This is a genomic window from Pseudomonas sp. SIMBA_068, assembly GCF_046534705.1.
Classification (GTDB): domain Bacteria; phylum Pseudomonadota; class Gammaproteobacteria; order Pseudomonadales; family Pseudomonadaceae; genus Aquipseudomonas; species Aquipseudomonas putida.
In genome coordinates this window covers 287155-342399 of sequence record NZ_JAWRYI010000007.1, presented here as the reverse complement: position 1 = coordinate 342399, position 55245 = coordinate 287155, and the positions used below count along the sequence as shown (strand labels likewise).

The window sequence follows — 55245 nt, the reverse complement described above, 5'->3', positions numbered from 1 at the left end:
ATTTCGACCAGGGTGTCGAGGGTCACGTCACCACCGACCACACCCAGCAGTTCGCCATTGTTCTTGCTCTTCACCGGGGTGGCGATGGTCACCATCAGGCCACCGACGGCGCCCTGGTAAGGGGCTGTCAGCACGGTTTGCCCGGCGTTGGCGGCGGCGCCATACCACGGGCGCTGGCGGGGGTCGTAACCGGCAGGCATCTGGGTGTCCGGGCGCTGGGTGAACACCCCGTTGGCCTGGCCCAGGTAGGTGAACAGGAAATTGCGCGTGTAGGAAGGCTGCTCGATCAGCCCGGCCAGGGTCTCGCCGGCACCTTGCTGGCCGATGTCCTGGGCCAGGTTTTCCAGCACCAGGATGCGCCCGCTCATCCAGTTTTGCACGCTGCTGGCGGTCAGTGCACCGGACTGCTGCACCGAGGCTTCGATGTTCTGGCGAATGGTGTTGCGTTGCAGGTAGTCGTTGTAGAGCGTGAACAGGGCAAATGCCAGGACCACGACGCCGCAGGCGCTGAGCAGGATCTTGTGGCGAAATTTCAGGTTCATGTTTCGAGACCTTGAGCCAATGAGGGGAGGGCGCAGCACGCTCATGACGCGATGCGGGGCCTGTCGATCTGGATATCGGCCCAAGGGGTAAAAGATTGAAGCACTTACAGTAATTTCTTAGGGGCGTTTCGACAGGCGGCAGTCACTGATTCGCCAGCTGTTCAATCAACAGCCGTGCAGCCTGCTGCAGCGGTTGTTGTTTGCGCCAAAAAATGTGTACCGGCAGCTGCAACTCGTTGCGGGTATTGCGAAAATCCAGGCGTACCAGGCGTCCGCTGGCCAGTAGCGGCGCGACCCGCGACAGCGGCAGGTCGCCCCAGCCCAGGCCGGCTTCGACCATCTGCAATGCCAGGTCGAAGCTGTCGGTGGACCAATGCGTTGCACCAATCAGCGGGCGCGGGTCGGCCAGCGGCAGGTCGCGGCTGCGAACAAGAATCTGGCGCACCCGGGTCAGGTCTTCGAGGTAGTGAATGCGCCCCTCGCGCAAGGCAGGGTGGGTGGGCGACAGGGTCGCCACCAGCGACTCCATGCCGATGTGCTGGAAGCCTCGGCGGGCATCGACCTGCAGGCCGGCAAAGGCCACACAGAGGTCGGCCCGCCCACTGTCCAGCAGATGCAGGGCTTCTTCGTGCGGGGCGCTGAGCAGGGCGATGTCCAGCAACGGGTGGCGCTCGCCCAGGCGGGCGATGGCCGCCAGCAAGGGGCGGTGATCGATGTCTGGCACAACGGCCACGCTCAAGCTGCTTTCCAAACCCTGGGACAGCTCCTGGGCATGAACCTGCAGCAGCCCCAGTTGCTCGGCAATCAGCCTGGCGTGTGGCTCCAGGGCCAGGGCTTGTGCGGTTGGGCGAACTTCACGCGAGCCACGTTCGAACAGACTGTAGCCAAGTTCGGCCTCAAGGTTGCCGATGGCCATGCTCACGGCCGACGGCACCCGCTGCAGGGCGCGTGCGGCGGCGGAAAACGAGCCGCGGTCGAGCACGGCAAGAAACAGCTGGATGTTGTCGCTGGAAAAGTTCATGGCAGCCTCCTGTCAGTAGATCTGACAGCTGCTGACTTTTGCTGTCAAGCACGATGAAGCATGATCTCGCCCCATCGCTATTGTCATTGGAGGTAACCCCGGGTGCAGGGACTGAAACGCAAACTGGTCTACGTGACTTTCTATGAATTGATCGGGCTGTGTATGTCGACCCTCGGGCTGGCCTACCTGTCGGACACCCAGGCGTCGCATACCGGGCCACTGGCGGTCATGATCACCACCATCGCCATGCTCTGGAACCTGGTCTACAACACCCTGTTCGAACACTGGGAGAGCCGCCAGGCCAAGCGCGGTCGCAGCGTGTGGCGCCGAGTGGCGCATGCCATCGGTTTTCAGCTGACCCTGGTGGTGTACCTGATCCCGCTGATTGCCTGGTGGCTGGACATGACGCTGGTTGAAGCGCTGCTGGTGGACATGGCATTCATCATTCTGGTGCCTTGTTACACCTTTGCCTACAACTGGGCGTTTGACCGGGTGTTTGGGCTGCCTAGCTCGGCCATGGCTACCGCCTAAGGCGGCAGGCGGATGATCAAAGGTTCTTGCTGCTGCTTCACCTGCTGCTCCGCCGGTTGCTCGGCTGGCCGCGGCATGCTGGCCAGCAAGCTGTCCTCAACCTGCCCCGACAGATAATACACCCCAGCCATTGCCCCGCTCTGGCGGTTCTCCATCAACTCCTGCCATTCCTGGTTCAGTGCCACGTTGAGGATCACCCGCAACTGCTCGACCATCTGCGGCTGTTCGCGGTCATGGGTCATCATGCCGTAGCCGGCCGCGGCGATCGAAATCATGGCCCCTGCCACTTTGCCGACTGCCGATGCCACGGCGCTGGCGATGCCGCGTGGGGCCAGGGTAGCGCCGAGCTTGTCGCTCGCCTGGGTGGCCACCGAATTCAGCCCGATATCGGTCTTCCCGGGGCCTTTGGTGGCCAGTTGGTGAAGGTGCTGGCGCATGGCTTGCCAGGCCGGCTGCTGGTCCAGCGGCTTGGCCCGTAGCAGTTGATACAGACTGGCATTGCGGGCATCCGGTGGCCCCAGGGCGATGGCGGGGATCCGGTTGAGGCGCTGGCTGAGCTGCTCGGGCGGTGCGTTGTAGCGGCTGATGATGGCTGGCAGCTGCTGGCCGAACAGTTGCAGGTACAGCTCGCAGGCCCGGTCGCGGATGCCCTCGGGGTTGATCTGTTCGGCCACCGGCTCGATCACCCGCTCGTGGTACTGCTCCTGCAGGTACAGGGCCAGGCGCTTTTCCGCAGGTTCCCGGCCTTTGCCACTGTCCAGTTTGTACCAGGCCACCTTGAGGGTCAGCCACTGCTGGGTCCAGTAGCCGGTGAACCAGGGGATGAAGTCACTTTCAGTGCGCTGTTGTACCTGCTCCCGCCACACCCGCATGGAGCGCCGGGCATAGTCGTTGGCCGAACCGGCGGCGCCGACCGAGGCATCGATCAGTTCCTGGTCGATGCGTTGCCAGGCGGCGGGCGTGAGCACCGCAGGGGGGGGCGGGGCAGGCGGGCGCTTGCCCGCGCAACCGGCGAGCGCCAGCAGAAGGCACAGCAGCAGAGGGATTCGAGAACTCACGCAACCGCCTCCCTGGTAGAGGCTGGGGTGGTTCTCGCAGTATAGAGTGGGGTTATTGGAGCTGCTGTGCAGCCCATCGCCCGGCCACCGCGGCCCCTGTAGGAGCAGCCTTGTGCTGAGAAGAGGCCGGCAAGGCAAAAGATCATCTTCGCCAGCTATGGCTTCTTCGCAGCACAAGGCTGCTCCTACAGGAACCGCGTCAGCATGAGCGGTTATTTCAGGTCGAGCTTTTCTTCCAGGCGGTCCAGGTGCTTGTGCATCAGCCCAAGCGCCGCCTCGGCATTGCCTTGCTCCACGGCATCGATGATCGCCGCATGTTCCTGCCAGGCGCAGTGGTCGCAGCACGGCGATTCGTAGCGGGCGATGATCAGCGAGGTCATGGGAACCAGGCCATTGAGAAACCGCGCCAGTGGCGCATTGGCTGCAACCTGGGCCAGCTTGAGGTGAAACTCGCCGCCCAGGCGGATCGCCGCGCAACGTTCGCCGCTTTCATGGTGCTGGCGTTCGCGGTCCACCAGTTGCCGCAGCTGGCGCACCTGCGCCGGCCGGGCGCGCTGGGCAGCCAGGGTGATCAGTGTGGTTTCGGCCAGGCGCCGGGCACTGAGCACCTGGCGCGCCTGGTCCGGGTCGGGCGCGGCCAGGTGCGCGGTGTGGCTGGGGCGCTGCACCACCACCTGCTGGTCGGACAGGCGCCCAAGTACACGCCGAATCACGGTGCGGCTGACACCAAAGGCATGGCCCAGCGCCTGCTCGGGCAACAGGGCCCCCGGTGGCAGGCGCTGTTCGAGAATGGCGTCGAACAGCCGAGGGTAGATCTGCTCGGCCGACAGGCGGGTTTCGCCAGCAGCCAGCAGGGATGGCAGGTGGGGGGCGGCGTTCATGGTCGCTCTCCTGGGGTCATGGGCGCGGGTGGTCGTCCGGGATGTTCAACGGGATGCCCATGCGCTGGCCTTCGGCCAGAATGTGCTGGCGCATCTGGGCGCTGGCCTGGGCACTGTTGCGTTCGCGAATGGCGCGAACCACGGCTTCGTTTTCCTTGAGCCGCGCGGCCAGGTGTTCCGGCGAATTGCGCAGCATGTCGGCACTTTGCTTCAAGGCATTGCCGGTCTGCTGCACCACGCTCTGGAAGATCGGGTTGGTGGTAAGGGTGAACAACGCCTCATGGAACGCGATGTAGGCTTTTACCCCGGCTTCGCTGTCACCGGCCTCCAGCGCTTCACGCATGTCCATCAGGGTGAGGCGCAACTGGCCGACGTCCTGGCTGTTGGCCGACTGCGCCACCAGCCCGACGATGAAGGGTTCTAGGGTGTAGCGTAGCTCCAGCACATCGGCCAGGCTGGCCGCGGCGCTGGTGTCCATGCCTGGTTCCTGGATGACGGCGTCGGCGTCCAGTACCAGTACGCCCTTGCCCGGCAGGGAGCGTACCAGGCCCAGGGTTTCCAGTACGGTCACCGCTTCGCGCAGGCTTGGGCGGCTGATGCCCAGCTGTTCGGCCAGCTCACGCTGGCCCGGCAGCATGTCGCCGGTGCGCCATTGGCCCCGGGCCAGGGCCTGGCGCAGTTTTTCCACCACTGAGGTGACGACGGTCGATGAGCTGATCACGGTTCGCTCCTGCAAGGGCCGGCGTCATCGCCGGCCACTTTCGGTCAAAATTCCTGTTGATGATGTGTGTTGGGCTGTTTGCGCGGCGTCGGGGTAAAGCCGAGCTTGCCGTCGAGCACGTTCTGCGCGCGCTCCAGGTCAATGTCCTTTTCCCAACGGGCGATGGCCACGGTGGCCACGCAGTTGCCAATCAGGTTGGTCAATGCCCGGCCGATGCCCATGAACCAGTCCACCGCCAGCACCAGCACCAGGCCCACCACCGGAATCGCCGGCACGGCTGTCAGGGTGGCGGCGAGGATCACCAGCGCCGAGCCTGGGATGCCGTGAGCCCCCTTGGAAGTCACCAGCGACACCAGCAGGATGGTCAGCAGGTCGGTCATTTCCAGCGGCGTGCCGGTGGCGTTGGCGATGAACACGATGGCCAGGGTCAGGTAGATGGAGAAGCCGTCGAGGTTGAACGAGTAGCCGGTGGGGATGACCAGGCCGACCGTGGAGCTGCCAATGCCCAGGTGCTCCAGCTTGCGCATGATCTGTGGCAGCACGGCGTCGGACGACGCGGTGCCAAGGACGATGGTCAGCTCTTCACGCAGGTACTTGATCAATGGCAGCAGCTTCAGGCCCGACAGGCGCATCACCGTACCCAGCACGATCAGCACGAAGCCGGCGCAGGTCAGGTAGAACAGTGCCACCAACCCGCCCAGGTGCTGCAGCGACTCCAGGCCGTACTTGCTGGTGGTGAAGGCGATGGCGCCGAACACGCCGATGGGGGCCAGGCGCACGATCATGCCCATGATGCGGAAGATCACATGGCTCAGTTCGTTGATCAGCCTTGAGATGCCGGCGGCCGAGTCACCCACCAGGTTCAGTGCGCTACCGAAAAGCACCGAGAACAGCAGCACCTGGAGAATGTTGTTGTCGGCGAAGGCACCCACAACCGAGGTGGGGATCAGGTCCATGAAGAAAGCCGTGGCGCCATGGATGTGCTGGCCGCGCTCGGCCAGGCCGTTGGCATCGGCGCTGGACAACTGGTCCAGGTGGATGTTGGCACCGCTGCCGATGCCACTGCTGAAGGCGAACACCAGGCCGATCACCAGCGCCAGGGTGGTCAGCACTTCAAAGTAGATCACCGACTTCAGGCCGATGCGCCCGACCTTTTTCAGGTCGCCCGCGCCCGAGATACCGCTGACCACCACGCAGAACACGATCAGGCCGATGAGCATCTTGATCAGCTTGATGAAGCCGTCGCCGAGGGGTTTTAGTTGCAGGGAGAGGTCGGGAAAACTGAGACCGCAGGCGATGCCGAGGGCAAGGCCGAGCACGACTTGCAGGAATATCGAACGCGAGCACCATTTGAGCATGGGGGGAGTCTCTGATCGGTGTCCTTGCTTCGGTAGCCGCACGGGGCGAAAGAGCGCAGGACTTAATTATTGTGGTCTTACCGGTTTGTTCAGCGCGAAGCCATAAAAGCGCGAAAAATCCTACATTGCAAGGGTTTTTGGCCTTACCGGTCTGACCAGTTGTGGTGCAATTTGGCTTGCCAGGCTCTACTTCGGTGCGTGCCGTGAGGGGAGCCCGCACGCGTTTGTGCAGGGCCCGGCCACTGCCGGGGAATACCGCTGCAATCAGCTTGCCAAGCGCAGCCGGGAACGTTGAATCATCGATAACGCCATGATCCGTAAGGTTGATTTGCTTTATGTGGCGGGACTCGTAGAATCCGCGCCTGACCGGGCAGTCACTGAGAGCGCATTGACGGATTTTTTATCCCGCAAAGGCTCGCAGCAAGCGCCTGGCACCCCCTTGAATGGAGTCTCATCGTGCGCCTCAACCTGCCGGTAACCCCGGTCGAGCAACGTTTTCCCTCTGGCCAGCGGCTGATTTCCGCTACCGATACCGCCAGCCTGATCACCTATTGCAACCCCGAATTCGCCGCCATCAGCGGCTACAGCGATGCCGAACTGATCGGCAGCCCGCATAACCTGGTGCGCCACCCGGACATGCCGCCGGCGGTATACGAGTTGATGTGGCGCTACCTGAAGGCTGGCAAGAGCTGGATGGGCATCGTCAAGAACCGCTGCCGTAACGGCGACTATTACTGGGTCAACGCCTACGTCACGCCTATCCTCGAAGGCGGGCGGGTGGTTGGCTATGAGTCGGTACGGGTGTGCCCCACGCGTGAGCAGGTGGCCCGCGCCGAGGCCTTGTATGCGCGGATGCGTACCGGCCAGGCGGTACTGTCGGCGCCGCGCCGGCTGAGCCTGCTGGTGCAGGCACTGGCGTTGCCCCTGGCCGGTGGGCTGTTGGCGCTGGGCGCCAACCAGCTGTGGCCTGGCCTGGTGGGGCAGGGGCTGACCGTGGGGCTGTTCATGGCCTATGGCCTGTGGAAACGCAACGCCCTCGGCCGCCAGATGCAGCAGGTGGTCGAGGGTGCCGAAGGTACCTTCGCCGACCCGGTCGCGGCGTTGACTTACAGCGACCTGCCTGGCGCTGCCGGGCAGCTGCAACTGATGCTGATCAGCGAAGAGGCACGGTTGAAAACTGCGTTGACGCGGTTGAGCGACCTGGCCGGGCAAATGGCAGTGGCGGCCCACGATGCCGGGCAGCTGTCACGCAGCACCGAGGCAGCGTTGCTGGAGCAGCGCGCAGAAACCGACCTGAGCGCCACGGCAATGAACCAGATGGCGGCCTCCATCGGTGAAGTGGCCAACCACGTGCAGTTGACTGCGGCCGAAGCCCACACGGCGCACCAGTTGGCCGAACAGGGTAGCCAGGTGGCCGATGCCAGTGGCGCGGCCATTCGCACCTTGGCCAGCACGGTGACCCAGATCAACCAGGCAGTCAGCCACCTGGCCGGTCAGACCGGTGCCATCGCCGAGGCGGCCGGGATGATCCGCGGTATTGCCGAGCAGACCAACCTGCTGGCCCTGAACGCAGCCATTGAAGCCGCGCGTGCGGGCGAACAGGGCCGTGGTTTTGCCGTGGTCGCCGATGAGGTGAGGGCGCTGGCTGACAAGACCCGCCAGTCGACCCTGCACATCCAGGCCATCATCGACACCCTGCGAAGTGGCGCCGAGGAAGCCGTGACAATTGCCAGCCAGGGCATCACGGGCGCCGAGCAGGGCGTTGCCCAGGTACAGGAAACCCGCGAGGCACTGCATGGCATTCGTGATGCGGTGCAGCGTATCAGTGACATGAGCCAACAGATGGCCACCGCCTCGCAGCAGCAGTCGGCAGTGGCTGAAGACGTTTCGCGGCAGATCAATGGCGTGGCCGGCATTGCCCAGCACAGCGCCCAAAGCGCCAACGCTGCCGCCTCGCGCGGGGCCGAACTGGAACAGGTGTGCGTCGGCTTGCGCGCCCTGGTGGAGCGCTTCAACCGCTAAGGCAGGATGCTTCATGGATGATAACTATCGTGCGGCCGTGGACGCGGCCGCGATCTTTTCCGAAACCGACCTGCGTGGGAACATCACGTACGTCAACCAGCAGTTCTGCAGCATCTCGGGCTACAGCCGCGAGGAACTGCTGGGCGCCAACCACCGTATCCTCAACTCCGGCCTGCACGAGCCGGCGTTCTTCGTCGGCATGTGGCAGGCCCTGACCGCCGGGCGGGTGTGGAAGGGCGAAATCTGCAACCGGTCCAGGGACGGTTCGCTGTATTGGGTCGACAGCACCATGGTGCCACTGGTCGACCCGGCGACTGGCCAGGTGCGCAAGTACGTATCGATCCGCTTTGACGTCACGGAGAAGCGCCAGCTGCTGCATACCTTGCAATGGCGGGTGGGCCACGATGTGCTAACTGGTCTGCCCAACCGCGTCTACCTGTCCGAGCTGCTGAACCAGGCCCTGGCCTACTCGCGCCGCGAAGACATCTCGCTGGCGGTGTGCATGCTCGACCTGGATGGCTTCAAGGCGGTCAACGACGGCTACGGGCATGCCGTGGGCGACCTGCTGCTGGTGGAGGTGGCGCAGCGCTTGAAGAGTATCTTGCGCGGTGCTGATGCCGTGGCCCGGTTGTCGGGTGACGAATTCGTGCTGATCCTGCGCAATGTCGATGATGAGCGCCAGCTGCATGCAGCCCTGAGGCGGGTGTTGCGGGCATTGGCGGCGCCCTATGTGGTACGCGAACACACGCTGTCGCTCAGCGCCAGTATCGGCGTGACCCTGTACCCCCAGGATGACGAAGATGCCGATACGCTGGTACGCCACGCCGACCAGGCCATGTATGTGGCCAAGCAGCGCGGGCGCAACCGCTATCACTTGTTCGACGTATCGCAGGAGCAGGAGCTCAAGGCCACCCACCAGACCGTGGCGCGGGTGCGACGGGCCCTGAACAACCACGAGCTGTGCCTGTATTACCAGCCCAAGGTGAACCTGCGCAGTGGCCAGGTGCTAGGTTTCGAGGGCTTGCTGCGCTGGCAGCGGCCAGGCCGTGGCGTGGTGCCGCCCGGCGATTTTCTGCCCTGGGTTGAGCAGACCGACCTGATCGTCGAAATCGGCGAATGGGTGATCGGCCAGGCCCTGAGCCAGCTGCAGGCCTGGGGGCGCCAGGGGCAGCCTTGGTCATTGAGTGTGAACATCGCTGCACGGCATCTACAGCGCAGTGACTTTACCGAGCGCCTGCAGCAGCTATTGGCAGCGTACCCGCAGGTGGACCCGTCGCGGCTGGACCTGGAAATCGTCGAGTCAGTGGCCATCGACAACCTGCAGCACGTCAGCCGCTGCCTGGACGCCTGTCGTGCGCTGGGCGTGCGCTTTTCGCTGGACGATTTCGGCACCGGTTACTCGTCGTTGAGTTACCTGAAACGCTTGCCGACCCAGACGATCAAGATCGACAAGTCGTTCGTGCGCGACATCCTGCACGACCAGGATGACCTTGCCCTGACCGCCGCAGTGATCGGCCTGGCGCGAGCCTTCGGCCGCGAGGTCGTAGCCGAAGGACTGGAGAGTGTGGAACACGGCAGGGTGTTGATGGGCCTGGGCTGCGAGCTGGCGCAGGGCTATTGCATCGCCAGGCCGATGCCGGCCAATGAAGTGCAAGCTTGGGCACAGACCTACCGCCAGCCGGTGCAGTGGCGCGACCCTTGAGCGGCCATCAGCCGCTCGGTCAAGTGCAGCATTGGTGCAAATATGGCTTCATCGCGCCCGCAAACGCTTGTACAGCGTGGTGCGGCTGATCCCGAGCCGGCGTGCGACCGCCGACAGGTTGCCGTTGGCTTGCTCGACCAGCATCTGCAGGTCCGTCTCTTCGGCCGCCACCAGCACCGCCATCGGCGACTCGGCCAGAAAGCCCGCAGGCAGGTGCTCGACGCCGATAGGCCCGTTGCCCGCCAAGGCCAGCGCAACTTGTAGCACGCTTGTCAGTTCACGCAGGTTGCCTGGCCAAGGGTGTTGATCCAGCAGGTCGATAATGGCCGGGGACAGCCGAGTGGGTTGCCCAGGGTCGCGAAAACGCGCATGCACCTGCTCGATCAACTGGCGCCGGTCACCGCGTTCGCGCAGCGGCGGCAGTACCACGGCCAGGCCGGCGATGCGGTAATACAGGTCCTGGCGAAAGCGCCCTGCGCGCACTTCTTCGGCCAGGTCGCGGTTGCTGGCCGACACCACGCGGATATCCACTGCCACCGGCTCGCCACTGCCCAGCGGCTGGATGCTCCGTGACTGCAGCACACGCAGCAGGCGTGCCTGGGTGGGCAGTGGCATGTCGCCGATTTCATCGAGAAACAGGATGCCGTGGTGGGCTTTGCGGATCAGCCCCGGGTTGCCCTTGTGGTGCGCGCCGGTGAAGGCGCCTTTGTCGTAGCCGAACAGCTCCGACTCCACCAGCTCGGCGGGGATCGCCGCACAGTTGACGGCGACCAGCGGCCGGTTGGCGCGGCTGCTGGCGCGGTGCAGGCTGTCGACGAACACTTCCTTGCCGACGCCGGTTTCACCTTGCACCAACACCGGGATGTCTTTTTCCAGTAACAGGCCGGCCTGTTGCAACGCTTTTTCCAGGCGAGGTTCGCCACTGTCGGCCTCGGGGCGGCGAGCGGTTTTGCGTGGGGGATGCCACTGGCAATGAAAGCGGTTGCGCCCGGTGGCTTGCAGGGCAAATGCCTGTTCTCGGGGATGACTGAGCAGCTGTTGCAGGGGCAACTGGAACAGCTGCTCGATGTTCTGCCGCAGCGGATTACCACCGAGCAGGCTGTCGGCCCGGTGATTGGCGGCCAGCACCTGCCCACGCTCATCGAACACCAGCAGGCCGGCCCAAGGGCTGTCGAGGTTGTCGGAGGCGCTATTGAAGATCAGCAGCGCATGCCGGTCGGCATGCTCGGCGAGGATCAGGCGGTTTTCCAGGCTCTGGCCCATCATGCGCACCAGGCCAAGCGTCTGGCTGGCCGGCAGGTAGCCGTCGCTGGCAACGTCGAGCACTCCGACCAGCTGCCGCGCGGCGTCGAACAGGGGGGCGGCTGCGCTGGACATGTAGCGGTTCTGGCGCAGGAAGTGCTCGTCCTGGCCCACGTGGATCGCTTGGGCGCAAATTAGCGTGGTGCCCAGGGCATTGGTGCCGACGCCACGCTCAAGCCAATGGGCACCGGCGCTGAAACCCTGCTGCTGATTCGGCTCGATGAAACGCCGCGAGCCCCAGCTATCGAGTATGCAGCCGCTGGCATCGGCCAGCATCACCAGGTAGCTGGCGTTGCCCAGCAGGTGTGTGTATTGCGGCAGTACCTCCTCGCGGGTCAGCCGCAGCAGCGCCTGGCGCTGTTCCAGCAGGGCGCTTAGCTCGGTGCGGGTCAGGCAGTCGAAATCCGGCGCGTGCTGCGGCTGCAGGCCGTGATCGCGGCAGCGGGCCCAGGAAGCCTGGATCAGCTGGGAGTGGGTCGAAGCGGATGCGGCCATGGGCCTGTCCTTCGGGTTGTTGTTATGGGCCGACCGCTGTTCAGTGTTGTCCACGGGTGTTCATTGTCAAACCGGCAAGTGTTCAGTTGTTCAGTGATTGTGTTCAGGTGTGAAGCCGCGATTTGCCAGCGCTGCCACCCAGGCCCCGGACCAGAGCACCGGGGGGCGACTGGCACGGAACTGGCTGTGCATGGCAGACAACAATCACAAGAAGGCCACGCCATGTCCCTGGTGCTGGAGCAGGTCAGCCGCAGCGTCGATAACCAGCCCTGGATCGTCGAGGCTTCGCTGCGTTTCGAGCCCGGTTCGTTCAACGTGCTGCTGGGCCGCACCCTCGCCGGCAAGACCAGCCTGATGCGCCTGATGGCGGGGCTCGACCGCCCGGACAAGGGCCGGGTGCTGATGGATGGCCAGGACGTCACCGGTGTGCCGGTACGCCAGCGCAATGTGTCGATGGTGTATCAGCAATTCATCAATTACCCGACCTTGAGCGTGTTCGAAAACATCGCCTCGCCACTGCGCCAGGCGCGCATGGCCGAGGACCAGATCCGCCGGCGGGTGCAGGAAACTGCCGAGATGCTGCGCATCGAAACCTACCTGCAGCGCCTGCCGCTGGAACTCTCCGGCGGCCAGCAGCAACGCACGGCGATGGCCCGGGCATTGGTCAAGGATGCCTCGTTGATCCTCTTCGATGAGCCGTTGGTGAACCTCGACTACAAGTTGCGCGAAGGCCTGCGCCAAGAACTGCGCGAACTGTTTGCGGCGCGTCATTGCATTGCCGTGTACGCCACCACCGAGGCCAACGAGGCGCTGGCGCTGGGCGGCACCACCACCCTCGTGCACGAAGGCCGGATCGTGCAGAGCGGGCCCACCACCGAGGTGTATCAGCGCCCGGGCAGTGTGCTGGCTGCCGAACTGTTTTCCGAGCCGCCGATAAACCTGGTGGCGGGCCGTATCAGTGGCAACGAGGTGAGCCTTGCCCAGGCTGTACACTTTGCCCGCAATGCCGACTTGCAGCCGCTGGCCGAGGGCGACTACCGCTTTGGCGTGCGCCCCAGCCATATCACCCTGGTGCCGGCCCATGACGATGACCTGGAGCTGGCGGTGCTGGTGGAACTGGCAGAGATCAGCGGTTCAGAAACCTTCCTGCATGTGCGCAACGAATACTGGCGCATGGTCCTGCACCTGCCCGGTGTGCACGAGTACCAGGTGGACACGCCGATTCGCGTGTTCATCCCCACGCACAAGCTGTTCGTCTTCGACAGCGCCGGGACGTTGGTGCAGGCCCCGGGGTTGCGCCAGGCAAGGAGAGGGTGATGGCCGAAATCCGCGTGCGCCAACTGGCGCACAGTTACAGCCGCCAGCCCGCCAGCGAGGCCGACTATGCCCTGCACGCACTGGATCATGTGTGGGAGCAGGGCGGTGCCTATGCCTTGCTCGGGCCATCGGGCTGCGGCAAGTCGACCTTGCTCAATATCATTTCCGGGCTGCTGACGCCGTCCCATGGCGAAGTGCTGTTCGACGGCAAACCGGTCAACCAGCTGTCACCACAGGCGCGCAATATCGCTCAGGTGTTTCAGTTCCCGGTGGTGTACGACACCATGACGGTGTTCGACAACCTGGCCTTCCCCTTGCGCAACCAGGGGCTGGATGAAGCCCGGGTGCGTGCCCGGGTGGAAGAAATTGCCGAGGTGCTCGACCTGGCTGGCGTGCTGCGCAAGAAGGCGCGCAACCTCAGTGCCGACGAAAAACAGAAGGTCTCCATGGGGCGCGGCCTGGTGCGCGATGACGTGTCGGCGATCCTGTTCGACGAGCCGCTGACGGTGATCGACCCGCACCTGAAGTGGAAGCTGCGGCGCAAGCTGAAGCAGATCCATGAGCAGTTCAATATCACCATGATCTACGTCACCCACGACCAGTTGGAGGCCTCCACCTTCGCCGACAAGATCGCGGTGATGCACGGCGGGCGCATTGTCCAGTTCGGCACACCGCGCGAGTTGTTCGAGCGGCCGCGGCATACCTTCGTTGGCTACTTCATCGGCAGCCCGGGGATGAACCTGATCGACGTGCGTGCCAAGGCGGACGGGGTGGTGTTCGGCGATGTCCACCTGGCGCTGCCCGATGGCCTGCGCGAGCGCCTGGCGGCGACAGCATGTGGGCGACTGCAGGTGGGCATTCGCCCAGAGTTCGTGCAGCTGTGGGACAGCCCGTTCGATGATGCCCACCCGGCACGCGTGCTGGATGTCGAAGACCTGGGCACCTACCGCATCGTCACCCTCGAACTGGGCGGTGTCGCGCTCAAGGCGCGGCTGGGCGAGGACCGCCCGTTGCCCGTGGAGCAGGCCTGGGTCAGCCTGCCGGCGCAGTGGCTGATGTTGTACGTCGACGATGTGCTGCTGGAGGCCGGGCCATGAGCAACAAGGTGCAGAACAACAAGGCCTGGTGGCTGGTGCTACCGGTGTTTCTGCTGGTGGCGTTCAGCGCAGTGGTACCGATGATGACGGTGGTCAACTACTCGGTGCAGGACATCTTCGATCAGTCCAACCGCTACTTCGTCGGTGCCGACTGGTACCGCCAGGTGCTGCGTGACCCGGCGCTGCACGATGCGCTGCTGCGCCAGTTCATCTACTCCGCCTGTGTGCTGCTGATCGAGATCCCGCTGGGTATCGGCATTGCCCTGACCATGCCGACCAAGGGGCGTATGGCCTCGCTGTGCCTGATCATCATGGCGATCCCGTTGCTGATCCCGTGGAACGTGGTCGGCACCATCTGGCAGATTTTCGGCCGTGCCGACATCGGCCTGCTCGGCGCCACCCTGGCCAAGCTTGGGGTCAGCTACAACTATGCCGGTTACCCGTTCGACGCCTGGCTCACCGTGCTGGTGATGGATGTGTGGCACTGGACCTCGCTGGTGGCATTGCTGTGCTATTCGGGGCTGCGCGCCATCCCCGACGTGTACTACCAGGCTGCACGCATCGACCGTGCCTCGGGCTGGGCGGTGTTCCGCCATATCCAGCTGCCCAAGCTGAAGAACGTGCTGCTGATCGCGGTGATGCTGCGCTTCATGGACAGTTTCATGATCTACACCGAGCCATTCGTGCTGACCGGTGGCGGGCCGGGCAACGCCACGACGTTCCTCAGCCAGACCCTCACGCGCATGGCCGTGGGGCAGTTCGACCTGGGCCCGGCAGCGGCGTTCTCGCTGGTGTACTTCCTGATCATCCTGCTGGTGTCGTGGCTGTTCTACACAGCCATGACCCATGCCGACAAGGACTAGGCCATGAGCACGCGCAAATCGCTGGCCCTGCTGCTGTACTTCTTCTTCCTGCTGGTGCCGATCTACTGGCTGCTGAACATGTCGTTCAAGAGCAATACCGAGATCCTGGGTGGCCTGACGCTGTGGCCGCAGGCGTTCACCCTCGACAACTACCGGGTGATCTTCACCGATGCCAGCTGGTACAGCGGCTACCTCAACTCGCTGTATTACGTGTGCCTGAACACGCTGATTTCGCTGCTGGTGGCGTTGCCGGCGGCGTATGCCTTCTCGCGCTACCGCTTCCTCGGCGACCGCCACCTGTTCTTCTGGCTGCTGACCAACCGCATGGCGCCACCGGCGGTGTTCCTGCTGCCGTTCTTCCAGCTGTACTCGTCGATTGGCCTGTTCGATACCCATATCGCCGTGGCCCTGGCCCACTGCCTGTTCAACGTGCCGCTGGCGGTGTGGATCCTGGAGGGGTTCATGTCGGGGGTGCCCAAGGAAATCGACGAAACGGCCTACATCGACGGCTACAGCTTCCCGCGCTTCTTCGTGAAAATCTTCATTCCGCTGATTGGCTCCGGTATCGGCGTCACGGCGTTTTTCTGCTTCATGTTCTCCTGGGTCGAACTGCTGCTGGCGCGCACCCTGACCTCGGTGAACGCCAAGCCGATTGCTGCGGTAATGACCCGCACCGTGTCGGCATCAGGCATCGACTGGGGTGTGCTGGCGGCGGCGGGGGTACTGACCATCTTGCCCGGCATGCTGGTGATCTGGTTCGTGCGTAACCATGTGGCCAAGGGCTTTGCCCTGGGCCGGGTGTGAGGAGGGCAACGCATGGAGTGGATGGCCTGGACTCTGCCGACGGCGCTGTTCTTCGTCGCCGTTGGCGTGCTGCTGGTGAGCATGACCCTGCTTGAACTGCGCCGCCCCTGCATAGAGCGACGGGGCTTCTTGCCGCTGGTCACCAGCCGTGGTGACCGCTTGTTCATCGGCCTGCTGGCCAGCGCCTACCTGCACCTGCTGGTGGTCGGCGTCAGCGACTGGCCCTTGTGGGTGGCCTCGCTGCTATCGCTGGCGTGGCTGGTGGTGGTGCTGCGCTGGGGCTGAGCGAGCGGCCCTGTGGGATAACTGAAACGGGAGATCACAATGTTCGATAACAAGCACAACAGGCGACATTTGACCCTTGCCGCGTTGCTGGTACTGGCCAGCGCGCATGGCGCTGCCTGGGCCGACCAGTACGAAGATGCAGCAAAAAAATGGATCGGCAGTGAGTTCAAGCCTTCAACCCTTACCCCTGAACAGCAACTGGCTGAATTGCAGTGGTTCATCAAGGCCGCCGAGCCGTTCCGTGGCATGAAGATCAATGTGGTGTCGGAAACCATCACCACCCATGAATATGAATCCAAGGTGCTGGCCAAGGCCTTCAGCGAGATCACCGGCATACAGCTGACCCACGACCTGCTGCAGGAAGGCGATGTGGTGGAGAAACTGCAGACGCAGATGCAGTCGGACAAGAACATCTACGACGGCTGGGTCAACGACTCCGACCTGATCGGTACGCACTTTCGCTATGGCAAGGTGGAATCGATTACCGACCTGATGGCCAACGAGGGCAAGGCCTACACCTCGCCGACCCTCGACCTGAAGGATTTCATCGGTATTTCCTTCACCACTGCGCCGGATGGCAAGGTCTACCAACTGCCCGACCAGCAGTTCGCCAACCTGTACTGGTTTCGCGCCGACTGGTTCGAGCGCCCAGAGCTGAAGGCTAAATTCAAGGAAAAGTACGGTTATGAGCTAGGCGTGCCGGTGAACTGGTCGGCCTACGAGGACATTGCCAAGTTCTTCACCGAAGACGTCAAAGAAATCGACGGCAAGCGCGTTTACGGGCACATGGACTACGGCAAGAAAGACCCCTCGCTGGGCTGGCGCTTCACCGATGCCTGGTTCTCCATGGCAGGTGGCGGTGACAAGGGCCTGCCCAACGGCTTGCCGGTGGATGAATGGGGCATTCGCGTCGAGGACTGCCACCCGGTGGGTTCCAGCGTGACCCGCGGCGGCGACACCAACGGGCCGGCGGCCGTCTATGCCACGCAAAAGTACGTGGACTGGATGCGTGCCTACGCGCCCAAGGAGGCCCAGGGCATGACCTTCTCCGAAGCCGGCCCGGTACCGGCGCAGGGCAACATTGCCCAGCAGATATTCTGGTACACCGCGTTTACCGCCGACATGACCAAGCCTGGCTTGCCGGTGGTAAATGCCGACGGCACGCCGAAGTGGCGCATGGCGCCCTCACCGAAGGGGGCGTACTGGGAGGAGGGGATGAAACTGGGCTACCAGGACACCGGCTCATGGACGTTCTTCAAGTCCACCCCCGAGAAGCAACGCCTGGCGGCCTGGTTGTATGCCCAGTTCGTCACCTCCAAGACCGTGTCGCTGAAAAAGACCATCGTCGGCCTGACGCCGATTCGCGAGTCGGACATCAACTCCCAGGCCATGACCGACCTTGCGCCCAAGCTGGGCGGGCTGGTGGAGTTCTACCGCAGCCCGGCGCGGGTGCAGTGGACGCCGACCGGCACCAACGTGCCGGATTACCCGCGGCTGGCGCAGCTGTGGTGGAGCCATATCGCCGAAGTGGCCAGTGGCGAGAAGACCCCGCAGGAAGCCCTGGACGGCCTGGCCCGCGACCAGGACCGCATGATGGAACGCTTGCAGCGCTCCAATGCCCAGGCGACCTGTGCACCCAAGATGAACCCGGAGAAAGACGCCCAGTACTGGTTCGACCAGCCGGGCGCACCGAAGCCCAAGCTGGCCAACGAAAAGCCCAAGGGCGAGACAGTCAGCTACACCGAACTGCTGAAGTCGTGGGAGGCGGCGCGCAAGTGATCGGCTGAGCACCGCGTTGGTTTCTTCGCGGGCTCGGCTGCACCGCTCTCAAGGGTTGTGGGGTTCCTGTGGGAGCGGGCAAGCCCGCGAAGAGGCCAGCAAGGCCAATGCATAAATCACAGGCAAAAAAAACGGCACCTGCCAGAGGTGCCGTTTTCGCATCACGCGCTATTACTTATGCAGCTCTTCCGCCGCATACAGCGTGTTTTCCAGCAGGCAGGCCCGGGTCATCGGCCCGACGCCACCCGGCACCGGGGTGATCCAGCCCGCGCGCGGCAGGGCGGTCTCGTAGACCACGTCGCCGACCAGCTTGCCGTCTTCCTGGCGGTTGATACCCACGTCGATGACGATGGCGCCTTCCTTGACCCACTCACCCTTGACCAGGCCCGGCTTGCCGGCAGCCACGACCACCAGGTCGGCACGCCCGACATGGCCGGCCAGGTCCTTGGTGAAGCGGTGGCAGACGGTCACGGTGCAGCCGGCCAGCAGCAGCTCCATGGCCATCGGGCGACCCACGATGTTGGAGGCGCCGACGATCACCGCATCCATGCCATACAGGTCCTGACCAGTGCTTTCCAGCAAGGTCATGATGCCTTTCGGTGTGCAGGGGCGCAGCAGCGGAATGCGCTGGGCCAGGCGGCCTACGTTATACGGGTGGAAGCCGTCCACGTCCTTGTCCGGGCGAATGCGCTCGAGCAGCAGCGAGGCGTCCAGGTGCTCCGGCAGCGGCAGTTGCAGCAGGATGCCGTCTACAGCCGGGTCGTCATTGAGGCGATCGATCAGCTCGGTCAGGGCCTGCTGCGAGGTTTCGCTGGGCAGGTCAAATGCCTGCGAAATGAAACCGACCTCTTCGCAGTCCTTGCGCTTGTGCGAGACATAGACTTGCGAGGCGGGGTCGGTGCCGACCAGGATCACTGCCAGGCCGGGCGTACGCAGGCCTTGCTGGCGACGCTCCACGACACGTTGAGCGATCTGCTTGCGCAGGCTGGCGGCGATCGCCTTGCCATCGATTAGGTGTGCAGTCATAGACGCGTGATTAACCATCGAGAAGGAAACAATAAAGAGCGCGTATTCTCGCACGACACGCGCCACGGGCAAAGGCGGGTGGTCGGGCAAATCCCCTAACCCCTTAAATAATTTAAATTTTTTTGAAAAAGGTGTTGACGACTTTCGGGGTCGCCTATAAGATTCGCCGCACTTGTCGGGCACAGCCTAGCACTGGTTGGCTAAGTCGGGCAGAATGAGTGGTTTAGCAGTTACCTGTTAATGACTCGTTCGGTTAGGCTTCAAGCTTAAGCGCCCGTAGCTCAGCTGGATAGAGCATCCGCCTTCTAAGCGGATGGTCGCAGGTTCGAGTCCTGCCGGGTGCGCCATTAGGCAGCATGGGCAAGCAAGTAAGGTTGTAATGCAATATGGTGGGCGTAGCTCAGTTGGTAGAGCGCCGGATTGTGATTCCGGTTGTCGTGGGTTCGATTCCCATCGTCCACCCCATATTCTTCAAAGGCGCCTCGATAGCATCTGGCGCCTTTGTTTTAAGCGTTACGCGGACGTGGTGAAATTGGTAGACACACTGGATTTAGGTTCCAGCGGCGCAAGCTGTAAGAGTTCGAGTCTCTTCGTCCGCACCATGCTTCTGTAAAGCTGTACTGCAACACTGCAACACCAGCAATATGGTGGGCGTAGCTCAGTTGGTAGAGCGCTGGATTGTGATTCCAGTTGTCGTGGGTTCGATTCCCATCGTCCACCCCATATTCCAGAAAAGGCGCCTTGATCGTAAGATCGGGCGCCTTTTTGTTTTGGGTTTTGAGTGGTTGTGGTGTGTATGGCTTGGGTGTTTCGGCGCCAGTGAGATCGAGCGCCGCCCGCGCGGCGCTTCGCAGCACAAGGCTGCTCCTACATTTGTTTTGGGCCAGTCAATCCTGCGGCAGACGCACGCGACCGCCTTGCTTGTACGGCGCGATATCGCGTCATGCGCCAAGGTATTCGCGCGCAAATCTCACAGAAATAATTGGCCCGAAACAAATGTAGGAGCAGCCTTGTGCTGCGAAGCGCCGCGCGGGCGGCGCTCGGTCTCACTGGCGCTGAAAATGTCGTGGCGAACGCCCTCCCAGCCAATTCACATCCGCCCCCCTTGCAATCCTCTAGTGGCATCCCAATAAAAGCTGTTAGATTTCAGCCGGTTGAAACACCGGCCTGGTTGGCCGGCAGAGGAACAGCCCAATGATTGCAAAAGAATCCCGTCAGGCCCTGGCGCTACAGCGCTTTGCCGAGGCCAACCCGCAGCTGCTCGAAGAGATTCGTGAGCTGGATGCGCGCGAGCAGGCCCAGCAGATCGAGTGGGCATTCGAGGATGCGGCCGATGAGCAGGGCATTCAGCCCTGGGAGCTGGCGCTGCAATTGATTGCCGAAACCCCGGAGCAGCTGCAGGCCATGCGCCTGGAGACGCACCGCGAGGTGGCCGAGGCGCTGGGGATGGGGTGGGAAGAATATTGCCAGTTCAACGAAATCGATCCTGAATAATAAAGGAAGCGAATTCGCCACTGGCAGTTGTTTGACAAGGTATTTCGGCTGCAGGTCGCCCCGGGCGTCGTGCCGCCCTTATTGAAGCAGGCTCGGCGGTAAGCCGTGCGGGCCTTGAAAGTTAATCGACCGGCGTGGTTTCCCGTCGTCCCGAGTGGGGTGACTTCTGCTGCGCGACTCACTAGAATGCTTGCCCTTGATTCTGGAGTCGGGCTAACGCCGGCTAACGTCTGTGCAACGAGGAATATCCATGCAAGTTTCTGTTGAAAACACTTCCGCTCTCGAGCGCCGCATGACCATCGCCGTTCCGGCCGAGCGCGTCGAGAACGAAGTCAACAAGCGTCTGCAGCAGACTGCCAAGCGCGCCAAGATTGCGGGCTTCCGTCCTGGTAAAGTGCCGATGAACGTGATCCGTCAGCGTTTCGAAGCTGACGCCCGTCAAGAGGCTTTCGGTGACCTGGTCCAGGCTTCCTTCTACGAAGCCATCGTCGAGCAGAAGCTGAACCCGGCTGGCGCCCCTGCTGTAGAGCCAAAGTCCTTCGAAAAAGGCAAGGACCTGGAATTCGTCGCCATCTTCGAAGTGTTCCCTGAGTTCACCGTTGCCGGCCTCGAGTCGATCAACGTCGAGCGCCTGAGCGCCGAAGTGGCTGACGCCGATCTGGACAACATGCTGGAAGTGCTGCGCAAGCAGAACACCCGTTTCGAGGCTGTCGAGCGCGCCGCGCAGAACGACGACCAGGTCAACATCGACTTCGTCGGCAAGGTTGACGGTGAAGTGTTCGCCGGTGGTTCGGCCAAGGGTACCCCGCTGGTGCTGGGCTCCGGCCGCATGATCCCGGGCTTCGAAGAAGGCCTGGTTGGCGCCAAGGCTGGCGAAGAGCGCGTTGTCAACGTGACCTTCCCAGAGGACTACCAGAACCTGGACCTGGCTGGCAAAGCTGCCGAGTTCACCATCACCGTCAACAGCGTTGCCGCCCCTGTGCTGCCAGAGCTGAACGAAGAGTTCTTCGCCCAGTTCGGTATCAAAGAGTCGACCCTGGAAGGCTTCCGCACCGAAGTTCGCAAGAACATGGAGCGTGAACTGCGCCAGGCGATCAAGACCAAGGTGAAAAACCAGGTCATGGACGGTCTGCTGGCCGCCAACCCGATCGAAGTGCCAAAGGCCCTGCTGGAAAACGAAGTCAACCGTCTGCGCGTGCAGGCTGTTCAGCAGTTCGGTGGCAACATCAAGCCTGAGCAACTGCCTGCCGAGCTGTTCACCGAGCAAGCCAAGCGCCGCGTAGTGCTGGGCCTGATCGTGGCCGAAGTGGTCAAGCAGTTCGAACTGAAGCCGGACGACGCCAAGGTTCGCGAGATGATCGAAGAAATGGCTTCGGCTTACCAGGAGCCTGAGCAGGTCATCGCCTGGTACTACAAGAACGACCAGCAAATGAACGAAGTGCGTTCGGTTGTGCTGGAAGAACAAGTTGTAGATACTGTTCTGCAGAAAGCGACTGTGACCGACAAGTCGGTCTCGTACGAAGAAGCCGTAAAACCAGCCGAGGCACCAGCCGAAGCCGAGTAATACGTTTTCTCTCGTAGGAAACCCCCACAAGCCAGCCTTCGCGCTGGCTTGTGCGTATTCAAGCCATGACTATTTGGGAGTGAGCGCAGGACATGTCCCGCAATTCTTATATTCAGCAGAGCTCTGACATCCAGGCCGCAGGCGGCCTGGTCCCGATGGTTATCGAGCAGTCCGCCCGTGGCGAACGCGCCTATGACATCTACTCGCGTCTGTTGAAGGAGCGAGTGATCTTCCTGGTAGGTCCTGTAGAAGACTACATGGCCAACCTGGTAGTGGCGCAGATGCTGTTCCTTGAGGCGGAAAACCCGGACAAGGATATCCATCTTTACATCAACTCCCCAGGCGGTTCGGTGACTGCTGGCATGTCGATCTACGACACCATGCAGTTCATCAAGCCGGACGTCTCGACCATCTGCATCGGCCAGGCCTGCAGCATGGGTGCGTTCCTGTTGACCGCCGGTGCCAAGGGCAAGCGTCACTGCCTGCCTAACTCGCGGGTGATGATTCACCAGCCATTGGGCGGCTTCCAGGGCCAGGCTACCGACATCCAGATTCACGCCCAGGAAATCCTCAGCATCAAGGCGCGTCTCAACGAGCTGCTGGCCTACCACACCGGCCAGGACCTCGAGACCATCCAGCGTGATACTGAGCGTGACAACTTCATGAGCGCCTCGCGCGCGGCCGAGTACGGCCTGATCGACTCGGTCTACGACAAGCGGCAACTGGCCTCCTGAACCGGGGTGTCAGAGCAGGTAGGCGCGGAAAGCGCCTACCTGCGGACTTGAAAAAGCCCGCAATTGCCTTCATCTTGTGTTGCAAGCCTACCGGATTGGATCGATCGAATGACTGACACCCGTAACGGCGAGGACAGCGGCAAATTGCTCTATTGCTCCTTCTGCGGCAAAAGCCAGCACGAAGTGCGCAAATTGATTGCCGGGCCCTCGGTATTTATCTGCGACGAGTGCGTCGACCTGTGCAACGACATCATCCGTGAGGAGGTGCAGGAAGCCCAGGCCGAGAGCAGCGCGCACAAATTGCCTTCGCCGAAAGAAATCAGCGGCATCCTGGACCAGTACGTCATTGGTCAGGAGCGCGCGAAGAAGGTGCTGGCCGTAGCGGTATACAACCACTACAAGCGCCTGAACCAGCGTGACAAGAAGGGCGACGAAGTCGAACTGGGCAAGAGCAACATCCTGCTCATCGGGCCGACCGGCTCGGGCAAGACCCTGCTCGCCGAAACCCTGGCACGCCTGTTGAACGTACCGTTCACCATTGCTGACGCCACCACCCTGACCGAGGCCGGTTATGTGGGTGAGGACGTCGAAAACATTATTCAGAAGCTGTTGCAGAAGTGCGACTACGACGTGGAAAAGGCCCAGATGGGCATTGTCTACATCGACGAAATCGACAAGATTTCGCGCAAGTCGGACAACCCGTCCATTACCCGTGACGTTTCGGGTGAGGGCGTGCAGCAGGCGCTGCTTAAACTGATCGAGGGCACTGTGGCCTCGGTACCGCCGCAAGGTGGGCGTAAGCACCCGCAACAGGAGTTCCTGCAGGTCGATACCCGCAACATCCTGTTCATTTGCGGTGGCGCGTTCTCGGGCCTGGAAAAAGTCATCCAGGGCCGTTCCACCAAGGGTGGCATCGGTTTTGGCGCAGAAGTGCGCAGCAAGGAAGAAGGCAAGAAGGTTGGCGAGTCCCTGCGTGAGGTCGAGCCGGATGATCTGGTCAAGTTTGGCCTGATTCCGGAATTCGTCGGCCGTCTGCCGGTGCTGGCTACCCTCGACGAGCTGGACGAGGCTGCGTTGATGCAGATCCTCACCGAGCCGAAGAACGCGCTGACCAAGCAGTATGCCAAGCTGTTCGAGATGGAAAGCGTCGACCTCGAGTTCCGCAGCGATGCACTCAAGGCCGTTGCACGCAAGGCCCTGGAGCGCAAGACTGGCGCCCGTGGCCTGCGTTCGATCCTCGAAGGTGTGCTGCTCGACACCATGTACGAGATCCCTTCGAAGAAGGATGTCAGCAAGGTGGTGATCGACGAGAGCGTCATCGAAGGCACTTCGCAGCCGCTGATGATCTACGAGAACAGCGAGCCGCAAGCCAAGGCCGCGCCAGACGCCTGATTCGGGCAATGGCCGGTGACGGTTGCAAGCAAGAAGGGGGCCTACGGGCCCCTTTCTGCTTTTCCTGCGCTAGCGCTTGTAATTTCCCAAGCGTGCCCCCACATTAGGTCCAAGCATCATTTCCACCGGTTTCCGGCCATAAGGCCGCTGTAGAGGCGAAATCATGAAGACCACCCTCGACTTGCCTCTTTTGCCATTGCGCGATGTCGTTGTTTACCCGCACATGGTTATCCCGCTGTTCGTGGGGCGCGAAAAGTCCATCGAAGCCCTCGAGGCAGCGATGACGGGCGAAAAGCAGATCCTGCTGCTGGCCCAGAAAAACCCGGCCGACGACGATCCGGGCGAGGACGCCCTGTACCGTGTCGGCACCGTTGCCACTGTGCTGCAGCTGCTGAAACTGCCTGATGGCACCGTCAAGGTGCTGGTCGAGGGCGAGCAGCGTGGCGCGGTCGAGCGTTTCACCGAAGTAGAAGGGCACATCCGTGCCGAAGTCTCCCTGATCGACGAAACCGACGCCGCCGAGCGCGAGTCGGAAGTGTTCGTGCGCACGTTGCTGTCGCAATTCGAGCAGTATGTGCAGTTGGGCAAGAAAGTCCCTGCTGAAGTGCTGTCTTCGCTGAACAGCATCGAAGAGCCAGGGCGTCTGGTCGATACCATGGCGGCCCACATGGCCCTGAAGATCGAGCAGAAGCAGGAAATTCTCGAAATTGTCGACCTGACCACCCGTGTCGAGCACGTGCTGGCGCTGCTGGATGCTGAAATCGACCTGCTGCAGGTTGAAAAGCGCATTCGTGGTCGGGTCAAGAAGCAGATGGAGCGCAGCCAGCGCGAGTACTACCTGAATGAGCAGATGAAGGCCATTCAGAAAGAGCTCGGTGATGGTGACGAAGGCCACAACGAAGTCGAAGAGCTGAAAAAGCGCATCGAAGCCGCTGGCCTGCCCAAGGATGCCCTGGCCAAGGCCCAGGCCGAGCTGAACAAGCTCAAGCAGATGTCGCCGATGTCGGCCGAGGCCACGGTGGTGCGTTCGTACCTCGACTGGCTCGTGCAGGTGCCGTGGAAGGCCCAGAGCAAGGTGCGTCTGGACCTGACCAAGGCCGAGGAAATTCTCGATGCCGACCACTATGGCCTGGAAGAGGTCAAGGAACGCATCCTCGAGTACCTTGCCGTGCAGAAGCGCGTCAAGAAAATCCGCGGCCCGGTGCTCTGCCTGGTCGGCCCACCTGGCGTGGGCAAGACCTCGCTCGCCGAGTCGATCGCTGCTGCCACAAACCGCAAGTTCGTGCGCATGGCCCTGGGTGGCGTGCGTGACGAGGCCGAGATCCGTGGCCACCGCCGTACCTATATCGGCTCCATGCCTGGCCGCCTGATCCAGAAGATGACCAAGGTGGGTGTGCGCAACCCGCTGTTCCTGCTCGATGAAATCGACAAGATGGGCAGCGACATGCGTGGCGACCCGGCTTCGGCACTGCTGGAAGTGCTCGACCCGGAGCAGAACCACAACTTCAACGACCACTACCTGGAAGTCGACTACGACCTCTCGGACGTGATGTTCCTGTGCACCTCGAACTCGATGAATATCCCGCCGGCGCTGCTCGACCGGATGGAAGTCATCCGCCTTCCGGGCTACACCGAGGACGAGAAGATCAACATCGCGGTCAAGTACCTGGTGCCCAAGCAGGTCAAGGCCAACGGCTTGAAGAAGGAAGAGCTTGAGGTCGATGTTTCGACGATCCGCGACATCATCCGCTACTACACCCGCGAAGCCGGTGTGCGGGGCCTGGAGCGGCAAATTGCCAAGGTCTGCCGCAAGGTGGTCAAGGAACATACCGGGCAGAAGCAGGTCAAGGTCAAGGTGGCCAGCGAGCAGCTGGAGCACCTGCTGGGCGTGCGCAAGTTCCGTTACGGCCTGGCCGAGCAGCAGGACCAGATCGGCCAGGTCACCGGCCTGGCCTGGACCCAGGTGGGTGGCGAACTGCTGACCATCGAAGCCGTGGTCATCCCCGGCAAGGGTCAGTTGATCAAGACCGGCTCGCTGGGCGATGTGATGGTCGAGTCGATCACCGCCGCACAGACCGTGGTACGCAGCCGCGCCCGTAGCCTGGGGATTGCCGCCGACTTCCACGAGAAGCGCGACGTACACATCCACATGCCGGAAGGCGCCACGCCGAAGGACGGCCCAAGCGCGGGCGTGGGCATGTGCACCGCGCTGGTGTCGGCCCTGACGCAGATTCCGGTACGTGCCGACGTGGCCATGACCGGCGAAATCACCCTGCGTGGCCAGGTGCTGGCCATTGGCGGGTTGAAGGAAAAACTGCTGGCGGCACACCGTGGCGGCATCAAGACGGTGATCATTCCAGAGGAGAATGTTCGCGATCTGAAGGAGATTCCGGAAAATATCAAACAGGATCTTCAGATCAAACCGGTCAAATGGATTGACGAAGTCCTGCAAATTGCGCTGCAATACGCCCCGGAGCCCTTGCCAGATGTGGCTCCTGAGATTGTCGCGAAAGATGAAAAGCGCGACGGCGATGCTAAGGAAAGAATCAGCACGCATTAGTAGTTTTTGGCTGGGGGGCTTTCCTTGACAGTTTTTTCGGGCCCTTGCTATAAAGCGGCACGCTATTGTCATCAAGCCACCCAGCGCACGTTTCATAAGCTTTTCATTACATACTTAGAAACAAACTCAATAGAGAAATAAGGGGACTTAGAGTGAACAAGTCGGAACTGATTGACGCTATCGCTGCATCGGCTGACATTTCCAAAGCTACCGCAGGTAAGGCTCTGGACGCTGTGATCGACTCCGTAACCGGTGCCCTGAAAGCAGGCGACGACGTCGTTCTGGTTGGCTTCGGTACCTTCTCGGTAAAGGACCGCGCCGAGCGTACTGGCCGTAACCCGCAAACCGGTAAGGCGATCAAGATCGAAGCCGCCAAGGTTCCAGGTTTCAAGGCTGGCAAAGGCCTGAAAGACGCCGTCAACTAAGTCGTCTTTCAGCCGGACCTGGCTTTGCCGGGGCCGAGCACGCTGAAGGCGGGGCGCAAACGTTCCCGCCTGACACGTTTGCTAAGAAAAGGCGCATCCTCGGATGCGCCTTTCTTTTATCAGGATTCTACCCACGCTCCGCGGTTGTCGACGCAGTGGTACAGCCGTTTCTGGGGGACGCATGCTGCAAAATATCAGGGACAATTCACAAGGTTGGATTGCCAAGACCATCATCGGCCTTATCGTCGTCTTGATGGCGTTGACCGGTTTCGAAGCTATTTTCCAGGCCGCCACCCATAGCCAGGACGCCGCCAAGGTGAACGGCCAGACCATCAGCCAGAACGAGCTGGCCCAGGCGGCCGACATGCAGCGCCGTCAGTTGATGCAACAGTTGGGCAAGGATTTCGACCCAGCGCTGCTGGAAGACAAATTGCTGCGTGAAGAGGCGCTCAAGGGCCTGATCAGCCGCAAATTGCTGCTGCAAGGCGCCGAAGATGCCAAGTTTGCCTTCTCCGAGGCTGCGCTGGATCAGGTGATCCTGCAAACGCCGGAGTTCCAGGTGGATGGCAAGTTCAGTGCTGACCGTTTCGACCAGGTCATCCGCCAGATGGGCTACGGCCGCATGCAGTTCCGCGAGATGCTCGCCGAGGAAATGCTCATCGGCCAGCTGCGCACCGGCCTGGCGGGTAGCAGCTTTGTCACCGACCAGCAGGTCGATGCCTTCGCTCGCCTGGAGAAGCAGACCCGCGATTTCGCCTCCCTGACCTTTAAGGCCGACCCGGCCGCGGTCAAGGTCAGCGACGAAGAGGTCAAGGCGCATTACGAGCAGCACGCCAAGGAGTTCATGTCGCCTGACCAGGTGGTGATCGACTACATCGAGCTGAAGAAGTCGGTGTTCTTCGACCAGGTCAAAGTGACCGACGAAGAGCTCAAGGCCCAGTACGAGAAGGAAATCGCCAACCTCGCCGAGCAGCGCCATGCCGCGCACATCCTCATCGAGGTCAACGACAAGGTCACCGACGCCCAGGCCAAGGCTCGTGCCGAAGAGATCGAGCAGCGCCTGGCCAAGGGTGAGGACTTTGCCGCGCTGGCCAAGGAGTTCTCCCAGGACCCGGGTTCGGCCAACAGCGGTGGTGACCTCGGCTTTGCCGGCCCGGGTGTGTACGACCCGGCGTTCGAGGATGCGCTGTACAAGCTGCAGGACGGCCAGGTCTCGACGCCAGTGCGCACCGAGTTTGGCTACCACCTGATCAAGCTGCTGGGTGTGCAGGCACCTGAAGTGCCGAGCTTCGCCAGCTTGAAGGACAAGCTGACCCGCGACCTGAAAACCCCGCTGGTCGAGCAGCGTTACGTCGATGCCAGCAAGCAGCTGCAGGATGCTGCCTACGAGGCTTCCGACCTGGCCCAGCCGGCTCAGGACCTGAACCTCAAGGTGCAGACCTCTGCAGCCTTCGGTCGCGAGGGTGGTGAAGGTATTACCGCCAACCGTTCGGTGGTGCAGGCTGCGTTCTCCGAAGAAGTGCTGGAGGAGGCTGCCAACAGCACCGCCATCGAGCTCGACCCGGAGACCACCGTGGTATTGCGCGTCAAGGAGCACCGCAAGCCGGAGCAACTGCCGCTGGAAGCGGTGGCCAGCAACATCCGCGAACATCTGGCCAAAGAGAAGGCGACTGCCGAGCTCAAGGCCAAGGCGGACAAGCTGATCGCCGGCCTGCGTGACGGTTCCATCGCAGCTGACAGCGTGCACGAAGGGCAAGGCTGGAAGGCCTATGAAGCAGTTACCCGTGGCGAGGACGGTATTGACCCGGCCGAACTGCAGGCGCTGTTCCGCCTGGGCAAGCCGCAAGCCAAGGGCAAGCCGGTGTATGGCAGCGTAGTGCTGCGTGACGGTAGCCTGGTGGTGCTGCAGCTCAAGGGCGTCAACGAAGGCGCTACCGCCACCGACGAAGAGAAGCAGCAGATCCGCCGCTACCTCGCGTCGCGTGCTGGCCAGCAGGACTTCGCGGCCTACCGCAAGCAGCTGGAAGCCAATGCGGATATCACCCGTTACTAAGGTGATCGCTGCATGAAGAAACAGGCCGCCTCGTGCGGCCTGTTTCGTTTCTGTCGCTTGTGCCGGCCTCTTCGCGGTTGCTACGACGCTTAGCGTTTCACCCCTTCATAGTTATCCAGCGTATCCCGCGCAATCTCCCGTCCCAACGCAATCAGCTCGGGCGCTTTGTAGAACTCGAAGAACCGGCAGACCCGCTTGGGCACGTTGATCAGCACATCCGGTGGATACCCGGCGATCTTGTATTGCGCCAGTGAGGTCTGCATGACCTCGAAGCTCTGGTTGATCAAGTCCAGCAGCGAAGCAGGCCCCACGTTGTCGATGATGAACGAGCCGGTCGCCGACTTTGGCGCGCCCTGGCGTTCCGGTGCCGCCGCCGGTTGCTGGCCTTCCGGGTCGGCGGCATCTGCCAGCCACGGGTTGGGCGGCGCCAGGCCCTCGGCGACTATTTCCTGTTCGATGCGCATCAACTCTTCCGCCGGCTTGCGCCGGAATGGCAAGCGAGAGCCCAATGAGCTCAGCAAGGAGTCAAAGCGCATCTTGAACGCCGCGGGGCGCTCGATCACCGGCAACTGGTACTGCTTCTGGTTGGTGGCGTTGAGGTTGACGGCGATGATCAGGTCGCAGTGGCTGGACACCACAGGCACAATCGGCAGCGGGTTGAGGATGCCCCCGTCGACCAGCATACGGTTGCCCTGCATCACAGGGGTAAACAGGCTGGGGATGGCCGCCGAGGCGCGCATGGCCTGGTGCAGGCAGCCTTCCTGAAACCAGATTTCCTGCTGGTTGGTAAGGTCGGTCGCAACCGCTGTATAAGGGATGCGCAATTGCTCGATGTTGATCTCGCCGACGATCTTGCGGATTTGCCCGAACACCTTGTCGCCGCGAATGGCGCCGAGGCGAAAGCTTACGTCGACCAGGCGCAGTACATCCAGATAGTCGAGGCTCTCGATCCAGTTGCGATAGTCGCTCAGTTTGCCGGCAGCATAGATGCCGCCAACCACTGCACCCATGGAGCAGCCGGCAACGCAGGCAATGTCGTAGCCGCGCCGCTCGATTTCCTCGATCACACCGATGTGTGCATACCCCCGGGCTCCGCCCGAGCCCAGTACCAGTGCCACGCGTTTGCTCATGAATAATCCCCGTCCAGTGCAACCTTGGTCCTACAATGCACCCATCACAGGCTGTGCTTCAATGTAGATCGTGCTGAGCTACTGTAATAAAACTGGCCGGGCACAGCCGGCCGGGCAGGGCACTTTTCAGCTGCCGGGGCGTCGAACAGCCACTGTTTTTTCCATTGAGGTATTACCGATGAAAGCCTGGATCTGCCTTCCACTGATTGCCTTGGCCCTTGCTGGCTGCGCGGGCAAGACGGCCTACCGTGACAGCTGCGCGACCCAGCTGGATGCCGCCTGGAAGGAACTGGACCTGGCCAAGGCCGAAGGCTTTGCCGGTGCAGTGAGTTACTCCAAGGCCTTGTCGCTGCTGACCGGGGCCAAGACCCAGCAGCAGTTCGAAGGTTACGAGAGCTGTACGCGCAAAGCCGAAAAGGCGCGCTTCTACATTCGTGAGTCGCGCGCCGGGCGCTGACCAAGGAGCGTCGTATGTCTGCCATGCTAGACCATGTAGTAGCCCAGATACTGGCCTTGCAGGTGCGCCTGATGGCCTGCCGCGAACGCCTGGCTGCCGATACCGACAGCGAAGCCTTGCACGACTTGCGCATCAGCCTGCGGCGCCTGCGCAGCCTGCTGCGGCCGCTGCGCGGGCTGCCTGGCGTGGAGCAGCTGGAGGGTGCCGCCAGCGCGTTGGGTACCCTGACCACGCCGCTGCGTGACCGGGAGGTGCTGGCAGCCGAGCTGATCGGGCGCGGCTATACCGCCGCCGGCCAGCGGCGCCTGGAAGGGCGTGGCAGGACCTTTGCCAGTGTCGCTGCCAGCCCGCAGCTGGCCCGGGTGCTGGCGATTGTCGACGCGTTTCCGTTGTTCCTGCGGGCGGCAGGCCGCGAGGGGCTGGTCAAGTCACTGGACAAACGCATTGACAAACGCCTGGTCAAGCAATGGCGCAAGTTGCACGAAGCCTTGCAAGACCCCGCTCACGACCGCCACCGCCTGCGCTTGCTGATCAAGCGTGCGCGCTATGGCGACGAGGCCTACCCACAACTCGACCACGCCGGGAAGAAACTGCAGCGCCTGCTGAAAAAGGCACAGGGCGACCTGGGCAAATGGCATGACCGCCTGCAGTGGTTGCTGCAGGCACGCGAGCATGCTGACCTGGCCCCCTGCAAAGTCGCGTGGGAGCAGGAGCTGCACGAGGCCGAGCGCAAGTCGGATGTGACGCTGGATGCCCTGCTGCAGGTGCTGGCGCGTCGCTAGCCCGACAATTGACCGATATGCGGGCTGATCGCCCGGGGTTTGCTAGCTACGATGGGCAGACCTTTTCACTGCGGGCAGGAGCCAGCCAATGAACTTCAACCAACTGCTCGACGCCGTGCGGGCCAACCCGGATGCCGTCAGCATTCCGCCTGGCTGGGCCCAGGGCCGCGCTGCCTTTGGCGGGCTGATGGCGGCCATGGTTTATGAGGCCATGCGCCTGAAACTCTCCGACAGCCGCCCTGTGCGCTCGCTGGCCATCAGCTTCGTCGCCCCTGCGGCTGCAGATGTACCAATCCGTTTCGAGGTGGAGGTATTGCGTGAAGGCAAGGCGGTCAGCACCTTGCTAGGCCGCGCTGTCCAGGATGGCCAGGTGGTGACCCTGGTGCAGGGCAATTTCGGTGCGGGCCGGCCTTCGGTGGTCGACGTGCCCGCGTCACCGGCGATGGAAATGCCAGCACTCGACGACGCTGCTCCCGAGTTACCGTATATCAAAGGCGTTACCCCGGAGTTCATGCGGCACGTGGCCTTGCGCTGGGCGGTGGGAGGGTTGCCGTTCAGTGGCAATCAGTCGCGCAGGATGGGCGGCTGGGTGCGCTTGCGGGATGTAGCTGAAGAGCAGGTCAATGAGTCGCACTTGCTGGCGCTGGTCGATGCCTGGCCGCCGAGCCTGATGCCGTTTCTCAAGCAGCCCGCAGCGGGCAGCACCCTGACCTGGACCATCGAGTTCATCCAGCCCACGGCGAAGCTGTCGACCCTGGACTGGTGCCGGTACTGCGTGGAGACCGAGCATGCGCGGGAGGGTTATGGGCATGCTGCTGCGGCGTTGTGGACGGCAGAGGGCGAGTTGCTGGCCCTGAGCCGACAGACCGTCACCGTGTTTGCCTGATCAATCTGGGAGCGCTGCGCGCTCCTTTCGCGACACAAGGCCGCTCCCGCAAGGATCTCGCAATTTTCAGATTGCGCGTGATTCCTGTGGGAGCGGCCTTGCGTCGCGATTGGGCTGCAAAGCAGCCCCATGGCATCAATGGCGGTGTTTGTGCCGCTCCCGCCAGGCCTTCCACCAGGCCCCACTCAGCACAAAGCGCGGAAAGGTAATGAACTGCTCCGTCAGCAAACGTTGCACGGCATCCTGGCGATTGGCGAACGGCTCAGGTTGTTCGGCCTCCAGGCGATGACCATGGCGCTGTAAGCCAAGGCCGGCAATCAGGGCGATCACGCCAACGGCAATCTGGCCCAGGTCCAGGCCGAACAGCCCCGACAGAATCAGCAGCGCGCCGAGAATGAACAGCGGCACGGCAATCAGGTGCAGCACCAGATTGGCCGGGTGGCGATGGTTATTGTGGTAGCCGCGCCATTGCCAGGCGGGCAGGTTGGGCAGGCGTTTGCTCATGGGCATTTCCTCTCGGTCATGCTCAAAGCTTAGTGCGGCCCCCGGGCGGGGGCCAATCGAGGCTGGCTATGGTGACTATAGCTTGAGCTGGCCAATGGCCCTGTTCAGTTCGCCGGCCAGGGTCGCCAGTTCGCTACTGGTGGTTGCCGAGCCCACTGTCTGTTGCACGGTCTGTTCGGTGACATCGCGGATGCTGACCACGGCGCGGTTCATTTCCTCGGCCACCTGGCTTTGCTGCTCGGCCGCCACGGCAATCTGGGTATTGCTTTCGCGCATCTGCGCCACAGCACCGGTAATCTCCGCCAGCGCCTCGCCGGCCTCCTGGGCCTGGCGGACGCAATCGTCGGCCTTGTACGAGCTTTCCTGCATGAATTCCACTGCATCGCGGGTGCCTGATTGCAGGGCAGAGACCATGATGGTGATTTCGTCGGTAGAGGTTTGCACGCGCTTGGCCAGGTTGCGCACCTCATCGGCTACCACCGCAAAGCCGCGGCCCAGATCTCCGGCGCGCGCCGCTTCGATGGCGGCGTTGAGCGCCAGCAGGTTGGTCTGCTCGGCGATGCTGTGGATTACACCGACCACGCTGTTGATCTTCTGGCTGTCTTCGGCCAGTTGGCGAATCATTTCGGCGGTTTGCTGCACACCGCTGGACAGCCCGGAGATCGAATCCTGCACCCGGCTGACCACCTCTTTGCCGCTGCCGGCCAAGGTGTCGGCGGTTTGTGACAGGTCACGGGTGGCACCGGCATGCTGGGCAATGTGGTGCACCGTCGCTGACATTTCGTTGATGGCGGTGGCGGCCTGGTCAGTCTCGCTCTGCTGGCCGAGCATGCCGGTGCGTACGTTGTTCATGCTGGCAGCCAGGCGTGCGGCGCCCGAGTCCAACTGTGCAGCGGTGTGGGCGACGGTGCTGACCACGCGGTGGTAGGTGGCCTGCATGGCATTGAAGGCCCCGGCCATCTGGCCGACCTCGTCGCCGCAGGCCAGCGGCACACGGGCCGCCAGGTCGCCGGTCCTTTCCACGTGCAGCATCACATCCTTCAGGGTATTGAGCTGGCTGAGCAGGAAGCGGATCAGCAATTGCGAGGCGCCGAGCATGGCCAGCATCAGGACCAGCACACATACCGCGTAGTTGCTGAAGCGCTCGAAGAATACCTGGCGCAGGCTTGGCGACTGGGCGAGCACGGCCACCTGTTGGTCGCCGTGGCGCACTACCTGCGCCCCGCGCAGTGGGTTTTCGCCGAGGATCCAGGCGCTTGGTAGCTCCACCCAGCCCTGGGCGTTGCGCAGGCTATCGAGCGCCTCGCCGGCGAAAGCCGGCGTTTGCCCGGCCGACCAGCTGATGACGTTGTCCGGGCGCGGCAGTGCTTGCCCGGCAGGCCAGGCAGCCAGCAGCTGGGCTTGCGCTGCCGCCTGCGCCTGCGCCGCTTCGGCGCGGGCGCGTTGCTCCAGGTGCACGGCATAGAGCACCAGCAGCAGGGTCGTGACAAAGGCCACCGCATTGACGGCCCAGAATTTGTACTTCAGGGAAACATTGCTAAGCCAGGCACCCATGGGCAGGTCTTCTCTGAGTTGAGCGGAAACAATTTTGGCAAGGTGCCATCATTGTGCCTGCACTCGCTCAGCTAGATGTTGACCCATATCAACAGCCAGCGTGCAGGGCTCAAGGGAGCTGGAAGAACGCCCGCGCCGTCGCGGTGGTATGCGCCGCCGTGTGCTCGGCTGATTCGCCCCGATGCAGCGCCACTTCGCGCAACACTTCCGGCAGAAACGCCGGCTCGTTGCGCCCGCTCTTCGGCTTGGGCCGCAGGCTGCGTGGCAGCAGGTAGGGTGCATCGCTCTCCAGCATCAACCGCCCTTCGGCGATGTTGCCCACCAGCGGGTGCAGGTGGGTGCCACGGCGCTCGTCGCAGATCCAGCCGGTGATGCCGATGTGCAGGTCCATGTCCAGGTAGGCGAACAGTGCCTCGCGCTCGCCGGTAAAGCAGTGCACCACCGCGCCGGTCAGATGGTCGCGGTAATGCTTGAGAATCGCCAGCAAGCGCTCGCTGGCGTCTCGCTCGTGCAGGAACACCGGCAGGCGCAGCTCTGCGGCCAGTGCCAACTGGGCTTCCAGGGCTTGTTCCTGGAGTGGGCGAGGGGAGAAGTCACGGTTGAAATCCAGGCCGCATTCGCCCACGGCGCGCACGCGTGGTTCATTCAACAGCTGGCGCAGCTGGCGCTCGCTGCCAGCATCCCAGGCCTTGGCATCGTGGGGGTGCACGCCTGCAGTGGCGAACAGGTGCGCACCGCTGGCGTCCAACTGCTGGCACAGCTCCAGCGCCTGTTCGCTGACTGCCAGGCTGGTGCCTGTCAGCACCATTTGCGTCACCCCGGCCTCAAGGGCGCGCTCAACGATTGCCGCCTGTTGATCGTGGAAACTGCTGTTGGTCAGGTTGACGCCGATATCGATCAGTTGCATGGTGCTATCTCGTGCCGCGGGGCGGCCAGCATAGCAAAATCCGCGTTTTTTCTGAAAAACCAAGAACTTCATGCTGTTACCGTGGTCTTTTATCGTCATTTCTCACTTGGCGGTGCAGTCCATGGATGCCGCCCAACCACCACGGACACGTTTTGCATGCTGCGATGCTGGCTTGTTTTCCTGCTGACGCTCGGGCTGACCCTGACCGGCCCGGCACAGGCGCGCGCGCCGGGGCCGCAGCAGAACATACCGCCCGCCAAGGTGCGTGACCTGCAGCAGATTCGTACCAGCAAAGTGCTGCGGGTGCTGGTCAACCAGAGCCGCAACAGCTCTGGCGAGGTCAAGGGCGAGCCGGTCGGCATCGAGTATTACCGCCTGCGGGCGTTGGAGCATTATCTCAATGCGCGTGCCGCCGATGACCAGCGGATCCAGCTAAAGCTCATACCGCGGGCCAAGGAGCAGTTGCTGGGCGCTCTGGCCCGCGGCGAGGGCGACCTGGCTGCGCCGGGCGAGCTGCTTGACCCCAGCACGGTGCGCGGCATGAGCAGCAGTGCGCCGATACTCGACCAGGTGCCGTTGATGCTGGTCGGGCGCAAAGGCGAGCGAAGCTTCAGCAAGGTCGAGCAGCTGTCCGGGCGGACCGTGGCCTTGACCAGCGCCAGTGCCGCCGGACCGCTGATCCAGCAGGCTAACCAGCAACTGGCACTGCGCAAGCGTCCGCCGATCAAGGTGGAGTGGGTCGACTCGACGCTGGCGGTGGAGGATGTACTGGAGATGGTGCAGGCTGGCATCTACCACCTGACGGTGGTTGAGCAGCCCATTGCCCGGCGCTGGGCGCGGGTCATGCCGCGCCTGCGCCTGGACAGTCGGGTACGCCTGGGGGCGCCGCAAGCCATGCGCTGGTATGTGGGGCGTGATGCGCCGCAATTGTTGGCCACGGTCGATCACTTCCTGCAAGGTTACCGCGCACCAGACAACCAGGATGCCGCCTTCGAGCGTATCTACCGGCGCCAGTACCGGGTGCACAACCCGTTGGCCAGCAAGGACCGCCAGCGCCTAGCCTCGGTGCGGGCGGTGCTGCAGAAGCATGGCCAGGCGCAGCAGATCGACTGGCTCAACCTGGCCGCCCTGGCCTTCAAGGAGTCGACGCTGAACCCGGCTGCACGCGGCACGGGAGGCGCCCATGGTCTGATGCAGATTACCCCTTCGGCCGCCCAGCGCGTGGGAGTGAGCAACACCGCCACGGTGGATGGCAATGTGCAGGCCAGCGCCCGCTACCTGGCGCTGATCCGGCGCAAGTTCTTCGCCAGCGCCAAGATCAACGAGCGCGAGCGCATGGCTTTTACGCTGGCGGCCTACAACCTCGGCCCCGAACGCGTCCAGGCGATGCGCTCCGAAGCCCGGCGGCGCGGCCTCAACGGGGACCAGTGGTTCTTCCAGACCGAACGCATCGCCATGGAGCAGGTGGGCATGGGGCCGGTCAACTTCGTCAACAGTGTCAACAAGTACTTTTTGGCGTTCAACCGCGAGCGGGCTGCGCTGGAGCGTGTGGCAAAGCGCTGATAAATCGATTATATCGATTGTTATGTTGGGTTTTTTACGATTTTCATATCTATAGAATTGATTATGATGGCGTCCATCCCAACACAACTTCTTCGCTTCAAGGACGCTTCGACATGAACAACACTACCCTCAACGCCCTGTTCTCCACCCGCGCCGGCGCCGGTCTCAGCGTTATCCGCATCCTGGTCGGCATCATCTTCATGGCGCACGGCGCGCAAAAACTGTTCGGCCTGTTCGGCGGTTATGGCCTGGAAGGTACCGGCCAGTGGATGGAAAGCATCGGCCTGGCCCCGGGCTACCTGATGGCCCTGTTGTCCGGTAGCGCCGAATTCTTCGGCGGCCTGGCACTGGTGGTCGGCTTGCTGGCTCGCCCGGCGGCCCTGGCGCTGAGCGTAACGCTGGTGGTGGCGATCCTCTCCGTGCACATCGGCAACGGCCTGTTCATGTCAAACAACGGCTACGAGTTCGCCCTGGCGCTGCTGGCCGGCACCGTTGCCGTCATGATCGAAGGCGCTGGCCGCTTTTCGCTGGACCGCCTGATCGCCCGGTAAACAGCTGCAAGCAGTGAACTGCAAGCCGCAAGCAAGAGCGGGCCGGTACTCGGCCTGCTTTTGCTTGCGGCTTCTAGCTTGCAACTTGTAGCTCATCGCTCTAGCATACCGCCTGCGCCGATTTAAACAGCTACTTGCGGGGCGCAGGAAAGCCCCCTCCGGGCCCACCGAAATACCGCTAAAGCGCTGGTTCGGTGACGCCTCCCACCGCTGCCCAGCGGGATTCGCGAGGCGGAGAGAAGCTCCATGAGTTGTCCACGTACCAGTGTCTGTTTGAGCCCTTTGCCAGCCAGCCAGGCGGCCCGCACACCGCGCATTCTGCTCGGCGGCCAGCATCAGCCCACCCTTTTGCGTCACCTCGAAGGCCTGTCCCGTCGCAAGGGCCAGGCGCGTGCCTTCCTGATCCAGTTCGTCGATATCGGCTGCCACCTGGCGCAATACGGCAATGACCGTTTCGACCTGGCCGTTATCCAGGCCCCGGCGCCGGACGAGGCCGCCGAAGTCATTGGCCACCTCACCCGCATCGCGCGCCAAGGCCTGATTACCCGCCGCTGAGGAGTGCGCTGTTGAGTACCAACATCATCACCACGGAAGGCCATGAGGCGCTGAAGAAAGAGCTGGACCACCTGTGGCGCGTCTATCGCCCGGAGATCACCCAGAAGGTTGCCTGGGCGGCGTCACTGGGCGACCGCAGCGAAAATGCCGACTACCAGTACAACAAGAAGCTGCTGCGCGAAATCGACCGCCGGGTGCGTTACCTGCGCAAGCGGCTTGAAGATGTGAGGGTGGTGGCCTACTCGCCGCAACAGGAAGGCAAGGTGTTTTTTGGTGCCTGGGTCGAGATCGAGAATGACGATGGCGAGACCATGAAGTTTCGCATTGTCGGCTATGACGAGATCTACGGGCGCAACGATTACATCTCGATCGACTCGCCCATGGCGCGGGCCTTGCTCAAGAAGGAGGAGGGCGATGAGGTGGTGGTGCACACACCTACCGGTGAAGCGACCTGGTATGTGAAGGGCATCACTTACGGCCGGTAAGTTGATGTTGTCTTTGCCGGCCCCTTCGCGGGCATGCCCGCGAAGGGGCCGGTGCAGGTAACCCTCAACCCTCGCGCAACACCGCCAACGGGCTGGCATTCAGCGCCCGCCGCGTCCCCAGCACCCCTGCACCGCCCACCAGCAGCGCCCCCATCAGCGGCAGCGCCAGCAGCCACGGGTGCGGGCTCCACTGCAAGTCGAAGGCATAGCGGTACAGCACCAGGGTAATCAGCTCACAGCCCACTGCGGCCAACAACCCGCTGGCCGCCCCCAGCAAGCCGAACTCGATACGCCGTGCCTTGACCAGCAATGGCCGCGCCGCCCCCAGCGCACGCAGCAAGGCACCCTGGCGGATGCGTTCGTCCAGCGTTGACTGCAGGCCGGCAAACAACACCGCCAGCCCGGCGGCCAGTACGAAGAGCAGCACATACTCCACCGCCAGGGTCACCTGGGCGAGGATGCTGCGGAGCTGGTCGAGCAAGGCATCCACCTGCAGGATGGTCACCGCCGGGAATGCCCGTGACAGCGCCACCACGTCCAGGTCGTGGCCCGGCGCCAGGTAGAAGCTGGTCAGGTAGGTGGTCGGCAGCCCCTGCAGTGTGCCGGGCTGGAAGATCATGTAGAAGTTTGGCTGGAAGCTGTCCCAGTGCACGCTGCGCAGGCTGCTGACTCGGGCCTGGCGTTGCTGGCCGCCGATTTCGAAGGTTAGCAGGTCGCCCATTTTCAGTTTCAGGCTGCTGGCCAGCTCCGCCTCCACCGATACACCGGGGATTTCGTCGCTGCCGGGCAAGGCTTGCCACCAGTTGCCTGCGGTCAGTGCATTGCCTTCGGGCAGCTCGGCGGCCCAGGTCAGGCTGAGGTCGCGCTGCACGGCGCGCTCACCTGCCGTGTCCTTGCTGACGATTTGCTGTACCGGTTGCTCGTTGATTTGCACCAGGCGCCCCGGCGTTACCGGGTACAAAGGCGCTGAAGTGGCGTTGACCTGATGCAGGCGTTGAGCGAACGGCTCACGATCATCCGGCAGGATGTTCAGGGCGAAATGGTTGGGCGCATCCTTAGGTAACTGAGCTTGCCAAGTGTCGAGCAGTTCTGCGCGTAGCAGGGCGACCAACGCCATGGCTAGCAGGATCAGGCCGAAGGCCAAGGCCTGGCCGGCGGCGGCCGTGGGGTGGCGCAGCAACTGGCCCAGCCCCAGGCGCCAGGCCAGTGGCGCCCCGGCCAGCAGCTGGCGGAGGCTGCGCAAGCCGAGCAATAGCACGCCGCCGAGCAGTAATGCGGCGACCAGGCCGCCCCCGAGCAGGGCGAAGGTGAGCAACAGATCGAGGCTCAGGCGCCACATGATCAGGCCAAGGGCAAACAGAGCGGCGCCGTACACCAACCAACTGCTGGGCGGTGTCGGCAACAGATCACGGCGCAGTACCCGCAGTGGCGGGACCTGGCCCAGGGCGGCAATGGGTGGCAGGGCGAAGCCGGCCAGTGCAACCAACCCGGTGCCGATGCCGGCCAGGGCCGGGATGATGCCGCCTGCCGGCACCACGCTTGGCAGCAGGCCGTGCAGCAGGCGGAACAGGCCCAGTTGTGCCAGCCACCCGAGCAGGGCCCCGGCAAGGGCGGCAACCAGGCCGAGCATGGCCAGTTGCAGGCAATACAGGCCCAGTGCCTGGCGGCGCGAGAGACCCAGGCAGCGCAGTAGTGCGCTGGCATCCAGACGACGTGCGGCATAACGGCTGGCCGACAAGGCCACGGCGACCCCGGCCAGCAGCACCGCCACCAGACTGGCCATGTTCAGGTAGCGTTCGGCCTTGCCCAGGGCGCCGCCGATCTGCTGGTTGCCATCGCGGGTGTCGCGCAGGCGCTGGTTGGCGGCCAGGTCTTTTTCCACGCCCTGGCGGTATTGGGCCAGCGCCCCGGCATCGCCGCGCCACAGGTCGCGGTAGGTGACCCGGCTGCCCGGCTGGATTACACCGGTGGCCTCCAGGTCGGCCAGGTTCATCATCACCCGCGGGGTAAGGCTGTAGAAGTTGTTGGCGCGGTCCGGTTCGTAGGTCAGCACACGGCTCATGCGCAGGGTTTTCATGCCAACGTCGATGCTGTCGCCAATCGCCAGCCCCAGCGCCGCCAACAGGCGGGGCTCGACCCACGCCTCGCCAGGTGCCGGGCCGCCGCCAGGTGTTTCCTCGGCATAGGGCGCCGGCGCGCTGCGTACTTGCCCGCGCAATGGGTAGGCGCTGTCGGCGGCCTTGACGCTGGACAGCTGGATGCCGTTGTCGCCGCCCACCACACTGGTGAACTCGACCACCTGCGCGTGACGCAAGCCAAGTGCGGTGCCGGTATCGATCTGCTGCTCGCGGGCGGGGGCGCTCCCCTGCAGCACCAGGTCGGCACCCAGGAATTCGCTGGCGCGCAGTTGCATGGCGCCGTTCAGGCGGGCGCCGAAATAGCCGATGGCGGTGCTGGCGGCCACTGCTACCATCAGGGCAAAGAACAGCACGCGCACTTCGCTGGCGCGAATGTCGCGCAGCAACTGGCGCAGGGCCAGGCCGCACAGGCGGGACAACGGCATGTGCTTCATCAAGCCTCCACCGGCGCCACCAGGCGCCCCGCGTCCAGGCGGATCTGGCGGCGACAGCGCCGGGCCAGGCGTTCGTCATGGGTGACCAGCACCAGGGTGGTACCGCGCTCCTTGTTCAAGTCAAACAGCAAGTCGCTGATGCGCTCACCCGTGTGGCTGTCGAGGTTGCCGGTGGGCTCGTCGGCAAACAACACCGCAGGTTGTGCGGCGAAGGCGCGGGCGATGGCTACCCGCTGCTGTTCGCCGCCCGACAGTTGGCGTGGGGTGTGGCTCAGGCGCTTGCCGAGGCCGACCCGCTCCAGCAGGGAGCGCGCCTGCTCGCGGGCATCGCGGCGGCCGTCCAGCTCCAGTGGCAGCATGACGTTTTCCAGCGCATTGAGGCTGTCGAGCAACTGGAATGACTGGAACACGAAACCCACATGTTCGGCGCGTACCCGGGCGCGCTGGTCTTCATCCAGTGGCCCCAGGTCGTTGCCGGCGAGGATGACCTTGCCGGCACTGGGCAGGTCGAGGCCGGCGAGCAGACCGAGCAGGGTCGACTTGCCTGAGCCCGAGGCGCCGACGATGGCCAGGCTGTCGCCTTTGGCCAGTTCGAGGGAGAGCGCGTGGAGGATCGTCAGGTCACCTTCCGCGCTGGGGACCACTTTGCTAAGGTTCTGCGCAACGAGTATGTTGGGGCCCATGGAGAATCCGATGCGAATGTGGTGGTTGAGTGCCGGTCTGGCCCTGTATTGCCTGGCCCAGAGCGCGGCGGCGGGAACACTGCTGGTTGTTGGCGATAGTATCAGCGCCGGTTTTGGCCTGGATAGCCGCCAGGGTTGGGTCACTCTGTTGCAGACCCGCCTCAAGGACGAAGGTTTCGACGACAAAGTGGTCAATGCCTCGATCAGCGGCGACACCAGCGCAGGTGGCCAGGCGCGGCTGCCGGCGCTGCTTGCAGCGCATAAACCGAGCTTGGTGGTGCTGGAGCTGGGCGGCAACGATGGCCTGCGTGGGCAACCGCCCGCGCAATTGCAACAAAATCTTGCCTCGATGATTGAGGGGGCACGCCAGGCCGGTGCCAAGGTGGTGTTGCTGGGCATGCGCCTGCCGCCCAATTACGGGGTGCGCTACACCACCGCTTTTGCCAAGGTGTATGAACAGCTGGCTGCGGACAAACAGGTGCCGTTGGTGCCGTTTTTCCTCGAAGGGGTAGGGGGCGTGCCTGAGTTGATGCAGGCCGATGGCATCCATCCGGCCCAAGGTGCCCAGCAGCGCCTGCTGGAAAATGCCTGGCCGACGATAAAACCCTTGCTGTGACGCTTTAAACGGGGCGGGCTTTCGGCTAATGTTGCGCCCCCCGTTTCGAGTGCCCCCGATGCCCCGCCCTGCCTGGTCCCTGTATGCCTATCAACTGATCGAGCCCGATGAGCAGCTCGACCTGTTCGCCTGCCAGGAAATCCGCGTCCACCTGGTGGCCCGCCAGCTTGAGCTGGGCGTGCCGGTCGACCGTACCTTGTGCGGCGGCCTGCTGCCGGCGCAGCCGCGCTGGTCGGGGGTGCCGCGCGCGATCTACCGCGATAGCCGGCTGTGTGACCTCTGCCGAGCCATCCTCGATGCCCAGCGGCGCGGCATGCGCCCGGTCTGGCCAGAGCTGCAGGCGAGCTGAACGGCAAGCACCTTTCATCATCTGAAACGCTTGCATCGCGCCAATGCCTCCCGCTTGCATCGGCGCGGGTGTACAATCGATCCTCTTGACCCACCTTTCGAAGGATTTACCGGATGTTGCCGCGCTTTCCTGCCGTCACCCGTAGCCTGTCCCTGGCCGCCCTGCTGGTAGCGGGCCCCGCTGCTGCGCTGGAGCTGCCACTGCCACCGCCCGGTGAAGACATCGTCGGTCAGGTGCATGTGATCAAGGCAAAGTACGAGGACACGTTCGCCGACATCGGCACCGCCAACGACCTCGGCTACCTGGAAATGATTGCCGCCAACCCGGGCGTCGACCCTTGGCTGCCGGGCGCTGGCACCGAGATCATCCTGCCGACCCGCTACGTGCTGCCGCCTGGCCCGCGCGAAGGCATCGTCATCAACCTGGCCGAGTACCGCCTGTACTACTTCCCGAAAGGGCAGAACGTGGTACATACCTTCCCGCTAGGGATTGGTCGTGAGGGTTGGGGGTCGCCGATCGCCAATACCAAGATCACCGCCAAGACGCCGAACCCGACCTGGACGCCACCTGCTTCGATCCGCAAAGAGCACGCGGCGGACGGTGACATCCTGCCGACCGTAGTGCCGGCTGGCCCGGACAACCCGCTGGGGCCGTTCAAGTTCACCTTGGGCGTGCCGGGCTACCTGATCCACGGTTCGAACAAGAAGTTCGGCATTGGCATGCGTACCAGCCACGGCTGCTTCCGCATGCTCAACAACAACGTGCTGGAACTGTCGAAGATGGTGCCGGTGGGTACGCCGGTGCGCATCATCAACGAGCCTTACAAGTTCGGTATCAGCGGCGGCAAGGTCTATCTGGAAGCGCACACGCCCCTGGATGACCAGGGTAACCCGTCGGTAGTCGATAAACACACCGCCGTTATCAACGCCTTGCTCAAGCGTGAAGACCTGGCCAATAACCTGCGTATGAACTGGGACATGGTGCGTGACGTGGTGGCCGCAGAAGATGGCATGCCGGTAGAAATTGCCGTGCCGGTCGAGAACCAGGGTAGCGCACCTATGGTGTCGAGCATTCCGCCAGAACTGCAGTAAGGTAATTGCGACACATCACGGCCCGCCTTAGTGCGGGCCTTTTCGTTACTGCCTGGCGCATTTACCTTGCTGGCAGGCAATAAAAAAGCCGACCCACAAGTGGGTCGGCTTCTTAACAATCCGCGAGGATTATTACTTGCGGCTGGCTTTGTCCAGCATACGCAGAGCGCGCTCGTTGGCTTCGTCAGCGGTCTGCTGAGCCTTCTGAGCGGCTGCCAGTGCGTCGTCAGCCTTACGGTAGGCTTCGTCAGCACGAGCTTGAGCGCGAGCTGCTGCGTCTTCAGTCGCAGTCAGACGAGCTTCGGTTTCTTTGGATACGCTGCTGCAACCGGTAGCCAGAACTGCGGCCAGAGCCAGAGCAGAGAATTTCAGAACGTTGTTCATCGTGTTCCCCTTCAAGGACTTTCTATTAAATAGCCATCTCTCAGGAAAGAGAAACTGGCCGGCGTACATAGTACCCATTACTTGTAGTAAGTAAACTGACTGAGCGCAAGAACTGCAAAAAAAATGTGGCTTGGCGCCACGCCGACAAGATTTGCGACGTGCGTGTGAAAAAAACGTGCAGGGTTCGCAAGCGATTGTAGTGCCGGAACTTTTTTGTTGAACTAACGGTGACTTTAACTGTCCTTCGACGTCTTAAGCCCTACAACATCCGGCGGCTGTTGAAGGTAGCAGGGAAGAGTCGCTTTCTCAGCATTTTCGCCATTTTTCGCCGCTGCCACCTTGAGCAATCCCATTTGCGGCGCCTACTATCTTGTGAGTGCCACAGGATCCGAACGATTACAATCGTCCAGAGGTCGAAGGGGCAACAGGTGGCGTAGAGGATTTAGCGCCGGATAAACCACCATCGGTTAAGGTATGGGTCTGCCGAGAAGACCTGCGAGGAGTAGTGATGAGCGAAGCGCTGACCATCCACCATGACCAGGCCGGTCATCAGTTCGAGACCACCGTGGACGGTCATCGTGCCTATCTGACGTACATGGATCTGGGCAAGCAGACGCTGGACATCTATCGCACCTTCGTGCCCAACGCCTTGCGGGGCCGCGGGATTGCTGCCGCTTTGACCGAGCGGGCGCTGGAGTACGCTGAACAGATGGGCTATACGGTGATTCCGTCCTGCTCATATGTGGAACGCTACATGGAGCGCCAGCAGCGGCATTCGAGCAAGGCCTGACACTTTACTTAAAAAAACGGGGGCCGCTTCGCGCCCCATTCGCGGCACAAGGCCGCTCCTACAGGGATATGCGATCTCCTGTAGGAGCGGCCTTGTGCCGCGAATGGGGCGCGAAGCGGCCCCGCTTTTTTATATCAATCAGCCGCGCTTACGCTGCGGCAGCACATCCTTGAGCTTGGCATGCATGCTGCGCAAGGTTTTCTCGGTCGCGGACCAGTCGATGCACGAGTCGGTGACCGAGACGCCGTACTGCAATTCGTTCAGGTCTTTCGGAATCGACTGGCAGCCCCAGTTCAGGTGGCTTTCCACCATCAGGCCAATGATCGACTGGTTGCCTTCGAGGATCTGGTTGGCAACGTTCTCCATGACCAGCGGTTGCAGGGCCGGGTCCTTGTTGGAGTTGGCGTGGCTGCAATCGACCATGATGTTGGCCTTGATCTTGGCTTTGGCCAGGTCCTGCTCGCACAGGGCGACGCTGACCGAGTCGTAGTTCGGCTTGCCGTTGCCGCCGCGCAGTACCACGTGGCCGTACGGGTTGCCCTTGGTGGTGACGATGGACACGCCACCTTCCTGGTTGATACCGAGGAAGCGGTGTGGCTTGGACACCGACTGCAGGGCGTTGATGGCAACGGTCAGGCCGCCGTCAGTGCCGTTCTTGAAGCCGACCGCCGAGGACAGGCCCGAGGCCATTTCGCGGTGGGTCTGCGATTCGGTGGTGCGAGCGCCGATGGCCGACCAGCTGATCAGGTCCTGCAGGTATTGCGGGGAAATCGGGTCAAGCGCTTCGGTAGCGGTCGGCAGGCCCATTTCGGCCAGGTCCAGCAGCAGCTGGCGGCCAATGTGCAGGCCATCCTGGATCTTGAACGAGTCATCCAGGTACGGGTCGTTGATCAGGCCTTTCCAGCCGACGGTGGTGCGTGGCTTTTCGAAGTACACACGCATGACCAGGTACAGCGTATCGGACACTTCGGCGGCCAGCACCTTCAGGCGCTCGGCGTATTCGTGGGCGGCCTTGATGTCGTGGATGGAGCAAGGGCCGACTACGACGAACAGGCGATGGTCCTTGCCATCGAGAATATTGCGCACCACTTCACGGCCGGCAGTCACGGTCTGCAGGGCCTTGGCGCTGAGGGGGATTTCCTTCTTGAGCTGATCGGGGGTGATCAGGGTCTCGTTGGAGGCAACGTTCAAGTCATCGATCGGTAAATCAGCCATCGTGTTACTCGTCAGGTCACGGGTGCCGGCCGCCAACTGTCCCCGTGCGGCCCAGCAGCAAGAATAATCGCAGCGGGGAGCCGAACCTTAGCGCGTTACGGGTGGCGCGACAATGGGCTGAAGTCGCGTCAGCATGCTGTTTTCCCTGCTGTTGTGGCACTTTGGCGTGCATGGGCTAGCTGGCAGTGTGCAAGCTGTGTAAAAAGAAAGCTGACCTTGACCTGGAAATCGGCATGCATCCGCGCGCACCACGCATCGGCATCATTGGCAGCGGAGCTATTGGAGGCTTCTATGGCTTGATGCTGGCCCGGGCTGGTTTCGACGTGCATTTTCTGCTGCGCAGCGAGTCCGTCCAACGGTCTGTCGGTATTGCTGGGCGAAGGCACCGCCGGGCTGATGGCAAGCAGCCATGACCGTGAACTGATCCAGGCCCTGATGGCCGAGGTGTGCAAGGCGCTGCCGCCTGTGGGCATGTGTTACCCGAGGGGTATGCCGAGCACTTGTTCCAGATGACCGAGCGCATGCCTGACTATTGGCCAAGCATGTTTCACGACTATGCCCTCATGCGCCCGCTGGAGCTGCAGGCTATCTATGCAGAGCCGCTGGCGCGTGCGCGTATGGCAGGCTGCAGCTTGCCGGGCATGGGAACCCTGTACCAGGCCATGAGTTTCCTCGACACCAGAGATCGGCCCTGCTGACGGCGGCTTTGACCTTGGCGTTGCTTTTTTTGCGCGGGCCTGCAGGCCACGCCGGCAGCGCGCCGGACGGCAAAGCGTGCGTTCGGCGCGCTGCTAAGCTGAAGCTTGCTCTGCCGTTGCGGCAGTCGAGGAGGTCGAATGATCCGCTCCATGCTGTACGCCACCGACCTCGGTGTCTACGCCCCTTTTGTGATGCAGCACGCGCTGGCCTTGGCGCGCACGTTCAATGCCGAGTTGTATGTCATTCACGCCGTGGAGCCAATGGGCCAGTTCGCCGAATCCCTCCTGCAAAGCTACCTCGATGAGCAGACGCTCGACCAGTTGCATAGCCAGGGGGTGAACGCGGTGATGGCCAACATCGAGCAGCGCGTGCTGGAAAACTTCCGCGATGAGCTGGGCGAGGAGGCCGACCTTGCGGTGATCAAGGCGGTGCGGGTACGCCAGGGCGATCCGGCTCAGGTGATCCTTGACCAGGCGCAGCGGCTTAGCGTCGACCTGTTGATTTTCGGCAGCCACAGCGCCGGCGCCGGCGTGGATGTGCCCTTGGGGCGCACGGCAGTGCGACTGCTGCAACTGTCGCCGGTGCCGGTGTACATGGTGCCTTTGGCGCAGCACCTGGGGCGTAGGAAAATATGAAGTGGAGTGTCTGCTTTTTCCGAGAGTACGTAACAAAATAGTTCTAGATTTATTTCCAGAACCACTAATATAGTTATATATCGTCGCTGCCTGCTGCCGCGGACTCATCGCTGAACCGAGGGAAACCTATGAAGCTTCAACAACTGCGCTACATCTGGGAAGTGGCGCACCATGACCTCAACGTCTCCGCGACGGCGCAGAGCCTGTATACCTCCCAGCCAGGTATCAGCAAGCAGATCCGCCTGCTCGAAGATGAACTGGGTGTTGAAGTCTTTGCTCGCAGCGGCAAGCACCTCACCCGTGTCACCCCGGCCGGTGAGCGCATCATCAATACTGCCGGCGAAATCCTGCGCAAGGTCGAAAGCATCAAGCAGATTGCCCAGGAGTTCTCCAACGAGAAGAAGGGTACGCTGTCCATTGCCACCACCCACACCCAGGCGCGCTATGCCTTGCCGCCGGTGATCAGCAGCTTCATCAAGCAGTACCCGGAAGTGTCCCTGCACATGCACCAGGGTTCGCCCATGCAGATTGCCGAGATGGCTGCGGACGGTACGGTCGACTTCGCCATCGCCACCGAGGCGCTGGAGCTGTTCGGCGACCTGATCATGATGCCGTGCTACAAGTGGAACCGCTGCGTGGTGGTGCCGCAAGGTCACCCGCTGGCCAAGCTGCCGAAACTGACCCTGGAAGCGGTTGCCGAATACCCGATCGTTACCTATGTGTTTGGTTTTACCGGGCGCTCGAAGCTGGACGAAGCCTTCAACCACCGTGGCCTTACGCCAAAAGTGGTGTTCACCGCAGCAGACGCCGACGTGATCAAGACCTATGTGCGCCTGGGGCTGGGCGTGGGTATCGTCGCGGGTATGGCCGTGGACGCCAAACTCGACAATGACCTGGTGGCCCTGGATGCCAGCGAGCTGTTCGAAGCCAGCATTACCAAGATCGGCTTCCGTCGTGGCACCTTCCTGCGCGGCTTCATGTGCGACTTCATCGAGAAGTTCGCCCCGCACCTGACCCGCGAAGTGATGGCCAAGGCCATTCAGTGCCATAACAAGCAAGAGCTTGAAGAACTGTTCGCAGGCGTTGAACTGCCGGTGCACTGATCCGCAATTGTGCGGGGCCGCTTTGCGGCTCTTTCGCGGCACAAGGCCGCTCCTACAGGGGATGCGATCTCATGTAGGAGCGGCCTTGTGTCGTGATAGGGCTGCAAAGCAGCCCCGGCTATCTCAAGCCTTGCTGATCAGGTTGCCGGCGTGCAGCCCGCATTCCTTTTGCGTCGACTCTTCCCACCACCAACGCCCTTCACGCTCATGCTGGTTCGGCAGCACCGGACGGGTGCATGGCTCGCAGCCGATGCTGATGAAGCCGCGCTCATGCAGGCTGTTATATGGCAGCTCAAGCATGCGGATATAACCCCACACCTCTTCACTGCTCATCTGCGCCAGCGGGTTGAACTTGTACAGGGTGCGCTCGGGCGTGGAGAAGGCGCTGTCGATTTCCAGTGCCGCCACCTGGCTGCGGGTGCCTGGGCTCTGGTCGCGGCGCTGGCCGGTGGCCCAGGCGCTCACGGTGGCCAGCTTGCGACGCAGCGGCTCGATCTTGCGAATACCGCAGCACTCGCCGTGGCCGTCCTTGTAGAAGCTGAACAGGCCCTTTTCCTTGACGAAGGGGTCGAGTTGGGCACGGTCGGGGCTGAGCAGTTCAATCGGCAGGTTGTACTGCTCGCGCACCTGGTCGATGAACCGGTAGGTCTCCGGGTGCAGGCGGCCGGTGTCGAGGCTGAACACTTTGACCTGCTTGTTCAGCTTCCAGGCCATGTCGACCAGCACCACGTCCTCGGCGCCGCTGAAGGAGATCCACAGGTCATCACCAAAATGCTCGAAGGCGAGCTTGAGAATGTCCTGCGGGGACTTGTTGGCGTAGGTCGCGGCCAGGGCGGCGACGTCGAAGGGTTGGCTCATCAGGCGGTTTCCATCTTGGCTGTGGCGCTGTGCGCTCGTAGTAAGGTGATGGTAACAAAAAAACGCGGGCTAGACGGACTCACAAGCCCTGCAAGGTCTGCATCAACACCCGCACTTTGGCGATCGACTCTTCATATTCGGCCTGCCATTCGGAGTCGGCCACCACCGCACCGCCGCCCCAGCAACTGACCTGGCCGTCCTTGACCAGCAGGCTGCGAATGGCAATCGAGCTGTCCATCTCGCCGCGCACATCCACATACAGCAGCGAGCCGCAGTAAAGCGCCCGGCGTGCAGGCTCCAGCTCGTCGATGATCTGCATGGCGCGAATCTTCGGCGCCCCGGTGATCGAGCCGCCGGGGAAGCTGTCGCCGATCAGGTCCAGGGCATCCTTGTCGCTGGCCAGCTGGCCGGTGATGCTGCTGACCAGGTGGTGGACGTTGGGGTAGCTCTCCAGGCTGAACAGCTCCGGTACCTTCACAGAACCGATCTTGCAGGTACGCCCCAGGTCGTTGCGCAGTAGGTCGACGATCATGAGGTTTTCCGAGCGGTCCTTGGGGCTGTGCAGCAGCTCCTCGGCATTGCGCTTGTCTTCAATCGGGTCGCTGGCGCGCGGGCGAGTGCCCTTGATTGGCCGGGTTTCCACCTGCCCCTGGCTGACGCGGACGAAGCGCTCCGGGGAGAAGCTGAGCAAGGCACTGCCATCGGCCAGTTGCTGGTAGCCGGAAAACGGCGTGGGGCAAGCTTGTCGCAGGGCCTGATAGGCGCGCCAGGGGTCGCCCTGGCAGGGCGCGCGAAAGCGCTGGGTAAGGTTGATCTGGTAGCAGTCGCCGGCCTGGATGTAGCGCTGTACCTGGTCGAAGGCGGCCCGGTACTGGTCGGGCTGCAGGTCACCGGCCATCGGCGCGAGCAGCTTGAAGTCGCCGCTTGCAGTGTCGCAGGCGCCTTCGAAAAGCGTGATCAGGCGTTCGCGTTCACTGCTGGCCAGGCTTGGGTGGAACACCAGCTGGCTGGTGCCGTGCACATGGTCGCTGACCAGTGCCCAGGCATATAGCCCCAGTTGCGCGTCGGGCAGGCCGAGGTCGTCCACGGCCAGGCTTGGCAGGTGTTCCAGGCGGCGACCGAAATCGTAGCTCAGGTAGCCGATCAGGCCACCGGCGAAGGGTAGCTCGCTGCCTTCGGGCAGTTGTGCATGGCCCAGGTGGGCCAGGCCGTCGCGCAGGCGCTGGAGGAAGGCGCTGCCTTCTTCATCGGGGTGCGCTTGCAGCTGTTGCAGCGGCCAGGCGCTGAGCAGGTCGAAGCGGCCGCGTTCGGCGCCGGGGCGGGCGCTGTCGAGCAGGATCGCGCCGGGGGCCTGGCGCAAGCGGGCGAAATAGGCGGCTGGGTCAGGCTGGTAGGGCAGGGGGTAAAGCGTACAGGTCGGCATCAGTGTGGACGGCGATGTAAAAGCGAGGAGGGCGATTGTAGACCTGTGTAGGAAAAGCGCCTAGCACTGGGCGCGACATTCGCCAGTGTGTTTGGCCCATTCGCAGCACAAGGCTGCTCCTACAGGTGAAACGCAGCCCTGTAAGCCTGCGCAGTATTCTGTAGGAGCAGCCTTGTGCTGCGAATGGGCTGCAAGGCAGCCCCCGGCAATTCAGCGGTTAGGCACGTGCCCGAACAAACCCTGAGCTACCCGAACCCGCTGTTCGGCATCTTCGGTAATGCCATCCTTGGCCAGCGCTTCGATATGCGCCTCAATGGCGTGGGTGCGCTGGGTCAGACCGCAGTCGTTGGCAATCTGGATGTTAAGGCCCGGGCGGGCGTTGAGCTCGAGAATCAGCGGGCCTTTTTCCTGGTCCAGCACCATGTCCACGCCGATGTAGCCCAGCCCGCACAGTTCATAGCAGCCGGCGGCCAGCTTCATGAAGCCGTCCCAGTTCGGCAGCTGCACGCCATCCACCGCATTGGTGGTGTCCGGGTGCTTGCTGATGATGTTGTTCAGCCAGGTACCGCGCAAGGTCACGCCGGTGGCCAGGTCAACGCCCACGCCGATGGCACCCTGGTGCAGGTTGGCCTTGCCGCCCGACTGGCGGGTCGGCAGGCGCAGCATGGCCATTACCGGGTACCCCATCAGCACGATGATGCGGATGTCCGGCACGCCTTCGTAGCTGATGCTTTTGAAGATCTGGTCGGGGGTAACCCGGTACTCGATCAGCGCGCGGTCGCGGTGGCCGCCCAGCGAGTACAGGCCGGTGAGGATGCTCGAAATCTGGTGTTCGATTTCCTCATGGCTGATGATCTTGCCCGACACCGTGCGGTAGCGGTCCTCGAAGCGGTCGGCGATCACCAGGATGCCGTCACCGCCGGCGCCTTGCGCCGGCTTGATGACGAAATCGCTGCGCCCGCCAATGATCTGGTCGAGCTTGTCGATTTCTTTCTCGGTTTCGATGATGCCGTACATTTCCGGCACATGGATACCGGCCGCCAGGGCGCGCTCCTTGGTGATGATCTTGTCGTCGACGATCGGGTACAAGCTGCGCTTGTTGTACTTCAACACGTAGTCCGCGTTGCGCCGATTGATACCCATGATGCCCCGGGCCTCCAGGGCTTTCCACGTCTTGATCAGGCCAAACATCAGGCGTCAGCCTTCTTCAGGAATGCCTTGAAGCGCACGAGTTCGGTCAGGCGGTAGCCACGGTAGCGGCCCATCGCCAGCATGAAGCCCACCAGGATCAGCAGTACGGCCGGGAACGTGAACACGAAGTACACCAGCTCCGGCACCATCATCAGCAGGTGCGCCAAAGAGGCTGCAAACAGGGTGCCGATGGCCACTTTCATGGCATGGCCACCGCCACGTTCTTCCCAGGTGATCGACAGGCGCTCGATGGTCATGGTCAGGATCACCATCGGGAACAATGCCACCGACAGCCCGCGCTCAAGGCCCAGCTTGTGGCTGAACAGGCTGATGGCGGCGATCAGCACCACGACGAAGGTCAGCACCACCGACAGGCGTGGCAACATTTGCAGCTTGAGGTGTTCCAGGTACGAGCGTAACGACAGGCCAAGCGCGGTAATCACCGTGAACAGCACGATGCCAAAGCCCAGTTGGGTCTCGCGGAAGGCCAGGGCGATCAGCACGGGGGTGAAGGTACCCAGGGTCTGCAGGCCGACCAGGTTGCGCAGCACCAGGATCACCAGCACGCCGATAGGGATCATGACCATGATCATGAAGGTTTGCTGGGTCTGCAGCGGCAGGCTGTACAGCGAGTACTCGAGGAAGTCGGCGTCGGTGTTCTCGTCGGTCAGCTTGGCCAGGCGGATGGCGTTCATCTCGCTGTTGTTCATGCTGAAGGTGACGTTGGCCTTCTTGCCGCCATCGACGGTGATCAGGTTGTCGTCACCGGTCCACCACAGCAGGCGGTCGCTGGGCAGGCCTTGCTCGCCGGTGTCCGGGTTGAAGTACAGCCAGTCGTTACCGTTGAAGCTGCGCAACCACAGCTCCGGGGTTTGCGGGGTGTCGGCCACCAGGCGGATGGTGTGCACCTTTTCCATCGGTACGTGGGCGATCGACAGCAGCAGGTCGATGATCTGGGCTTTCTTCATCGGCGAGGTGTCGCCGGCCAGCAGCAGCTTGACGTTGTCGTCGTTGAGGTTGTTGACCCGCTTGATGGTCTCGCTGACGAAGGTCTCTACGTCGGCAGAGTGCTGGCGAATCGGCGCCATCAGGGCTTCGGCGGCGATCTTCTCGGGGCCTTCGATAGCCAGGCTGTCACGGAAGGTCGGGCCTTTGACCGTGGTCTTCTCGTTGCTGTAGCGCTTGGTCAGCACCAGGCGGTAGTAGAGGGTCTGGTTGCCGCTGGCGCGGCGGGCCGACCAGGTGACCTTGCGGTTACCGTCGGCACGGTTGACGCTCACCCCGTAGTTGTTGGAGATGAAGCTCTCGTTGAGGCTGACATAGTCGCGGTTCAGCGGTGGCACGAACATCTGCACCTTGACCGGGTCCTTGGTGCTGGCCACGAACTCGACCTTGGCGTCGATGTTCCACAGGTCGTCGGTTTCATCCTCGGTCACCGGGATGCCGAGGAAGAAGATCTGGTAAGCCGTGACCGCCACACCCAGTAGCACCAGTACGGTGATCAGGACTTTCAGATGGAGGGTAAGAGAGCGCATCGGAATTACTCTGCTTTGTGAGCGTCGGTGGCACAGGCAGGTTTGCCGGCCGCATATTTAAGGCTTGGGTCGACCAGCGCGTCGAAGTGCTTGAGTGCCTCGGAGCCGATCAGCAGCGGGAACTGGAAGGCGCTGCGGTCGGTGAGGTTGACTTCGATGGTGCGCATGGCCTGGCCCATGCAGATTTCAAGTTCGATGACCGGGCGTGCCGTGTAGGCCTTGCCCGATTCGGCATCATAGTCGCCGGCCCGGCGCTTGATCTTGCTTACGCGTGCCAGCGGGCGCTCGATCGGGTGCGAGTGGGCAGCATCGATGGCCAGGTAGAAGCGCACCCAGCTTTCGCCGTTGCGCTTGAACCGCTTGATATCGCGGGCGCTGAGCGAGGCGGTTTTGGCACCGGTGTCGAGCTTGGCGGCCACTTCCAGGTCCAGGTCGCCCAGCCGTGCATATTCGTTGAGACCATAGACGGTCTTGCCCGCAGCCTGACCAAGGGCCGGCAGCAGGGTGAGGCATAGCAGCAATAAAACGGGTGTAAGTCTCATAATCCTGGCGCGGTGCAGTGCAAGGTTCTAGGCAAGGTTCTAGGCAAGGTTCTGGTCAAGGCGACTGGCAACTACTGCGCAAGCTTCCTCTTTTATCTGTCAACAAGCATGAATGTATGACAGACAGGCTATCCATACCCCATCGGAGGCGCGGCATTCTATCACGCCGACGTATTGACGCCAGCGGTGCGCGATCTGACAGCACCGGGCGGGGGTTAGTTCGTTATTAGACAATTGTCGACAATATTCATTTTGTCTTTGACTGGCGAGCCTGTTTTCGCTAATTTCTGGCAAAGAGATTTTCAAGGTGTCGACAATATGCAGGACCTTTCCACCGCCAGCCCGGTGCTGACAGACGAAACGGAAACCTTGTCTGAAAACGTCTTCCGGCGCATTCAGGCGGCCATCGTCAAGGGCGAAATTGCCCCCGGCAGCAAGATTTCCGAGCCGGAGCTGGCGCGCACCTACGGCATCAGCCGTGGGCCGTTGCGCGAGGCCATCCACCGCCTGGAGGGCCAGCGCCTGCTGGTGCGCGTACCGCATGTGGGCGCGCGCGTGGTATCGCTGAACCACGCCGAACTGATCGAGCTGTACGAAATTCGCGAGTCGCTGGAAGGCATGGCCTGCCGCCTGGCAGCCGAACGCATGAGCCAGGGCGACATCGACGAACTGCGCCGTGTGCTTGATACCCACGAGCGCGATGCCGCATTCCAGGCTGGTGTGGGTTACTACCAGCAAGAAGGCGACTACGACTTCCATTACCGGATCATCCAGGGCAGCGGCAACCAGACCCTGGTCAAGATGCTGTGCGGCGAACTGTACCAACTGGTGCGCATGTACCGCATCCAGTTCTCTGCCACGCCCAACCGGCCACGCCAGGCTTTTGCCGAACACCACCGCATCCTCGATGCCATCGCCGACCGTGACGGCGAGCTGGCCGAACTCCTGATGCGCCGCCACATCGGCGCGTCCAAGCGCAACATCGAGCGTCACTATCTGGACGCCCACAACAACAGCCCACGAGGTGAGAAATGACTGTGAAGAGCACCCCCGGTCAGCGTTTCCGCGACGCCGTAGCTGCCGAACATCCCCTGCAGGTGGTTGGCGCCATCAACGCCAACCATGCCCTGCTGGCCAAGCGCGCCGGCTTCAAGGCCAT

Annotated in this window: 53 protein-coding genes, 4 tRNA genes and 1 pseudogene (2 of these 58 cut by a window edge); 37 read left to right on the top strand and 21 right to left on the bottom strand. The window is 62.6% G+C overall.

Annotated features, from left to right (window positions below; genetic code table 11):
• Both mcpA and SB756_RS18320 read right to left on the bottom strand, forming a co-directional pair.
• Positions 1 to 542: the start of a methyl-accepting chemotaxis protein McpA gene (gene mcpA / locus SB756_RS18325; protein ID WP_410911319.1), read on the bottom strand. The gene continues 1345 nt to the left of window position 1, outside the view; the window shows 542 of its 1887 coding nt (coding positions 1-542); the start codon lies at positions 540 to 542; its stop codon lies beyond the left edge, outside the window.
• 142 nt (positions 543 to 684) lie between these two features.
• Positions 685 to 1563 (bottom strand): LysR family transcriptional regulator, encoded by an 879-nt coding sequence (locus SB756_RS18320; RefSeq protein ID WP_410911317.1) that lies wholly within the window; start codon positions 1561 to 1563, stop codon positions 685 to 687.
• Positions 1564 to 1665: 102 nt separating this feature from the next.
• Here SB756_RS18320 and SB756_RS18315 point away from each other — a divergent pair, with 102 nt between their 5' ends.
• Positions 1666 to 2094: a PACE efflux transporter gene (locus SB756_RS18315; RefSeq protein ID WP_410911316.1), complete on the top strand. Its 429-nt coding sequence runs from the start codon at positions 1666 to 1668 to the stop codon at positions 2092 to 2094.
• On the opposite strand, the gene SB756_RS18310 is transcribed toward SB756_RS18315, so the two are convergent.
• From SB756_RS18310 to SB756_RS18295, 4 genes are all read right to left on the bottom strand, one after another.
• Positions 2091 to 3152, bottom strand: a complete 1062-nt coding sequence (locus SB756_RS18310; RefSeq protein ID WP_410911315.1) for a hypothetical protein — start codon at positions 3150 to 3152, stop codon at positions 2091 to 2093. The two genes, SB756_RS18315 and SB756_RS18310, sit on opposite strands and share 4 nt — an antisense overlap.
• Positions 3153 to 3364: 212 nt before the next feature.
• Positions 3365 to 4033, bottom strand: a complete 669-nt coding sequence (locus tag SB756_RS18305; protein WP_341798135.1) for a GntR family transcriptional regulator — start codon at positions 4031 to 4033, stop codon at positions 3365 to 3367.
• Positions 4034 to 4049: 16 nt separating this feature from the next.
• Positions 4050 to 4754, bottom strand: coding sequence for a FadR/GntR family transcriptional regulator (locus tag SB756_RS18300; RefSeq protein ID WP_341798136.1), 705 nt, complete (start codon positions 4752 to 4754; stop codon positions 4050 to 4052).
• 44 nt (positions 4755 to 4798) lie between these two features.
• Positions 4799 to 6112, bottom strand: coding sequence for a C4-dicarboxylate transporter DctA (locus SB756_RS18295; protein ID WP_016485879.1), 1314 nt, complete (start codon positions 6110 to 6112; stop codon positions 4799 to 4801).
• Positions 6113 to 6568: 456 nt separating this feature from the next.
• Between SB756_RS18295 and SB756_RS18290 the strand changes: the two genes are divergently transcribed.
• Both SB756_RS18290 and SB756_RS18285 read left to right on the top strand, forming a co-directional pair.
• Positions 6569 to 8134, top strand: a complete 1566-nt coding sequence (locus tag SB756_RS18290; RefSeq protein WP_410911313.1) for a PAS domain-containing methyl-accepting chemotaxis protein — start codon at positions 6569 to 6571, stop codon at positions 8132 to 8134.
• A 13-nt stretch (positions 8135 to 8147) separates the two neighbouring features.
• Complete coding sequence (locus tag SB756_RS18285) at positions 8148 to 9836, top strand: putative bifunctional diguanylate cyclase/phosphodiesterase (protein WP_410911311.1); 1689 nt, start codon at positions 8148 to 8150, stop codon at positions 9834 to 9836.
• A 48-nt stretch (positions 9837 to 9884) separates the two neighbouring features.
• Here the strand turns inward: SB756_RS18285 and SB756_RS18280 are convergent, their stop codons facing one another.
• Positions 9885 to 11633, bottom strand: a complete 1749-nt coding sequence (locus SB756_RS18280; RefSeq protein ID WP_410911309.1) for a sigma-54-dependent Fis family transcriptional regulator — start codon at positions 11631 to 11633, stop codon at positions 9885 to 9887.
• Between the two features lie 222 nt (positions 11634 to 11855).
• Here SB756_RS18280 and SB756_RS18275 point away from each other — a divergent pair, with 222 nt between their 5' ends.
• Genes SB756_RS18275 through SB756_RS18250 form a run of 6 tightly spaced genes read left to right on the top strand, consistent with a single transcriptional unit; the run spans position 11856 to position 17778 of the window.
• On the top strand, positions 11856 to 12950 hold the full coding sequence (locus SB756_RS18275) for an ABC transporter ATP-binding protein (RefSeq protein WP_341798140.1): 1095 nt from the start codon (positions 11856 to 11858) through the stop codon (positions 12948 to 12950).
• A complete protein-coding gene (locus SB756_RS18270) occupies positions 12950 to 14047 on the top strand; it encodes an ABC transporter ATP-binding protein (RefSeq protein WP_410911308.1) in 1098 nt (365 codons plus the stop codon). Before SB756_RS18275 ends, SB756_RS18270 begins: the two co-directional genes overlap by 1 nt.
• Positions 14044 to 14910, top strand: a complete 867-nt coding sequence (locus SB756_RS18265) for a carbohydrate ABC transporter permease (RefSeq protein WP_410911306.1) — start codon at positions 14044 to 14046, stop codon at positions 14908 to 14910. Before SB756_RS18270 ends, SB756_RS18265 begins: the two co-directional genes overlap by 4 nt.
• Positions 14911 to 14913: 3 nt before the next feature.
• Positions 14914 to 15714, top strand: a complete 801-nt coding sequence (locus tag SB756_RS18260) for a carbohydrate ABC transporter permease (RefSeq protein WP_016500566.1) — start codon at positions 14914 to 14916, stop codon at positions 15712 to 15714.
• A gap of 12 nt (positions 15715 to 15726) precedes the next feature.
• Positions 15727 to 15999 (top strand): DUF2160 domain-containing protein, encoded by a 273-nt coding sequence (locus SB756_RS18255; protein ID WP_410911304.1) that lies wholly within the window; start codon positions 15727 to 15729, stop codon positions 15997 to 15999.
• Positions 16000 to 16038: 39 nt separating this feature from the next.
• Complete coding sequence (locus SB756_RS18250) at positions 16039 to 17778, top strand: carbohydrate ABC transporter substrate-binding protein (RefSeq protein WP_410911302.1); 1740 nt, start codon at positions 16039 to 16041, stop codon at positions 17776 to 17778.
• Between the two features lie 171 nt (positions 17779 to 17949).
• Here the strand turns inward: SB756_RS18250 and folD are convergent, their stop codons facing one another.
• Positions 17950 to 18804 (bottom strand): bifunctional methylenetetrahydrofolate dehydrogenase/methenyltetrahydrofolate cyclohydrolase FolD, encoded by an 855-nt coding sequence (gene folD, locus SB756_RS18245; RefSeq protein WP_016500563.1) that lies wholly within the window; start codon positions 18802 to 18804, stop codon positions 17950 to 17952.
• 270 nt (positions 18805 to 19074) lie between these two features.
• Here folD and SB756_RS18240 point away from each other — a divergent pair.
• The 11 genes from SB756_RS18240 (at position 19075) to SB756_RS18190 (ending at position 29026) form a co-directional block, all read left to right on the top strand.
• Positions 19075 to 19151 (top strand) — tRNA-Arg (locus SB756_RS18240).
• A gap of 42 nt (positions 19152 to 19193) precedes the next feature.
• Positions 19194 to 19269 (top strand) — tRNA-His (locus SB756_RS18235).
• A 52-nt stretch (positions 19270 to 19321) separates the two neighbouring features.
• Positions 19322 to 19406 (top strand) — tRNA-Leu (locus SB756_RS18230).
• A 45-nt stretch (positions 19407 to 19451) separates the two neighbouring features.
• Positions 19452 to 19527, top strand: a tRNA-His gene (locus SB756_RS18225).
• 471 nt (positions 19528 to 19998) lie between these two features.
• Entirely contained in the window at positions 19999 to 20298 is a 300-nt protein-coding gene (locus tag SB756_RS18220; RefSeq protein ID WP_016500560.1) for a DUF6388 family protein, read from the top strand.
• Positions 20299 to 20548: 250 nt separating this feature from the next.
• On the top strand, positions 20549 to 21862 hold the full coding sequence (gene tig, locus SB756_RS18215; RefSeq protein WP_016500559.1) for a trigger factor: 1314 nt from the start codon (positions 20549 to 20551) through the stop codon (positions 21860 to 21862).
• Positions 21863 to 21954: 92 nt separating this feature from the next.
• Entirely contained in the window at positions 21955 to 22596 is a 642-nt protein-coding gene (clpP, locus tag SB756_RS18210) for an ATP-dependent Clp endopeptidase proteolytic subunit ClpP (RefSeq protein ID WP_012271562.1), read from the top strand.
• A gap of 108 nt (positions 22597 to 22704) precedes the next feature.
• Positions 22705 to 23988 carry an ATP-dependent Clp protease ATP-binding subunit ClpX gene (gene clpX, locus SB756_RS18205; RefSeq protein ID WP_016485885.1) on the top strand — a complete coding sequence of 428 codons (1284 nt, stop codon included), beginning with the start codon at positions 22705 to 22707 and terminating at the stop codon, positions 23986 to 23988.
• A gap of 163 nt (positions 23989 to 24151) precedes the next feature.
• Positions 24152 to 26548: an endopeptidase La gene (gene lon / locus SB756_RS18200; protein ID WP_410911300.1), complete on the top strand. Its 2397-nt coding sequence runs from the start codon at positions 24152 to 24154 to the stop codon at positions 26546 to 26548.
• A 152-nt stretch (positions 26549 to 26700) separates the two neighbouring features.
• Positions 26701 to 26973 carry an HU family DNA-binding protein gene (locus SB756_RS18195; protein ID WP_016485887.1) on the top strand — a complete coding sequence of 91 codons (273 nt, stop codon included), beginning with the start codon at positions 26701 to 26703 and terminating at the stop codon, positions 26971 to 26973.
• Positions 26974 to 27154: 181 nt separating this feature from the next.
• Entirely contained in the window at positions 27155 to 29026 is a 1872-nt protein-coding gene (locus tag SB756_RS18190; RefSeq protein ID WP_049276840.1) for a SurA N-terminal domain-containing protein, read from the top strand.
• 89 nt (positions 29027 to 29115) lie between these two features.
• Here SB756_RS18190 and SB756_RS18185 read toward each other — a convergent pair whose 3' ends face one another.
• A complete protein-coding gene (locus tag SB756_RS18185) occupies positions 29116 to 30156 on the bottom strand; it encodes a patatin-like phospholipase family protein (protein WP_341798144.1) in 1041 nt (346 codons plus the stop codon).
• A 178-nt stretch (positions 30157 to 30334) separates the two neighbouring features.
• Here SB756_RS18185 and SB756_RS18180 point away from each other — a divergent pair, with 178 nt between their 5' ends.
• The 3 genes from SB756_RS18180 to SB756_RS18170 all read left to right on the top strand — a co-directional run bounded on the left by SB756_RS18180 (position 30335) and on the right by SB756_RS18170 (position 32281).
• Positions 30335 to 30613 carry a lipoprotein gene (locus tag SB756_RS18180; protein ID WP_003250254.1) on the top strand — a complete coding sequence of 93 codons (279 nt, stop codon included), beginning with the start codon at positions 30335 to 30337 and terminating at the stop codon, positions 30611 to 30613.
• Positions 30614 to 30627: 14 nt separating this feature from the next.
• The gene (locus SB756_RS18175) at positions 30628 to 31395 is read left to right on the top strand and encodes a CHAD domain-containing protein (protein WP_341798145.1); all 768 of its coding nucleotides are present in this window, start codon (positions 30628 to 30630) and stop codon (positions 31393 to 31395) included.
• A gap of 88 nt (positions 31396 to 31483) precedes the next feature.
• Entirely contained in the window at positions 31484 to 32281 is a 798-nt protein-coding gene (locus SB756_RS18170; protein ID WP_410911298.1) for an acyl-CoA thioesterase, read from the top strand.
• 135 nt (positions 32282 to 32416) lie between these two features.
• Here SB756_RS18170 and SB756_RS18165 read toward each other — a convergent pair whose 3' ends face one another.
• The 3 genes from SB756_RS18165 to SB756_RS18155 all read right to left on the bottom strand — a co-directional run bounded on the left by SB756_RS18165 (position 32417) and on the right by SB756_RS18155 (position 35246).
• Positions 32417 to 32785 (bottom strand): Mpo1-like protein, encoded by a 369-nt coding sequence (locus SB756_RS18165; protein ID WP_016500553.1) that lies wholly within the window; start codon positions 32783 to 32785, stop codon positions 32417 to 32419.
• Positions 32786 to 32860: 75 nt separating this feature from the next.
• Positions 32861 to 34339 carry a methyl-accepting chemotaxis protein gene (locus SB756_RS18160; protein WP_410911297.1) on the bottom strand — a complete coding sequence of 493 codons (1479 nt, stop codon included), beginning with the start codon at positions 34337 to 34339 and terminating at the stop codon, positions 32861 to 32863.
• 109 nt (positions 34340 to 34448) lie between these two features.
• Positions 34449 to 35246, bottom strand: coding sequence for a TatD family hydrolase (locus SB756_RS18155; RefSeq protein ID WP_410911295.1), 798 nt, complete (start codon positions 35244 to 35246; stop codon positions 34449 to 34451).
• 156 nt (positions 35247 to 35402) lie between these two features.
• Between SB756_RS18155 and SB756_RS18150 the strand changes: the two genes are divergently transcribed.
• The 4 genes from SB756_RS18150 (at position 35403) to greB (ending at position 38400) form a co-directional block, all read left to right on the top strand.
• Positions 35403 to 36809, top strand: a complete 1407-nt coding sequence (locus SB756_RS18150; protein ID WP_410911294.1) for a transglycosylase SLT domain-containing protein — start codon at positions 35403 to 35405, stop codon at positions 36807 to 36809.
• Between the two features lie 113 nt (positions 36810 to 36922).
• Entirely contained in the window at positions 36923 to 37360 is a 438-nt protein-coding gene (locus SB756_RS18145) for a DoxX family protein (RefSeq protein ID WP_016500549.1), read from the top strand.
• 246 nt (positions 37361 to 37606) lie between these two features.
• Complete coding sequence (locus SB756_RS18140) at positions 37607 to 37915, top strand: hypothetical protein (RefSeq protein WP_016500548.1); 309 nt, start codon at positions 37607 to 37609, stop codon at positions 37913 to 37915.
• A gap of 11 nt (positions 37916 to 37926) precedes the next feature.
• The gene (gene greB / locus SB756_RS18135; RefSeq protein ID WP_410911293.1) at positions 37927 to 38400 is read left to right on the top strand and encodes a transcription elongation factor GreB; all 474 of its coding nucleotides are present in this window, start codon (positions 37927 to 37929) and stop codon (positions 38398 to 38400) included.
• Between the two features lie 64 nt (positions 38401 to 38464).
• Here greB and SB756_RS18130 read toward each other — a convergent pair whose 3' ends face one another.
• Both SB756_RS18130 and SB756_RS18125 read right to left on the bottom strand, forming a co-directional pair.
• Positions 38465 to 40972: an ABC transporter permease gene (locus SB756_RS18130; RefSeq protein ID WP_410911292.1), complete on the bottom strand. Its 2508-nt coding sequence runs from the start codon at positions 40970 to 40972 to the stop codon at positions 38465 to 38467.
• Positions 40972 to 41655, bottom strand: coding sequence for an ABC transporter ATP-binding protein (locus SB756_RS18125; RefSeq protein WP_016500545.1), 684 nt, complete (start codon positions 41653 to 41655; stop codon positions 40972 to 40974). Before SB756_RS18125 ends, SB756_RS18130 begins: the two co-directional genes overlap by 1 nt.
• 10 nt (positions 41656 to 41665) lie before the next feature.
• Here SB756_RS18125 and SB756_RS18120 point away from each other — a divergent pair, with 10 nt between their 5' ends.
• From SB756_RS18120 to SB756_RS18110, 3 genes are all read left to right on the top strand, one after another.
• Positions 41666 to 42271: an arylesterase gene (locus SB756_RS18120; RefSeq protein WP_410911291.1), complete on the top strand. Its 606-nt coding sequence runs from the start codon at positions 41666 to 41668 to the stop codon at positions 42269 to 42271.
• Positions 42272 to 42329: 58 nt separating this feature from the next.
• Entirely contained in the window at positions 42330 to 42620 is a 291-nt protein-coding gene (locus SB756_RS18115; protein WP_016485900.1) for a hypothetical protein, read from the top strand.
• 113 nt (positions 42621 to 42733) lie between these two features.
• On the top strand, positions 42734 to 43711 hold the full coding sequence (locus SB756_RS18110; protein WP_016500543.1) for a L,D-transpeptidase family protein: 978 nt from the start codon (positions 42734 to 42736) through the stop codon (positions 43709 to 43711).
• 132 nt (positions 43712 to 43843) lie between these two features.
• Here SB756_RS18110 and oprI read toward each other — a convergent pair whose 3' ends face one another.
• Entirely contained in the window at positions 43844 to 44095 is a 252-nt protein-coding gene (oprI, locus tag SB756_RS18105) for an outer membrane lipoprotei OprI (RefSeq protein ID WP_003259780.1), read from the bottom strand.
• A gap of 508 nt (positions 44096 to 44603) precedes the next feature.
• Here oprI and SB756_RS18100 point away from each other — a divergent pair.
• Entirely contained in the window at positions 44604 to 44885 is a 282-nt protein-coding gene (locus SB756_RS18100) for a GNAT family N-acetyltransferase (RefSeq protein WP_016500542.1), read from the top strand.
• 138 nt (positions 44886 to 45023) lie between these two features.
• On the opposite strand, the gene SB756_RS18095 is transcribed toward SB756_RS18100, so the two are convergent.
• Positions 45024 to 46100, bottom strand: a complete 1077-nt coding sequence (locus SB756_RS18095; protein ID WP_341798154.1) for a 3-deoxy-7-phosphoheptulonate synthase — start codon at positions 46098 to 46100, stop codon at positions 45024 to 45026.
• Positions 46101 to 46333: 233 nt separating this feature from the next.
• On the opposite strand from SB756_RS18095, the gene SB756_RS18090 reads away from it, so the two are divergent.
• The 4 genes and pseudogenes from SB756_RS18090 (at position 46334) to cysB (ending at position 48537) form a co-directional block, all read left to right on the top strand.
• Positions 46334 to 46513, top strand: a complete 180-nt coding sequence (locus tag SB756_RS18090; RefSeq protein WP_410911290.1) for a 2-dehydropantoate 2-reductase N-terminal domain-containing protein — start codon at positions 46334 to 46336, stop codon at positions 46511 to 46513.
• Positions 46449 to 46798: pseudogene (locus tag SB756_RS18085) on the top strand (ketopantoate reductase C-terminal domain-containing protein); the annotation flags it as partial. The gene SB756_RS18090 and the pseudogene SB756_RS18085, both read left to right, overlap by 65 nt.
• 138 nt (positions 46799 to 46936) lie before the next feature.
• A complete protein-coding gene (locus SB756_RS18080; RefSeq protein ID WP_341798155.1) occupies positions 46937 to 47434 on the top strand; it encodes a universal stress protein in 498 nt (165 codons plus the stop codon).
• Between the two features lie 128 nt (positions 47435 to 47562).
• Positions 47563 to 48537, top strand: a complete 975-nt coding sequence (cysB, locus tag SB756_RS18075; RefSeq protein WP_016485905.1) for an HTH-type transcriptional regulator CysB — start codon at positions 47563 to 47565, stop codon at positions 48535 to 48537.
• A gap of 123 nt (positions 48538 to 48660) precedes the next feature.
• On the opposite strand, the gene SB756_RS18070 is transcribed toward cysB, so the two are convergent.
• From SB756_RS18070 to SB756_RS18050, 5 genes are all read right to left on the bottom strand, one after another.
• Positions 48661 to 49395, bottom strand: a complete 735-nt coding sequence (locus tag SB756_RS18070; protein ID WP_049276133.1) for a phosphoadenylyl-sulfate reductase — start codon at positions 49393 to 49395, stop codon at positions 48661 to 48663.
• A gap of 79 nt (positions 49396 to 49474) precedes the next feature.
• Complete coding sequence (pabB, locus tag SB756_RS18065; RefSeq protein WP_341798156.1) at positions 49475 to 50818, bottom strand: aminodeoxychorismate synthase component I; 1344 nt, start codon at positions 50816 to 50818, stop codon at positions 49475 to 49477.
• Between the two features lie 210 nt (positions 50819 to 51028).
• Positions 51029 to 52009: an alpha-L-glutamate ligase-like protein gene (locus tag SB756_RS18060; RefSeq protein WP_016500536.1), complete on the bottom strand. Its 981-nt coding sequence runs from the start codon at positions 52007 to 52009 to the stop codon at positions 51029 to 51031.
• Complete coding sequence (locus tag SB756_RS18055) at positions 52009 to 53544, bottom strand: inactive transglutaminase family protein (protein WP_341798157.1); 1536 nt, start codon at positions 53542 to 53544, stop codon at positions 52009 to 52011. The genes SB756_RS18060 and SB756_RS18055 overlap by 1 nt, the downstream gene beginning before the upstream one ends.
• A gap of 5 nt (positions 53545 to 53549) precedes the next feature.
• The gene (locus SB756_RS18050) at positions 53550 to 54086 is read right to left on the bottom strand and encodes an ATP-dependent zinc protease (protein WP_016500534.1); all 537 of its coding nucleotides are present in this window, start codon (positions 54084 to 54086) and stop codon (positions 53550 to 53552) included.
• A 318-nt stretch (positions 54087 to 54404) separates the two neighbouring features.
• Here SB756_RS18050 and SB756_RS18045 point away from each other — a divergent pair, with 318 nt between their 5' ends.
• Complete coding sequence (locus tag SB756_RS18045; protein ID WP_016500533.1) at positions 54405 to 55121, top strand: GntR family transcriptional regulator; 717 nt, start codon at positions 54405 to 54407, stop codon at positions 55119 to 55121.
• On the top strand, positions 55118 to 55245 hold the 5' end (the start) of the coding sequence (gene prpB, locus SB756_RS18040; protein ID WP_016485912.1) for a methylisocitrate lyase. The gene runs 763 nt beyond the window's last position; 128 of the gene's 891 nt are visible here — the first part of the coding sequence; the start codon lies at positions 55118 to 55120; the stop codon falls past the right edge of the window. The genes SB756_RS18045 and prpB overlap by 4 nt, the downstream gene beginning before the upstream one ends.

What these genes read in the sequence shown, in the direction of transcription:
- SB756_RS18320 (WP_410911317.1), bottom strand. Translation starts at nt 1,563, where the DNA reads ATGAACTTTTCCAGCGACAACATCCAGCTGTTTCTTGCCGTGCTCGAC.
- SB756_RS18305 (WP_341798135.1), bottom strand. Translation starts at nt 4,033, where the DNA reads ATGAACGCCGCCCCCCACCTGCCATCCCTGCTGGCTGCTGGCGAAACC.
- SB756_RS18295 (WP_016485879.1), bottom strand. Translation starts at nt 6,112, where the DNA reads ATGCTCAAATGGTGCTCGCGTTCGATATTCCTGCAAGTCGTGCTCGGC.
- SB756_RS18285 (WP_410911311.1), top strand. Translation starts at nt 8,148, where the DNA reads ATGGATGATAACTATCGTGCGGCCGTGGACGCGGCCGCGATCTTTTCC.
- SB756_RS18280 (WP_410911309.1), bottom strand. Translation starts at nt 11,633, where the DNA reads ATGGCCGCATCCGCTTCGACCCACTCCCAGCTGATCCAGGCTTCCTGG.
- SB756_RS18275 (WP_341798140.1), top strand. Translation starts at nt 11,856, where the DNA reads ATGTCCCTGGTGCTGGAGCAGGTCAGCCGCAGCGTCGATAACCAGCCC.
- SB756_RS18270 (WP_410911308.1), top strand. Translation starts at nt 12,950, where the DNA reads ATGGCCGAAATCCGCGTGCGCCAACTGGCGCACAGTTACAGCCGCCAG.
- SB756_RS18265 (WP_410911306.1), top strand. Translation starts at nt 14,044, where the DNA reads ATGAGCAACAAGGTGCAGAACAACAAGGCCTGGTGGCTGGTGCTACCG.
- SB756_RS18260 (WP_016500566.1), top strand. Translation starts at nt 14,914, where the DNA reads ATGAGCACGCGCAAATCGCTGGCCCTGCTGCTGTACTTCTTCTTCCTG.
- SB756_RS18255 (WP_410911304.1), top strand. Translation starts at nt 15,727, where the DNA reads ATGGAGTGGATGGCCTGGACTCTGCCGACGGCGCTGTTCTTCGTCGCC.
- SB756_RS18250 (WP_410911302.1), top strand. Translation starts at nt 16,039, where the DNA reads ATGTTCGATAACAAGCACAACAGGCGACATTTGACCCTTGCCGCGTTG.
- folD (WP_016500563.1), bottom strand. Translation starts at nt 18,804, where the DNA reads ATGACTGCACACCTAATCGATGGCAAGGCGATCGCCGCCAGCCTGCGC.
- SB756_RS18220 (WP_016500560.1), top strand. Translation starts at nt 19,999, where the DNA reads ATGATTGCAAAAGAATCCCGTCAGGCCCTGGCGCTACAGCGCTTTGCC.
- tig (WP_016500559.1), top strand. Translation starts at nt 20,549, where the DNA reads ATGCAAGTTTCTGTTGAAAACACTTCCGCTCTCGAGCGCCGCATGACC.
- clpP (WP_012271562.1), top strand. Translation starts at nt 21,955, where the DNA reads ATGTCCCGCAATTCTTATATTCAGCAGAGCTCTGACATCCAGGCCGCA.
- clpX (WP_016485885.1), top strand. Translation starts at nt 22,705, where the DNA reads ATGACTGACACCCGTAACGGCGAGGACAGCGGCAAATTGCTCTATTGC.
- lon (WP_410911300.1), top strand. Translation starts at nt 24,152, where the DNA reads ATGAAGACCACCCTCGACTTGCCTCTTTTGCCATTGCGCGATGTCGTT.
- SB756_RS18190 (WP_049276840.1), top strand. Translation starts at nt 27,155, where the DNA reads ATGCTGCAAAATATCAGGGACAATTCACAAGGTTGGATTGCCAAGACC.
- SB756_RS18185 (WP_341798144.1), bottom strand. Translation starts at nt 30,156, where the DNA reads ATGAGCAAACGCGTGGCACTGGTACTGGGCTCGGGCGGAGCCCGGGGG.
- SB756_RS18180 (WP_003250254.1), top strand. Translation starts at nt 30,335, where the DNA reads ATGAAAGCCTGGATCTGCCTTCCACTGATTGCCTTGGCCCTTGCTGGC.
- SB756_RS18175 (WP_341798145.1), top strand. Translation starts at nt 30,628, where the DNA reads ATGTCTGCCATGCTAGACCATGTAGTAGCCCAGATACTGGCCTTGCAG.
- SB756_RS18170 (WP_410911298.1), top strand. Translation starts at nt 31,484, where the DNA reads ATGAACTTCAACCAACTGCTCGACGCCGTGCGGGCCAACCCGGATGCC.
- SB756_RS18165 (WP_016500553.1), bottom strand. Translation starts at nt 32,785, where the DNA reads ATGAGCAAACGCCTGCCCAACCTGCCCGCCTGGCAATGGCGCGGCTAC.
- SB756_RS18160 (WP_410911297.1), bottom strand. Translation starts at nt 34,339, where the DNA reads ATGGGTGCCTGGCTTAGCAATGTTTCCCTGAAGTACAAATTCTGGGCC.
- SB756_RS18155 (WP_410911295.1), bottom strand. Translation starts at nt 35,246, where the DNA reads ATGCAACTGATCGATATCGGCGTCAACCTGACCAACAGCAGTTTCCAC.
- SB756_RS18150 (WP_410911294.1), top strand. Translation starts at nt 35,403, where the DNA reads ATGCTGCGATGCTGGCTTGTTTTCCTGCTGACGCTCGGGCTGACCCTG.
- SB756_RS18145 (WP_016500549.1), top strand. Translation starts at nt 36,923, where the DNA reads ATGAACAACACTACCCTCAACGCCCTGTTCTCCACCCGCGCCGGCGCC.
- SB756_RS18140 (WP_016500548.1), top strand. Translation starts at nt 37,607, where the DNA reads ATGAGTTGTCCACGTACCAGTGTCTGTTTGAGCCCTTTGCCAGCCAGC.
- SB756_RS18130 (WP_410911292.1), bottom strand. Translation starts at nt 40,972, where the DNA reads ATGAAGCACATGCCGTTGTCCCGCCTGTGCGGCCTGGCCCTGCGCCAG.
- SB756_RS18125 (WP_016500545.1), bottom strand. Translation starts at nt 41,655, where the DNA reads ATGGGCCCCAACATACTCGTTGCGCAGAACCTTAGCAAAGTGGTCCCC.
- SB756_RS18120 (WP_410911291.1), top strand. Translation starts at nt 41,666, where the DNA reads ATGCGAATGTGGTGGTTGAGTGCCGGTCTGGCCCTGTATTGCCTGGCC.
- SB756_RS18115 (WP_016485900.1), top strand. Translation starts at nt 42,330, where the DNA reads ATGCCCCGCCCTGCCTGGTCCCTGTATGCCTATCAACTGATCGAGCCC.
- SB756_RS18110 (WP_016500543.1), top strand. Translation starts at nt 42,734, where the DNA reads ATGTTGCCGCGCTTTCCTGCCGTCACCCGTAGCCTGTCCCTGGCCGCC.
- oprI (WP_003259780.1), bottom strand. Translation starts at nt 44,095, where the DNA reads ATGAACAACGTTCTGAAATTCTCTGCTCTGGCTCTGGCCGCAGTTCTG.
- SB756_RS18100 (WP_016500542.1), top strand. Translation starts at nt 44,604, where the DNA reads ATGAGCGAAGCGCTGACCATCCACCATGACCAGGCCGGTCATCAGTTC.
- SB756_RS18095 (WP_341798154.1), bottom strand. Translation starts at nt 46,100, where the DNA reads ATGGCTGATTTACCGATCGATGACTTGAACGTTGCCTCCAACGAGACC.
- SB756_RS18090 (WP_410911290.1), top strand. Translation starts at nt 46,334, where the DNA reads ATGCATCCGCGCGCACCACGCATCGGCATCATTGGCAGCGGAGCTATT.
- SB756_RS18080 (WP_341798155.1), top strand. Translation starts at nt 46,937, where the DNA reads ATGATCCGCTCCATGCTGTACGCCACCGACCTCGGTGTCTACGCCCCT.
- cysB (WP_016485905.1), top strand. Translation starts at nt 47,563, where the DNA reads ATGAAGCTTCAACAACTGCGCTACATCTGGGAAGTGGCGCACCATGAC.
- SB756_RS18070 (WP_049276133.1), bottom strand. Translation starts at nt 49,395, where the DNA reads ATGAGCCAACCCTTCGACGTCGCCGCCCTGGCCGCGACCTACGCCAAC.
- pabB (WP_341798156.1), bottom strand. Translation starts at nt 50,818, where the DNA reads ATGCCGACCTGTACGCTTTACCCCCTGCCCTACCAGCCTGACCCAGCC.
- SB756_RS18060 (WP_016500536.1), bottom strand. Translation starts at nt 52,009, where the DNA reads ATGTTTGGCCTGATCAAGACGTGGAAAGCCCTGGAGGCCCGGGGCATC.
- SB756_RS18055 (WP_341798157.1), bottom strand. Translation starts at nt 53,544, where the DNA reads ATGCGCTCTCTTACCCTCCATCTGAAAGTCCTGATCACCGTACTGGTG.
- SB756_RS18050 (WP_016500534.1), bottom strand. Translation starts at nt 54,086, where the DNA reads ATGAGACTTACACCCGTTTTATTGCTGCTATGCCTCACCCTGCTGCCG.
- SB756_RS18045 (WP_016500533.1), top strand. Translation starts at nt 54,405, where the DNA reads ATGCAGGACCTTTCCACCGCCAGCCCGGTGCTGACAGACGAAACGGAA.